This window comes from Streptomyces sp. NPDC006733 (assembly GCF_040636125.1).
In the GTDB taxonomy this organism is placed as follows: Bacteria; Actinomycetota; Actinomycetes; order Streptomycetales; family Streptomycetaceae; genus Actinacidiphila.
The window spans coordinates 1-46774 of sequence record NZ_JBEYJD010000009.1; the positions used below are offsets into that span (position 1 = coordinate 1).

General features: G+C 70.5%; 43 protein-coding genes and 2 pseudogenes. 26 read left to right on the top strand and 19 right to left on the bottom strand.

The annotated features are described in order from the left end of the window. A partial coding sequence (locus ABZ721_RS10325) for a DUF4331 domain-containing protein (protein WP_358788189.1) occupies positions 1 to 1466 on the bottom strand: 1466 nt, incomplete at its 3' end. Positions 1467 to 2177: 711 nt separating this feature from the next. On the opposite strand from ABZ721_RS10325, the gene ABZ721_RS10330 reads away from it, so the two are divergent. Then, a complete protein-coding gene (locus ABZ721_RS10330) occupies positions 2178 to 3743 on the top strand; it encodes a PQQ-binding-like beta-propeller repeat protein (RefSeq protein WP_358788190.1) in 1566 nt (521 codons plus the stop codon). A 239-nt stretch (positions 3744 to 3982) separates the two neighbouring features. On the opposite strand, the gene ABZ721_RS10335 is transcribed toward ABZ721_RS10330, so the two are convergent. Continuing rightward, entirely contained in the window at positions 3983 to 7084 is a 3102-nt protein-coding gene (locus tag ABZ721_RS10335) for a fibronectin type III domain-containing protein (protein WP_358788191.1), read from the bottom strand. Positions 7085 to 7535: 451 nt separating this feature from the next. Here ABZ721_RS10335 and ABZ721_RS10340 point away from each other — a divergent pair, with 451 nt between their 5' ends. Next, positions 7536 to 7877 (top strand): dihydrofolate reductase family protein, encoded by a 342-nt coding sequence (locus tag ABZ721_RS10340; protein ID WP_358788192.1) that lies wholly within the window; start codon positions 7536 to 7538, stop codon positions 7875 to 7877. A gap of 490 nt (positions 7878 to 8367) precedes the next feature. Here ABZ721_RS10340 and ABZ721_RS10345 read toward each other — a convergent pair whose 3' ends face one another. After that, positions 8368 to 10929: a glycoside hydrolase family 9 protein gene (locus tag ABZ721_RS10345; protein ID WP_358788340.1), complete on the bottom strand. Its 2562-nt coding sequence runs from the start codon at positions 10927 to 10929 to the stop codon at positions 8368 to 8370. Between the two features lie 1059 nt (positions 10930 to 11988). Between ABZ721_RS10345 and ABZ721_RS10350 the strand changes: the two genes are divergently transcribed. Further along, positions 11989 to 12348: a hypothetical protein gene (locus ABZ721_RS10350; RefSeq protein ID WP_358788193.1), complete on the top strand. Its 360-nt coding sequence runs from the start codon at positions 11989 to 11991 to the stop codon at positions 12346 to 12348. Continuing rightward, on the top strand, positions 12345 to 16040 hold the full coding sequence (locus ABZ721_RS10355; protein ID WP_358788194.1) for an NACHT and WD repeat domain-containing protein: 3696 nt from the start codon (positions 12345 to 12347) through the stop codon (positions 16038 to 16040). Before ABZ721_RS10350 ends, ABZ721_RS10355 begins: the two co-directional genes overlap by 4 nt. 549 nt (positions 16041 to 16589) lie before the next feature. Here the strand turns inward: ABZ721_RS10355 and ABZ721_RS10360 are convergent. From ABZ721_RS10360 to ABZ721_RS10390, 7 genes and pseudogenes are all read right to left on the bottom strand, one after another. Next, positions 16590 to 16832, bottom strand: a complete 243-nt coding sequence (locus tag ABZ721_RS10360; protein WP_358788195.1) for a hypothetical protein — start codon at positions 16830 to 16832, stop codon at positions 16590 to 16592. A gap of 42 nt (positions 16833 to 16874) precedes the next feature. Continuing rightward, on the bottom strand, positions 16875 to 18494 hold the full coding sequence (locus ABZ721_RS10365; protein WP_358788196.1) for a cellulase family glycosylhydrolase: 1620 nt from the start codon (positions 18492 to 18494) through the stop codon (positions 16875 to 16877). Between the two features lie 883 nt (positions 18495 to 19377). Then, positions 19378 to 19464: pseudogene (locus ABZ721_RS10370) on the bottom strand (carbohydrate ABC transporter permease); the annotation flags it as partial. Between the two features lie 100 nt (positions 19465 to 19564). Beyond that, positions 19565 to 20578: a LacI family DNA-binding transcriptional regulator gene (locus tag ABZ721_RS10375; RefSeq protein WP_358788197.1), complete on the bottom strand. Its 1014-nt coding sequence runs from the start codon at positions 20576 to 20578 to the stop codon at positions 19565 to 19567. 279 nt (positions 20579 to 20857) lie between these two features. Beyond that, positions 20858 to 21337 (bottom strand): acetylxylan esterase, encoded by a 480-nt coding sequence (locus ABZ721_RS10380; RefSeq protein ID WP_358788198.1) that lies wholly within the window; start codon positions 21335 to 21337, stop codon positions 20858 to 20860. Positions 21338 to 21620: 283 nt separating this feature from the next. Further along, the gene (locus tag ABZ721_RS10385; protein ID WP_358788199.1) at positions 21621 to 21767 is read right to left on the bottom strand and encodes a hypothetical protein; all 147 of its coding nucleotides are present in this window, start codon (positions 21765 to 21767) and stop codon (positions 21621 to 21623) included. 334 nt (positions 21768 to 22101) lie between these two features. Beyond that, positions 22102 to 22896, bottom strand: coding sequence for a hypothetical protein (locus tag ABZ721_RS10390; protein ID WP_358788200.1), 795 nt, complete (start codon positions 22894 to 22896; stop codon positions 22102 to 22104). A gap of 1329 nt (positions 22897 to 24225) precedes the next feature. Here ABZ721_RS10390 and ABZ721_RS10395 point away from each other — a divergent pair. Beyond that, entirely contained in the window at positions 24226 to 24645 is a 420-nt protein-coding gene (locus ABZ721_RS10395) for a hypothetical protein (RefSeq protein WP_358788201.1), read from the top strand. Positions 24646 to 25250: 605 nt separating this feature from the next. Here the strand turns inward: ABZ721_RS10395 and ABZ721_RS10400 are convergent. Continuing rightward, positions 25251 to 25763, bottom strand: coding sequence for a hypothetical protein (locus ABZ721_RS10400; protein ID WP_358788202.1), 513 nt, complete (start codon positions 25761 to 25763; stop codon positions 25251 to 25253). Between the two features lie 396 nt (positions 25764 to 26159). Here ABZ721_RS10400 and ABZ721_RS10405 point away from each other — a divergent pair. After that, positions 26160 to 26436: pseudogene (locus tag ABZ721_RS10405) on the top strand (family 1 glycosylhydrolase); the annotation flags it as partial. Between the two features lie 105 nt (positions 26437 to 26541). On the opposite strand, the gene ABZ721_RS10410 reads toward ABZ721_RS10405, so the two are convergent. From ABZ721_RS10410 to ABZ721_RS10420, 3 genes are all read right to left on the bottom strand, one after another. Then, positions 26542 to 26814 carry a hypothetical protein gene (locus ABZ721_RS10410; protein WP_358788203.1) on the bottom strand — a complete coding sequence of 91 codons (273 nt, stop codon included), beginning with the start codon at positions 26812 to 26814 and terminating at the stop codon, positions 26542 to 26544. Positions 26815 to 27011: 197 nt separating this feature from the next. Next, complete coding sequence (locus ABZ721_RS10415) at positions 27012 to 27746, bottom strand: class F sortase (RefSeq protein WP_358788204.1); 735 nt, start codon at positions 27744 to 27746, stop codon at positions 27012 to 27014. Further along, on the bottom strand, positions 27743 to 28522 hold the full coding sequence (locus tag ABZ721_RS10420) for a hypothetical protein (protein WP_358788205.1): 780 nt from the start codon (positions 28520 to 28522) through the stop codon (positions 27743 to 27745). Before ABZ721_RS10420 ends, ABZ721_RS10415 begins: the two co-directional genes overlap by 4 nt. A gap of 313 nt (positions 28523 to 28835) precedes the next feature. On the opposite strand from ABZ721_RS10420, the gene ABZ721_RS10425 reads away from it, so the two are divergent. The 16 genes from ABZ721_RS10425 (at position 28836) to ABZ721_RS10500 (ending at position 38183) form a co-directional block, all read left to right on the top strand. Further along, entirely contained in the window at positions 28836 to 29624 is a 789-nt protein-coding gene (locus ABZ721_RS10425) for a ferritin-like domain-containing protein (RefSeq protein WP_358788206.1), read from the top strand. After that, the gene (locus ABZ721_RS10430) at positions 29621 to 30418 is read left to right on the top strand and encodes a ferritin-like domain-containing protein (RefSeq protein WP_358788207.1); all 798 of its coding nucleotides are present in this window, start codon (positions 29621 to 29623) and stop codon (positions 30416 to 30418) included. The genes ABZ721_RS10425 and ABZ721_RS10430 overlap by 4 nt, the downstream gene beginning before the upstream one ends. Before the next feature lie 110 nt (positions 30419 to 30528). Further along, positions 30529 to 30966, top strand: coding sequence for a cupredoxin domain-containing protein (locus tag ABZ721_RS10435; RefSeq protein ID WP_358788208.1), 438 nt, complete (start codon positions 30529 to 30531; stop codon positions 30964 to 30966). Positions 30967 to 31008: 42 nt separating this feature from the next. Then, positions 31009 to 31449, top strand: coding sequence for a hypothetical protein (locus ABZ721_RS10440; protein ID WP_358788209.1), 441 nt, complete (start codon positions 31009 to 31011; stop codon positions 31447 to 31449). Between the two features lie 115 nt (positions 31450 to 31564). Next, the gene (locus ABZ721_RS10445) at positions 31565 to 32074 is read left to right on the top strand and encodes an Asp23/Gls24 family envelope stress response protein (RefSeq protein ID WP_358788210.1); all 510 of its coding nucleotides are present in this window, start codon (positions 31565 to 31567) and stop codon (positions 32072 to 32074) included. A gap of 230 nt (positions 32075 to 32304) precedes the next feature. Further along, complete coding sequence (locus ABZ721_RS10450) at positions 32305 to 32850, top strand: RNA polymerase sigma factor (RefSeq protein ID WP_358788211.1); 546 nt, start codon at positions 32305 to 32307, stop codon at positions 32848 to 32850. Next, entirely contained in the window at positions 32841 to 33515 is a 675-nt protein-coding gene (locus ABZ721_RS10455; protein ID WP_358788212.1) for a hypothetical protein, read from the top strand. Before ABZ721_RS10450 ends, ABZ721_RS10455 begins: the two co-directional genes overlap by 10 nt. Further along, complete coding sequence (locus ABZ721_RS10460) at positions 33512 to 33865, top strand: Asp23/Gls24 family envelope stress response protein (RefSeq protein ID WP_358788213.1); 354 nt, start codon at positions 33512 to 33514, stop codon at positions 33863 to 33865. Before ABZ721_RS10455 ends, ABZ721_RS10460 begins: the two co-directional genes overlap by 4 nt. Before the next feature lie 187 nt (positions 33866 to 34052). Next, positions 34053 to 34520 carry an Asp23/Gls24 family envelope stress response protein gene (locus ABZ721_RS10465; RefSeq protein WP_358788214.1) on the top strand — a complete coding sequence of 156 codons (468 nt, stop codon included), beginning with the start codon at positions 34053 to 34055 and terminating at the stop codon, positions 34518 to 34520. A 39-nt stretch (positions 34521 to 34559) separates the two neighbouring features. Beyond that, on the top strand, positions 34560 to 34742 hold the full coding sequence (locus ABZ721_RS10470; RefSeq protein ID WP_358788215.1) for a hypothetical protein: 183 nt from the start codon (positions 34560 to 34562) through the stop codon (positions 34740 to 34742). Then, complete coding sequence (locus ABZ721_RS10475; RefSeq protein ID WP_358788216.1) at positions 34739 to 35110, top strand: hypothetical protein; 372 nt, start codon at positions 34739 to 34741, stop codon at positions 35108 to 35110. Before ABZ721_RS10470 ends, ABZ721_RS10475 begins: the two co-directional genes overlap by 4 nt. Continuing rightward, positions 35107 to 35736: a DUF6286 domain-containing protein gene (locus ABZ721_RS10480; RefSeq protein ID WP_358788217.1), complete on the top strand. Its 630-nt coding sequence runs from the start codon at positions 35107 to 35109 to the stop codon at positions 35734 to 35736. The genes ABZ721_RS10475 and ABZ721_RS10480 overlap by 4 nt, the downstream gene beginning before the upstream one ends. A 7-nt stretch (positions 35737 to 35743) precedes the next feature. Further along, positions 35744 to 36340, top strand: a complete 597-nt coding sequence (amaP, locus tag ABZ721_RS10485) for an alkaline shock response membrane anchor protein AmaP (RefSeq protein WP_358788218.1) — start codon at positions 35744 to 35746, stop codon at positions 36338 to 36340. Between the two features lie 121 nt (positions 36341 to 36461). Beyond that, positions 36462 to 36842 carry a hypothetical protein gene (locus ABZ721_RS10490; protein ID WP_358788219.1) on the top strand — a complete coding sequence of 127 codons (381 nt, stop codon included), beginning with the start codon at positions 36462 to 36464 and terminating at the stop codon, positions 36840 to 36842. A gap of 74 nt (positions 36843 to 36916) precedes the next feature. Continuing rightward, positions 36917 to 37576, top strand: coding sequence for a fasciclin domain-containing protein (locus ABZ721_RS10495; protein WP_358788220.1), 660 nt, complete (start codon positions 36917 to 36919; stop codon positions 37574 to 37576). Positions 37577 to 37814: 238 nt separating this feature from the next. Next, positions 37815 to 38183 carry a hypothetical protein gene (locus tag ABZ721_RS10500; protein ID WP_358788221.1) on the top strand — a complete coding sequence of 123 codons (369 nt, stop codon included), beginning with the start codon at positions 37815 to 37817 and terminating at the stop codon, positions 38181 to 38183. A 135-nt stretch (positions 38184 to 38318) separates the two neighbouring features. On the opposite strand, the gene ABZ721_RS10505 is transcribed toward ABZ721_RS10500, so the two are convergent. The 4 genes from ABZ721_RS10505 to ABZ721_RS10520 form a co-directional block, all read right to left on the bottom strand. After that, on the bottom strand, positions 38319 to 39284 hold the full coding sequence (locus ABZ721_RS10505) for a helix-turn-helix domain-containing protein (RefSeq protein WP_358788222.1): 966 nt from the start codon (positions 39282 to 39284) through the stop codon (positions 38319 to 38321). Between the two features lie 5 nt (positions 39285 to 39289). Continuing rightward, complete coding sequence (locus tag ABZ721_RS10510; protein WP_358788223.1) at positions 39290 to 39577, bottom strand: hypothetical protein; 288 nt, start codon at positions 39575 to 39577, stop codon at positions 39290 to 39292. Between the two features lie 626 nt (positions 39578 to 40203). Next, the gene (locus ABZ721_RS10515) at positions 40204 to 41121 is read right to left on the bottom strand and encodes an aminoglycoside phosphotransferase family protein (RefSeq protein WP_358788224.1); all 918 of its coding nucleotides are present in this window, start codon (positions 41119 to 41121) and stop codon (positions 40204 to 40206) included. Positions 41122 to 41461: 340 nt separating this feature from the next. Then, complete coding sequence (locus ABZ721_RS10520; RefSeq protein WP_358788225.1) at positions 41462 to 41989, bottom strand: CGNR zinc finger domain-containing protein; 528 nt, start codon at positions 41987 to 41989, stop codon at positions 41462 to 41464. Between the two features lie 111 nt (positions 41990 to 42100). On the opposite strand from ABZ721_RS10520, the gene ABZ721_RS10525 reads away from it, so the two are divergent. The 4 genes from ABZ721_RS10525 (at position 42101) to ABZ721_RS10540 (ending at position 45457) form a co-directional block, all read left to right on the top strand. After that, the gene (locus tag ABZ721_RS10525) at positions 42101 to 42562 is read left to right on the top strand and encodes a VOC family protein (RefSeq protein WP_358788226.1); all 462 of its coding nucleotides are present in this window, start codon (positions 42101 to 42103) and stop codon (positions 42560 to 42562) included. 2 nt (positions 42563 to 42564) lie between these two features. Beyond that, positions 42565 to 43449, top strand: coding sequence for a pyridoxamine 5'-phosphate oxidase family protein (locus ABZ721_RS10530; RefSeq protein ID WP_358788227.1), 885 nt, complete (start codon positions 42565 to 42567; stop codon positions 43447 to 43449). A 157-nt stretch (positions 43450 to 43606) separates the two neighbouring features. Beyond that, positions 43607 to 44140, top strand: a complete 534-nt coding sequence (locus ABZ721_RS10535) for a GNAT family protein (RefSeq protein WP_358788228.1) — start codon at positions 43607 to 43609, stop codon at positions 44138 to 44140. Positions 44141 to 44713: 573 nt separating this feature from the next. Next, complete coding sequence (locus ABZ721_RS10540; protein ID WP_358788229.1) at positions 44714 to 45457, top strand: ANTAR domain-containing protein; 744 nt, start codon at positions 44714 to 44716, stop codon at positions 45455 to 45457. Positions 45458 to 45841: 384 nt separating this feature from the next. Here ABZ721_RS10540 and ABZ721_RS10545 read toward each other — a convergent pair. Beyond that, on the bottom strand, positions 45842 to 46774 hold a 933-nt coding region (locus tag ABZ721_RS10545; protein ID WP_358788230.1), incomplete at its 5' end, for a tetratricopeptide repeat protein.

Sequence of the window (46774 nt, forward strand, 5' to 3'; positions counted from 1 at the left end):
GGCCGTGCCGTCGTTGCGCGGTGTCCCGCAGCCGCCGCTGTTCGTCTCCCGGGCGATGATCCGCAGCCGCGGGTCCTTGCCTGGTTGACCGAACCGGTGTACGGCAGGGCGACGTACGGGAACCTGGTCCCGAACGGGACGCCCGGCCCGTTGACGCCGTCACCGGCGGCAAGAGCCTGGATCAGGTGGCCCGGGGTGGCCCCTTCGAGCGCCTGGATGGCGATGTCGACGACGTCGTCACCCATGCGGCGTCCGTTGGGGAATCCCTGGAAGTCACCGTTGAGCACACCGAGCCGGTCCGGCTTGGCCGTCACCGGGGTCGACATGTTCAGCCGCAGTTCCTCCGCGGGCACGAACCGCTTCTTGTTGATGTCGAGGTTCATCAGCTGCGAGTTCAGGTCCACAGCCAGGGGCCCGTTGGCAGCCTTAGCGATGCCCGTCAGGAAGATCTCCTGCAGGTCCTTGCGCGGGGTGGCCGGCGCCGGGATGCCGTAGATGCCCTGGATGAGCTTGGGCAGCTCCGGGTCGAGGACCTTCGCGACGACCTTCGGCTGGTTGTGGTCCTCGGACGGCGGCAGCGCGTTGAACGCGTCCTTCAGCCCAGCCGGTACCACCGCCTCGTTGACCAGCGGGTTGCCCAGGCGGGAGACCTGCACGTACTTGCCCGTGGGAGTCTGCTTGCCGGGGCTGAGCTGCAGGGTGCGCCGCTCGGTGGAGCTCCACACGCCGATCACCGGGTTGCGCTTGGCGTTGCCCTTGTAGGCGAGCTTGGACTTGGGCACCTGGATGGACAACGTGTTGACGTTGTAGCCGTTCAGGGTGTTGTGCCCGGTCTCGGAGAGGTTGCCTCCGTAGAGCAGGTCGAAGACCCGCAGGTCCAGGAAGAACGGGTCCGCGGCCTGGGTGGCGACGGTCTGACCGCCGCCGGGCAGCTTCTTCGTCGCCTGGTCGCGGAGCCGGCCGTAGTTCGGCATGGAGGCCTTGCCGACGTTGGACGGGGTGGCGATGCCGTCCGCGACGAGTGTGACCGGCTTGTGGCCCGCGCGGATTTCCTGCAGGCAGTAGTGCTGGCGGAACAGCAGGGTCTTGTCGGTGAGGTTGTTGACGACACCGTTGTTGTACAGGAACGTCTTCTCGCCGCGCAGGTCCTCGTTGCGGAACGTCCACCGGTAGGTCAGGTCCGGCTTGCCGGTGCCCTGGCTGTCGATGTTGATGTCGTAGTGCGCGTCAGCGGCGAACGGGTAGAAGTTCGGCCCGCCGTTCGGCTCCTGGAACGGGATCCAGTTCGCCGTGAGCGTCACCGTGTCGGACTTGTCCGGGCTGGTGAACGCGTACAGGTCGGTGTTGTCGACCTGCGGGTCAGCTGCGACCAGGGGTGCTTCCCGGTGGCTGGAGGCCTGGCCGATGCCGGTACCCGGACCCGCCAGAGCGGCTCCGGCGACAGCCGAACCCAGCGCCAACAGCATTGCAGCCGACTTCCACCGAGCACTGCCGGCGGGTGTTGCTTTTGCGGTCATGAAAAGTCTTTCTTTCCTGGATGGGAGGACGGTCTCGAAGGGCGTTGCCTTCAAGACGGTCTTCGAAGCCCACCAATGCCGCGGATTGGCCTCCGACAAAACATCACCCGTTGGGGCGAATTTTCCAGCCAACCCGCCGCTGCATTCAATGGAACGATTTTCCGCCGAAAACCAAAGATGCCAGGTCGTGCGAGCTGGATTGCGGGTTACGAGCACCCGGCTGGATGTCTTTATCCACGAGTCGATAAATTCTCCGATGGCCAGTTCCCATCGGCCCGGGGCCGTAGTGACGCATGCGGAAAGACCTAGCAGATGATGTTGGCCGGGACGGTCCTGTGCACGTGACTGCATCGGATGCGTGCATATGGGCATTTGGCCGTTGCGACCCGTCGGACGGAGGCGTCTGGCAGATTCCCCGGGCGGCTGCAGGCGTCGGGTATTCAATCCGCGGGTGCGCCGTCGTAGATCAGAGCACGGTCCAATCCAAGCTGGATTCCCCGAGCATCAAGATCTCCGCTGATGTGCGGCTGACGGATCAGGGCGCCGACGCGGTCACGTGGGACATGGGCCGCAAGTGCCACCTCGGGTGCGACATCCTGAGGCTGCTGCTGACCGTGCTGTTCGCCCCCTGGCTTCCGGTAGCTCCACGGTGCGGGAGCTATGATCAAGTGCCACCCTCCGCTGGGGGAGCGGCAGTTGACGCCGAGGGGCGACATGGTGGAGGACCGTAGACCTGCGCGCGGGACACAGGGAACCGTGTGGGGCAGGGCGTTGCTCGTGGTGACGGCCGGGTTGGTTGCCGGCCTCGCGGTGTCCTTCCACTGGTTCGGCTGGACCTCGATACCGGGCAACGAGTGCGGTGACGGTTCACGCCCCTGCCCCGAGGGCACGGTTCCCACCATCCTGCTGGCGTTCCTCTGCACTTTCGCGGGCATGGGCCTGGTCACCTGGCGCGTCGCGGAACTGACCGAGGTCCGTCCCGGGAAAGCGCTGCCCGCCGTGCTGGTCGTGGTGGGCATGGTCCTCGCCCTCTGGCCGGGGTGGAGGATGTACGTGTGGATGCGCGGCCCCGTTCTCGACCGGGCCTGGGACGTGCCGGTCGACCGGCCGAGCACCGTCAAGGGTGTGGGCAACTGGGTCGTGAACGGAGCCGTCGTGCGCGCCCGCACCGATGGCCTGACCAGCTATGACCTCGCCGACGGACGGGAGCGCTGGAGCGTGGAGGCGCCCGTGCGGGGATCGGCGTGCGCGATGAGTGACACCGTCGTGGACGGCGTCGGGATCATCGCGTTCGGCCGCGAGGAGGAGCCGTGCGACACGGTATGGGGCATCGACACCGCCAGTGGCCGCAAGCTCTGGGAGCGGAAGATCACGGGCGTTGCCGGGACCGGACCCACCGACGGCAGGGTGGCCGCCGACAGCGGCGTCGCCGTCGCCCTGGAGCCGACCGCCGTGCGCGGCTTCGCGCTGCGCACCGGCGTTCCGGGCTGGAAACTGGATCTCGGCGAGGGCTGCTCGCCGGTCGTCGCATCGGCCGCGGCGGGCCGTACCCGTGTGGTCGTGCAATGCCTGCGGGGGGCGGACTCCGCGTTCGGCTCGCTGGAGTTGGTGTCGCTCGACACCGCACACGGCACGCAGGTACGTCGTACCAAACTGCCGGCGGAGAGTCGCTGGGAGACCGTCTTCGTCGTCTCCGGCCGCCCGTTCGTGCTCTGGCTCAAGGAGAAGGCCGAACGCGGCACCGATGCCGTGCTCGCCTTCGACGACCAGGACCGCCTGCGCGGATCGGTGAAGATCTCGGGGCGCGAGGAGGATCTGCACCTGACCGCGTTCCCTCAGCAGGGCTTCGACGCCCGGCCGTCGCTCCGGGCCGCGGTCGTCGGAGACGTGCTGGTGACGGCGGTGACGCAGCCGGGCGAGACCGATCCCGCCGCGGTGTCGGGCTACGCGCTCGAGGGCGGACGGCGTCTGTGGCACACCGGGGCGGGCGGAGCGGTCACGGCGCTCACCCGGGTGTCCGAGGATCGGCTGGTCATCCTCGCGGGGGCGCGGATCCGCTCCCTGGACCCGCGCACCGGACACCTCGCGGAAGGGCCACTGCTCCGGGAGGGGGCCGAGGATGTGGCGGGCGCACCGCAGTTGATCCCCGGCCGCGAAGACCGGTGGGTTCTCGTCAACCCCGATGGCACCGGTGCCACACCACCCCTGCTGGGGGTCCGCCCCTGACCGCGGTGGCCTGCGGCCGGCTGCGGTGACCGATGCGAGCGGATGGTGACGGTGGCTGTTGGAGGCGCGGGACCGCTACGCAGGATGCCCGCGCCGCCACACCTTGGCCGGCGCGCCAAGGATCGGCGCGGGAAGTGTGGCGGCGGGGCCCGGTCCAGGTGCGCCCGGAGGATCCGTGCGCTGTCAGGTGCTACCCGCAGGGCGGCGGTGCCGGGGCGGTGTACCGGCCTGGTGGGGCGTCAGGCGCAGGTGACGCGGAGAGCGGGATCGGCGGCGCACGTCAGGGTGGTGGTGCCGTTGTGGGGGTCGCTGGGGTAGGGGCTGGCAGCGGTGCGGGTGATGGTGAGGGGGTAGGGCGTGCCGGGGGTGAGCTGGCCGAGCGTGAAGGAGATGAGTGGGGTGATCTTGTCGGTGCCCGCGGCGATGGTGCCGGTGTCGCAGGTCAGCATTCGGTTCGTGGTGTTGACGGTGCAATTGGAGGGTGCGGTGGGGTTGGTGAAGACGGCGGGGTAGGTGAGCTGGTACGTGACGTTGGTGGCATCGCTCCCCCCGAGGTTGATCACGTCAGGTGTCACGGTGATGGTGCCGCCGCCCGCGGTTCCTGCCGAGGTGGTGAGGATGGGCAACGGGTTGGTGGCGGGAGCCGGCGCGGACAGCGCGGAGGCGGGGCCCTGTCCGCGGCTGGTGACGGCGGTGACCTGGACGCTGGCGTGGCCCGCTTCGATCTGCGGGATGCGGTCGGCGGGGATGGCCAGCGAGGTGGCGGTGCCGGGCGCGGTGCCCAGGACGGTTTCGGTGCCGGCTGGGTCCCCGGGGTTGTTGACGACGGTGACCAGGTACTCCTCGATCGGGCTGCCGCCGGTGGCGGGCGCGGTCCAGGTCACGGTGGAGCCGTCGGCGCTGATGGCCGGGGCGTGCGGGGCTGCGGGCAGGCTCGCTCCGTGGTGGAATGCGGCCTGGGTGGCGACGGACGGGCAGGTGGGTGTGCCGGCGGTGGTGGCGGTGATCAGGTCGGTGTAGTTGCTCCCGGGGTGGGCCGGCGGGGTGTAGAGGCCGGTCGCGCTGACCGTGCCGAGCGAGCCGGGGGCCATCGACCAGGTGACGGCTTGCGCGGGGTCGCAGGCGGCCGGCCAGGTGACGGTGTACTGCTTGGCCGCGGCGGCCAGGGACTTCGCGGCAGGGGCGGTGCTGGACAGGGACGGTAGGGGAAAAGCCCCGGCGCTCTGGTAGAGGGGGAAGGTGGTGTTGTATACGACGCCTCCGAAGGAGAACGTGGTCAGTTTGAAGTCCAGGAGGAAGAACACCGAGACTTTCAGTGGCGCGGTCACCTTCAGCCAGGGGTTCGCGGCGGTGTCCGCGGTCACCTCCAGGGAGGGCGTGACCTCGAGTTCCGGACCGGCGACGTCGTAGATGAGGATCTTGAGGGAGACGGGGAACGTGAAGGTGACCGTGGCCGCCGCGTTCAGGCTGTAGTCGAACGAGGTGACCGGGTCCTTGGTCAGGTCCGTCTTGTGGGTGGTGCCGCTGCTGTCGCGGTGGACCTTGCCGCCCATGGTCCGCTCGTAGGTGGCGTTGAAGGTGAATTTGATCGACCCGTCGATCGAGGTCTGCGTGTAGATCGTCAGCGAGGGGCAGAACGCGATCGCGTACACGATCAGGCAGCTCGCCGGCTTCAAGGTCAGCAGCGGCTCGCGCTGCGTCTCGTGCTTGTAGGCGATCCCCAGTTCGCCGTTGATGGACGCTTTCGCGGTCGCGGTGGCGGAGAAGTCGTAGGTGAAGGTCTTGGTGGAGTACCACGAGCCGCTGGGGTCGTCCTGGAAGCTGGCGTTGGCCTCCCAGTTGGTGGTCAGACTCAAGGCGGCGGTCAGCTTGGCGGTGATCGTGGCGTTGCCCAGGCGCTCTTTCATCTTGGGGTCGTCGTTGAGCTTCTGGGCCAGGTCGAGGGTGAAGGTCTTGTTCGCGACGGGGATCGCCGCCTGGGGCGCGACCGAGGCCTGGAAATGCGGGTTGAGCATCGTGATCTGGTAGCCCTCGGTTCCCGAGGTTGCCTGGTTGCCGTGGGCGGTGAAGTCCAGGGAGCGGAAGGCTTGCTGGAGGGCGGCCTGGCTGGTGGTGAGAGTGACCGTGCCCCCCGAGGAGCTGATCTTGTCCACGACGCGCAGCAGGCCGGAGTGGACCAGTGGGTTGGTGCTCTCGCCGACGGCAATGATGCTCTTCACCGCCAGGCCGCCGACCTGGGCGGGCGGGTTGGTGAACACCACCGTGCTGTCGGTGACGCGGCTGATGGTCGCAATGGACGCAGCCGACAAGAACACCGTCCCCGCGGCCGGCGTCGGGTGCGGAGCGGCAGTGACGGGGGTACTGGTGGCGCTGAGCTGCCCGTTGTGCTGGATACCGGTGACGGTGACCTTGTACTCGACGTCCGGGGTCAGGCCGGTCAGCGTGGTCCGGGTCGTGGTGGCCGGCACAGTGGCCACGACCGGCGGCTGGCCGGGAGCGACCGCGTCCACGGTGTAGTTGGTGATGCTGTGCCCGCCGTCATCGAGCGGTGCGTCCCAGCCCACCTGCAGGGCGGTCGGGTCGGGCTGGCTGCCGTCGGCGCCGACCGGCGGCGCTCCTGCGGAGACGTCCTGCGGGGCGCTGGAGGGGTAGGCCGGGCGCGGGGCGACCGTGCCGTTCGCGGTGGCTCCGACGGTCTGGCTGTCGGACTTGCCCGCGGGCGAGGTGCCGGCGGCGTTGGTCGCGGTGACGGACACGAAGTAGAACTTGCCGTTGACCAGCCCGGTGAGCGTGGTGTGCAGGGCGTGGCCGGCCACGCTCGCGGTCACGCTGGCACCGGGGCCGTTGGGCGTCGCGGTGACCGTGTACGACGTGACGGGGGAGCCGTTGGGGTGGGCCGGGTTCCACACCACGAGCATCTTCGTGTCCCGCCCCAGCATGGTCGCCAAGGTCGGGGCCAGCGGGGGCTTGGGGGTCTGCGGCCCGCCGAGGAACGGGACCGAGACGGCTGAGAGCACCCCGCCGGCGGTGGTCTGGGTGGCCTCGAACGCGTAGCTCACATCGTTGACCAGGCCCTGGACCGTGACCACGGGCGGATTGGCCGGGTCCGGAGCGAGCACCTTGCCGCTGGCGACCGGCGCGCCGGTCGGGTCACCGTTGTCGTCCAGCGCATAGGCGTGGACGTCGACGCGGGCGACCGCTTCCTGAGCGGTGTCGCCGGCCGTGACGGTCACGTGCACCGTGCCGGAGGCGAACGGCTGGACGGAGTCGATCAGCGGCGCCTGCAGGGCCTGCTGGGCCGGCGCCTGCGCGCTCGCCCGGGGAGGAGCGGCTAAGGCCACTCCTCCCGAACCGGCGCCTAACCCCAGAGCGACCACGACGGCCAGCGTCGCCCTACTGCTCCACGCTCGCCTGCTGCGAGCTCTCCGTGAAAGCCACATGAGCACACCCCTCCGCACGCGGGCACACAGAACCCCGCGTGCTCACGTAACGGATCGTTGACGATGGGCAGAAGTGATCGGAGCAGTTAGGAATGCTGGGCACCCCAACAGAACCGAACCCACCGCAGGGAAGGTAGCAAGCGGCTCGGTGGACCAGGCGGAAAGGCTCGAATATGCGTGCGGTATACGCTGCTCGCCGCTCAAACCACTGAAAATGGCGTAGGGGGGCCGAAATAGCCTGGATATCCGTTCTCGCAGTGGCAGGCCAATGCCCCCGGCTGGACGACGGAGGGAGGGCCGGGCGGCGTCCCGCGCCCACGCCAGCGCCACCGGGTGCCGGGTCACCCACGACGTGTTCGCCGACGCCTGGCCGGGCCGGGAGACGGCCGGCGGCGAGGACGCCCCGATGGCCAAGGCGCTCGGCGACGCGCGCACGATCGTGGTCTCGCGCTCGGCGTTGACGTTCACCTGGCGCAACTCCGAGCAGGTGCAGGGCGACCTGCTCGAAGGCGTCACCGCACCGAAGCAGGAGAACGGCGGCCCGATCGGCAGGTCCGGGTCGATCTCGGTGGTGCGCGCTTTGCTGGCCGCCGGGCTCATCGACGAGCTGCACCTGTGCATCCCCCCGATCGCAGTCGGCCAGGGCCTGCGCCTGGTCGGAGCGAGCACCGAGCCCCCTAGCGGAGACTCCTGAGCAGCACCACGTTCACCCCCGGCGTGCAGCACACCCGTGGACGGCCCAGCCGGCCAGTGACCCACCGCCGCTGCGCTGCGGCCACGTCCCGCACCCCCCCGCAGGTCCAGATAACCAGGACGCCGGCCGGTGTTCGCCTCCACGAGCCACCGCTCGTGCCGACCACACGCCCGCCTGCACCGCAGCGCGCATCGCACCACCGCGCCCGGCTGTCCTGGTATGCCGGGGGCGGTCGTCGACGGTGAGTTGTGCGACCTCGGGCGGGTCCGCGTGGACAGGGCTTCGGCAGTCGGTGCGTGCGCGATCGATCCGCCTCGCCCCGCCCACGGATTCTCCGCCATGGGCACAAGGCTCCTCCGCTCGTGCGGTGGCCGGCAACGCGGATGCGTAGAGCCGCCGTGCGGGGCGGGGCGTCCGCTGGCTGTGAAGCGGCCGAGGCCGCCCCTTGCGGGGAAGCCTCGGCCTTTTCGCGCTGTCAGTCGTCAACCGGTCACTTGACGATGTCGCAGGTGCCGCCGTTCATGGTGAAGGGCTTCGGATCACTCACCTGGCCGCTCGAGGTGCCGTTGAAACCGAAGTTGACCGAAGCCCCCGGTGGGACGGAGCCGTTCCAGGCGGCTGGCTTTGCACGGACCTTCTGCCCGGCCTGGGTGATCTCCGCCTGCCAACGATCAGTGATCTTCTGGTTGTCGGTGAAGGACCACTGCAGCTCCCAGGGGGAGACCGCCGCGGTGCCAGTGTTCTTCAAGGTCACCTGGGTGGTGAAACCGCCGCCCCACCGGTAGGCGGTGTAAGTGACCTGGCAGGCTGCCTTGACGCCACTCCCATGGCTCCCGAGGTCGTCCACGTAGGAGGCGACCCAGGCCAAGGGCGCATTCCAGTTGATGGCGCTTTCGTTGGTCGAGTAGGACTGGATGTCATCGATGTAGCACATCGCCGGAGCACAGCCGGTCAGTTTGCTCTGCGCGGTCGGATCCTCCAACTGGCTGTCCGGGCCTCCTGCCAAAGTGCCCGCGGGCGGGCTGGGCAGATCGGCGTTGAGCTGATGTGCCCAGATGCGGCTGTGCTGGTTGTGCGAGTCCCGCTCGCCGAAACCGGTGACGTAGGACTGGTTCAGCGGGTTGCGGCCGAGGACGTAGTCCAGAGCGTGCAGAACCGCGTTCCGGTACTTGCTCTCACCAGTCAAGTCGTTGGCGACGCCCAGCACCACGGCGTTGTTGAGCACCTGGCTGTTGGAGCCCCACACATAGTGGTTGCCGGGTGGCGCGTAGGGCGCACCGTACAGCGCGCCCTGAGAGTCTGCGGCGTAGCGGTCCGCGGCGTGGGTCACCATTGTTCGCACGATGCCGAGTTGGTCGGCCGTCAGTCCGTTGGGCACAGCTGCCAGGTCCAGGGCGCCGAGTGCGGCGGTGGAGCCCCAGGAGAAACCGTCGGACGGGAAGACCGCGGCGGAATCGCCGTGCAGAGGGGAGGCCAGCACCGCCTGACGGTAGGTGTCGGCGCCGGTGGTGATGAACAGCTCGGCCGCGGCCCAGTAGAACTCGTCGGTGACGTTGCTGTCGCTGTACGCGCCGCCGCCGGTGGCGTCGTTGGGGTCGGCGTAGACGGCCGGATGGGCTTTCGCCGCGGTCCACGCCTTGGTGGACGTGGTCAGGCAGCGGTCGGCGAAGGCCGCGTCATAGGGCTTGAACAAGCGAGCGCACTGGGCGCCCGCGGCGGCCAGGTTGAGCGTGGCCGCGGTGGACGGCGGGTGCAGTTCGCGCAGTTGGCCGTCCTTTTCGGGTGCCTGCGGTAGGCCCGTCCACGCCTGGTCGTGCAGCTTGTGATGGGCCATGCCCGACAGTGGGTGGCCGTCGGGTACCTGCATCTCCATGAGGAAGTTGAGTTCCCAGCGGGCTTCGTCGAGGATGTCCGGCACGCCGTTGCCCCTCTCGGGCACCTTCAGCTTGCCGTCGCCCAGTGCCGCGCCGTCCGCGCCCGCGGCGGTCAGCGTCCGCTCGTAGGTGTTCATCAGCTCGGAGACCGAGATCCCGCCGTTGACCACGTACTTGCCCTGGTCGCCGGCGTCGTACCAACCGCCTGCGGCATCGAGGGTGTAGTCGCACACGCCCGGCTGGCACGGCACGTCGTTGTCCCCGGTGTTGGGGGCGAGGTTGAGGTGTCCGGCCGGGCGGGCGTACGAGGCGCCTGCCAGGGAGCCGTCGATGGCGATGCCACTGCGTTGGTGGTAGTAGTACGCGAGGGAGTCGGTCCGCAGTGAGGAGTAGACATCGTTGGCGATGGAGAACGGCTCGCTGACCTCGTCGCCGATGGTGACGGTGTAGCCGCTGCCGGGGGTGGTGTAGCTGCCGAAGTCGAACGTCTGGACGTTCTGGCCGGAGGTGGGGTCGGTGCCTCCGGGCTTGGTGGCCCCGGTGGCGACGGCGGTCCCGCCCGCGTTCTTCAGCGTCCAGGTCTGCGCGGTGGTGGTGTCGGTGACGAGCGTGCCGTTCTTCGGACCGTCGGGGAGATAGCCGACCTGGTTCACCCGGACCGGGGAACCGGTGTCGGGCGTGTAGACGGGCGGTTCGGCGCCGCCGCGCAACGAGATGTCGTCCAGACACAAGGTGAACGCTTTGGATCCGCCGCCGACCTGGAAGGCGAGTTGGGCGGCGGTGTTGCTCGCTTGGGCGGTGAAGGTGTGGTGGATCGGCACCCCGGCGGCATCGATCTGGTCATGCTCCGACAGCTCGGCGGTGTACGGGTCGACCGCCATCTGCACATTAGTGGTGATGGTGACCGGCACGGAGGCGGTTGCGGTGAAGCTGAGCGTGTAGCTCTCACCGGCTATGAGGGGCAGATCGCTCTGCCCGACGATGGCGTCCCACGGGTTCGTCGTGTCCCCGGGGATGTCGGCGCAGAGCCGACCGTCCACCACGGTGGCCGGGTTGTTCGCTGTCCACCACCACGGCGCGCTGCTGCCGTTGGTGAAGTCGCCGTTGACGATCTGCTCCGGCGGATCGTTGTCGGCGGTCGGTGCGGCTCGGGCCGGGGCGACGAGGGCGGCGCCGATGAGGCCGGCCGTGGCCAGCGTCCCCAGGATGCGAGTCCGGAAACGTCGGCGTTCCCCGGGGGACCTCAGGGGGCGGGAGCGGGGCGGGGGCGGGATCACAGATCGTTCCTTCCGGCGTGAGGCGTGGCAAGGTCGACATGGGAGCGCTCCCACGAATGGTGGGTGGTGCCGGAGTCGCCGTCAAGACGTCGGACCGGGTTTGCGACGTCGATGCGGGCATCGCAGGGTGCGGCGTACCGCGGGCGAGGCGGTAACGTGCGTCCCCGCTTCCGGAACCCGGGACCGGTCAGACGCGGGATCCCGGGTGGAAGCGCGCCGCACCCACCGCGGCGGCACTGCTGACGCAGTGAAGCACCTCCTTCCCATCCATCGGGCAGGGGTGCTTCCGCGTGTCTGCCACCGCGCAGCACCGGCCGCTCCGGGGTGGCCGCCCTCGGCGTGGTGATGGCGCCGCCCGCGGCCGCCGCCGGTGTCAGAGCAGATCAAAGAGCCCCGCAGGGACCTCGTCATGCGCCGCTGGCGTGAGGTCAAGCCGCGACGGCAGCCGCAGGTGAGAGCCAAGGACCACCACGAGGCGGCCCACCACCGGCGGGCGGGGCAATCGACACGCACGCCTCGGGTACGGCGCGGCCTCGGACATCACGACCGCTGAGGTCCGCAACCGCCACCTCCGCGCGGCCCTGCCCCCAACGCCACGCGGCCCGCCTGTTCGGCGCTCAGCGGCAAGGCACCACCGAGGACCAGGTGCGCGAGCCCACCGCCCAAACCCTCGCGGAGGGGTACTTCCCACACGGCGGCCACCGTGTCGGCTCCCTGCAAGACGTCCGGATCAACGGCGCCGTGCACCGGGAGTCCGAGCTGACGAGGCCGACTGCTGAGGCACGCGGAAGCGGCCGGGTGTTCCCCGGCTTCTTCCGCACTGCGACGATTGAGCCGAAGCACGACAGTTCGTTGTCAGCCAGCACCAACCGAAGCGTGGTGCCGAGACCGGTGCACACGAGGCTGTCGATATTCTCGTCGTGCAGGGTGCGCTGGCATGGGGGAGGCCGAATGACGAGGATGCGGATGATCGCCGCCGGAGGCGCCGCGGTAACAGTGGTGCTTGGCGTGGTGGTCGCGCTGCTGATGGGGCAGTTGGATGCCGGTTGGGGCTGGTGGGTCGCGTTCGGGGCGGCCGTGATCCTGTCGGCGGCTGTGGCCGGGTGGCTGGCATTGCGTCAGCAGCCGGCGCTGCCCGGGGTGGGCGGCGTGCGGGCGCAGCGGGACATCAAGAACCCGGTGTCCACGAACATCACCGGCCTGCCGGCCGACCCCGACATCGCCGGGGGAGCGGGCGCGGTCGAGGCGGGCCGGGACATCGATGGGGAGGTCACCACCCGGGTGGACTTCGCGCCGCCGGCCGAGGACCGGGATCGGTGAGGGGCGAGCTCGGCCCCGGCGCGGTCGGCGCGGGCCGGGACATCAAGGGCAGGGTGTCGACGCAGGTGGTGGGGCTGCCCCCTGACGCGGTGGCAGGCGCGGGAGCCGTGACCGCCGGGCGGGACATCAACGCGCCGGTGACGGTCTCGATCGGGGTGGGGGCGTTCGAACGGGTGACGGACGCGATCGTCGACCCGGCGCCGCTGCTGAACGACCTCGATCTGGACCACTTCACCGGTCGCGGCTGGCTCATCGAACGGATCGATGGCGCGATCTCGCAGCGGGACAGGGGATATGTGCTCATCGTGTCCGAGGCGGGGATCGGCAAGACCAGCCTCAGCGCGCAGCTGGTGCGGACCAGGGGTTGGCCTCACCACTTCAGCGCCTTCGTCGGCGGCGGGAACCCGGAGACCGCCCGCAAGAGCCTCGCCGCGCAGCTCGTGCACCGCTGGCATCTCGAGGACAGACTGTGCCCCGGCGGGCTGCTGCCCGACGGAGCGGAGCGCCCGCAATGGTTGGTGAAGGTTCTACAGGCGGCTGCGGCCGAACGGGACCGTGTGGCGCCGGCGACGCCGCTGGTGCTGCTGGTCGACGGTCTCGACGAGGCCGAACCGCCGACCCGCGGGTACGACACGGGCATTCCGCTGGGTCTGCCCCGACCCCAGCACCTGCCGCACGGGGTGCACATCGTGGCGACCAGCAGGTTCGGGGTGAACCTGTCGACCCTCCGGACGCAGACCGACGTCCTTGAGATCCATGTGGACGGCCCGGAGAACCGGAGCGACCTGCTGGCGTACCTCCGCAGGCGGGTCGGTGAGTCCGACACCGGGCTGTACGAAGCCCTCCGCGCCCATGAAATGCCACCCGACCGGTTCGTGGACTCGCTCGCCGAACGCTGCGCCGGGGTGTGGATCTATGCGCGATACGTGCTCGACGAGATCGCCCAGGGCACCCGGTCGCCGGACGAGGTCAGCCGGCTGCCCGACGGGCTCGCCGGATACTACGAGGAACAGATCGGCCGGTGGCGGGAGACTGCCGACTGGGACGGCGTCGGCGAGCCGCTACTCGCGACGCTGGCCGCCGCACAGGGGCCCGCCGATCCGGACGTCCTCGCCGACATCGCCGGAGTCGACCCCCGACCCGCGCGCCGCTGGCTCGATCGGGCGTTCCGGCCCTTCTTGAGCCGGGAGGACGACCGCTACTCCATTCGCCACCAGAGCCTGCGGGACCTGTTCGAGACCGGGTCCGACGACGAGCTGGACGCCGGCCTGCGGCAGGAGCTGAACGAGGCTCTTCACAGGGCACACGGCCGCTTTGTCGACACGCAGATGATGGCCCACGACGACTGGTCCGCCGTCGGCGACTACGGTCGGCTCTGGCTTCCCCGGCACGCGTCCGCGTGCGGGCGGCTGGACGAACTCGTCGGGATTCCGGGGTTTCTGCTGACGGTCGTTCCACCGGCACTGCTGCGCCACCGTCGGGACCTCACCACCGCGACCGGCCGCCGGGCGCTCGGCGCCTACGAGCTGGCGCTGCACGACTGGCGACAGGAACCGAGCGCGGAACGTCGGCGGTGGTGGCTGCACGTCCACGCACGCCGGAACCGCAGCGCCGAGCTGGCCGAGGCCTGCGCCGTCGGACAGCCATGGCGGTGGCGGCTGCGCGCCGCGTGGTGGTCAGGCGTCCCGCACCGCGTCGTCACCACGGACTACCCGCACGACGCGTGCGCCGTGCCGATGGGTGGTCGAACCCTGCTCGGGACCGGTCGCATCGACGGTTCGGTGTCGCTGTGGGACCCGGACTCCGGTGACCTGCTCGCCGTCCTCACCGGCAGGAATGACGCGGCGGACGCGCACCTCCCGCCGTGGCAGAGCGCCTCGCGCTGGGTCAACACCATGGGCGCACTGCCCGTCGCCGACGGCCGCACCCTCGTCGCCGCCGGCCGTGAGGACGGCTCCGTGCCGGTGTGGGACCCGGTCGCCGGCGAACAGGTCGCGGACCTGGCGAGCCCCGATGCGGCCGTCACCTCCGTGTGCGCGATCCCTGACGTCGACGGTCGCACCGTACTGGCCACCCGGGACAAGCAACGGGTGCGACTGTGGGATCCGGACACCTGGAGCAGAATCGGTGAATGGTCGTGCCACGACGTGCTGCACAGCACCATGTGCGCGGTGCCCGGAGTCGACGGCAAGACGCTGTTGGCCGTGGTCCAGTCCGGCCGGATCCAGCTGTTGGATCCCGCCACCGGACAGTCGGCCGGCCCCTTGGGAACCGACTACGTCGCGACGATGTGCGCGGTGTCCGACGCGGACGGCCGCACACTGCTCGCCACCAGTGGCGGCCGCGACGGTCAGATCGTGTTGCGCGACCCGGTTTCCGGACAACCGGTCGGCGCCCCGCTGAGCGGGCAGCTCGACGAGGTGACCGCGATGTGCGCGGTGCCCGGCGCCGATGGCCGCGCGCTGCTCGCCGCCGGCGGCCGCAACGGGACGATCCAGGTGTGGGATCCGGCAGCCGGCGCACCCGTCACACCGCCGCTGACGGGACATATCGGCGACGTGAAGTCCTTGTGCACCATCCCCTCCGACGACGGCGGAGCCCGGCTCGCGAGCGTCGAGCACGGCGGCCTCAGCGACCACGGAGCGGTACGGCTGTGGGACCTGACGGACGAGGTCGGGCTCGGCACGGGGCTCGACGGACACAGCGGCTGGATCAGAACCCTGTGCTCGGTGCCCGCGGTCGGCGGCCGGACGTTGGTTGCCAGCGGCGCTCATGACGCCTCGATCCGGTTGTGGGACCCCGCATCCGGCGACCTCGTGCACGCCTGGCTCGACATTCCCCGCGCAGACGGACGTCGCGACGACTCTTCTCGCCAGAGCAACTGGACCATGGGCGTGTGCGCGATCGAGGACATCGACCCCCGCACCGTGCTGTTCAGCGTGCACGAGGACGACCACCTGAGGCGCTGGGACCCGGCCACCGGTGACCAGATCGGCACCGCCACCCCGAACCGCCGGCACAGTGCAACGGTGATGTGCGTCGTGCCCGATGCGGACGGCCGCCCGGCACTCGCCACCTCCAGCTACCGCACGCTGCTGCAACTGTGGGACCCAGCCACCGGGCAACCCCTGGGCGAACCGTTCGAGAGCGCCGGATCGACCGAGCGCCCCACCGTATGCTCCGTGCCCGAAGTCGACGGTCACACGCTCATCGCCGTGGTCTCCGACAAAGCGACCGTGCAACTGTATGACCCGCGCACGCGCCAGCAAGTCGGGACAGACATGAAGCCCGCCAGCGCCTTCGACTTCAATTGGGTCGAGGCGTTGTGCGCCGTGCCTGGCCCCGACGGCCGCACTCTGCTTGCCACAGGCGGCCGCGACGGACTCGTGTGGCTGTGGGACCCCACCACCTGCGAACCCGTTGCCGAGCCACTGCACGCCCACAACTGGGTGACGGGCATGTGTGTCCTGCCTGCTGCCGACGGAGCCCAACTGGTCACCATTGGTCGTGACGGCCTGCTACGCCTGTGGAACCCGACCACCCTCAAGCCGATCGGCGCGCCTCTCAGTGGCCACACCGACAGTTGGCTGAGCGCGGTGTGCACCGTACCGGATGTTGACGGGCACACACTGCTCGCCACAGGCGGCCGCGACCGTACGCTCCTGCTGTGGGAGCCGGTCGAACCCTCCTAGTGGCACCGTGTGTGGGGTGATGACGGTTTGGTCAGAGGCTGGGCCTCGTCGCTTGTAGTGGCTGCCACGTGTTCGGCGCTGAGCTCGTCGTCGCCGGTGGGACCACTGCAGGACCTGGGCGAGGGACGGGAGGAGACGGGCGGCGACGTGGGCGGTCAGGCGGCGGATCTCGGGCAGACTCGGTGGGACAAGATGATGGTCAGCGGATCGTGAGCCCTTTCTGTGAGCTCCTCGCGCACGGACCGTTGCCAGGTCGGCCTAGGCGACCGGGGCCAGCGTGATGTGCCGATCCCCGGCGCGGTACTTGCGCCCGGGTAGTGGTCCAGGCCGGCTCCGTTCTGCGTGCCCTGGACGCCTTCCTCCATCGTCCACCAGCGGCCGGGTCTCGGTGGCATGAGCCAGGAACCTGCCGACCTGACCGCTCTCGCTGTGGCCCGCCGTGCCGGTGTACGGGCGCTGCACACCTGCCGAGCGGACATGCCGTGGCCCGCCGACGCCGCTGCCACGGCACCGACCCGGGCCACACTCGTCACTGCGTGGAGCGGTCCTTCACGACGAAGCCGCCATGGCCTTCGCGTGCGCGGCGAGGATCACCGTAGTGGTGCGGGACGGATTGGTGGGATCGGCGTTCCAGGTGATGTGGTAGCCGGTGTAGTCCGGGTAGAACGAGCCGTCGTCGACGCGTGAGGTGAGGATCCAGAACTGGTCGCCGGCGCAGCCGGAGTACGGGTAGTCGCTGTTCGCCGGGTCAGTGCGGCAGGTCGCACGGATGCCGGTCCGGGCACGCCGCACTACGGCGACGGGCCCGGGCCGGTCGTGACGCGTGAGCGGACGTCATCCGATGCCGCAGGCCGTCCCGTTCAGGATGAATGCGGTCGGGACGCCGTTGGTGCCGACGGACGAAGAGCCGTTGAAGCCGAAGCTCACGCTGCCGCCGGCCGGGATGGTACGGGTCCATTCCGCGTTCACGGCATGCACGTTCTTTCCGCTCTGGGTGCCGATGGCGTTCCAGACGGAATTGAGTCGTTGGTCGCCTCGGAAGGCAAAGTCCAGCGCCCAGCCGTTGATGGCGGCAGTGCCCGTATTGCGGATGGTGACGTCACCGTTGAAGGTGCTTCCCCAGTCGCTGAGGCGGTAATTGACGGAGCAAGTGCCGGTGCTGCTGACCGGTGTTGTGGTGACGGCAACGGTGGCCGAGCGCGGTGAGCGGTTTCCGGCGGCGTCGCGGGCGTACACCGCGAAGTCATAGCGGGTGGCTGCCTGCAGCCCGGTCACGGTGGCGCTGGTGCCCGCCACGGTGGCGACCACGCTCTCCCCAGTGGTGCTCACGCGCACAACGTCGTATGCGGTGACGGCCGTGTTGTCGGTGGCGGCACTCCAGGTGAGCCTGGCGCCGCTCGAGGTGACGTTGTCGGCGGCAGGGGTTCCGGGAGCCGTGGGGGGCTGGGTGTCGGTGCCGCCGGTGGTGAAGACGCTGGCTTCGTGCGAGGTGGCGCGGATGCCGTCGGTGCCCTCGATCAGACGCTGCCCCCAGGGGGTGAGCTGGGTCGGGTCGAAGCCGGTGGTCAGGTCGAGGTATTCGACGCCACCGCTGTTGCCGCTCCAGGACCAACCCAGGTAGCCCAGGCCGAGCTGTCGGGTGCTGGACATGATGGCGTCCTCGTCGGGGTCGCCATCGGAGTGCTTGTTGCCGAACTCCCCGACGATGATGGGCAACTTGGCCTGGACGAAGTAATTCAGGTAATCGCTGACCTTCGCTGCGGTGTTGTAGACGCCGTACATGTGGACGGAGAAGACCGTGTTGCGCTGCGGATCACTTGCGAAGACGGCGGCGGCATTGTCGCGCATGGTGAAGGTGTGATCCTGCCCCCAGTTCGGCGCGTCGGCCAGCAAGGTGTGGGTGAAGCCGGCCGCGCGCAGCCGCTGGATGGCGGACTTGGTGTCAGCGGTCCAGGCCGTGTAGCCGCTGTTGCCGTGAGGCTCGTTCCCCAGATTGACAATGACGTACTTTTCCTGCCCTTTGAGAGCACTTTGGATGCTGATCCAGTAGTCCGCGGCCCGGTCGAGCGAGACGGCGGCACTCTGTTCGCCATAGCCCGTGGTGTCATGGGCTTCCAGGACGCAGATCAGGCGGTTGCTCCGGCACTGGGCGACGATGTTCGCGACCTCGGCGGTGTCGTTCTTGGTCCACTGGTCACCGGTGCTCAGCACCACGCGCACCGAGTTGGCACCGGTGGCCTTGATGTCCTGCAGTGCTCTGGTGGTCCTGGTGGGATACCAGGTGTGGGCGTGGTTGATGCCCCGCAGGACGAAGTCCTGATTGTTGGCGTCCTGCAGACGGCCGTTCTGCACATGAAAGCCCGGCGTGTCCGCCTGGGCGGGCTGTGTCGCCACGAGCATCGAGGTGACGACGGCGGCGAGGCCGACCATCACACGTGCGCATCTGCTGTTCATCCCTTGCTCCACATTCGGTCGGGTGACGCCGGAGTGGCCCGGCGATAGTGGGTTCGGACGTGCTAAGGGTGTGGCGGGCTCGCTTATGTGCCGGGCCCGCGACGCCCGGTGGCCGTCAGTCATCGGCCAGGCGGTTCTTCAAGCCGTGGCCGTGGCCAGGGCGGCAGCCCGACTCGTGGGAGTGAGAGCCGTGGCTGCGACTGGGGCAGCGCCCGCGTCGGCGCGGGCCGACGCGGTCATTCGGTGGAGGAGTGCGCCGACGGTGGCGGGGGCGGCGGCGGGCATTACCGCGGCGCGGTGGCGCCCGGGTTTGCGAAAGGGCATGGCGATTGCTTTCGGGTGAGGTGCTGATATACCGGTGTGCGCTGGAATGCGAGCAGGCCGCACGGACGCGTCACTTCGCCTGTATGCCGAAATCAGCCGGCTGCAGCGATTCGCCATCGAGGCGAACTGCCCACGGTGGATGCCGTGTCGAGCAACGGTCGTCCTTGGCGGCTGTGGTGTCTGGGTGATCGAAGCACCGGTCGGCGCTTCCGGTCAACGGGTGCGCAAACTAAACCTGAAGCAAAACCGGTTAAGCTGCGGGAGATCTGCCGGACTCACTGTGTGCGAATGTGCTTCCGATGGTATTGACAACGCGTTGGCTCACGCTTAGTTTCTTGCTCGCACACGGCGGACGAAGCTCGACGCAACTAAGGGCCGAACGTCTGGCTGGGGAGGAGAGAAAGGAAGCAGCGCGGTTCTTGATCCGCGTTACAAACTGGTTTACCTGCGCCGAGTGCCCGCAGCGGCCGACTACGGGTCGGTTCCCGCACCTCGTCGGGCACCATGTGCGTCGCTGTCGCACCCCGCTGCAACCTCGCTCAGCACTTGGCCCGGTGACGAGGCCACGCACCAGGTATCGCTGGAACAGCAGGAGGCCGGTGAGCACAAGCGCGCTCAGCACCAGGGAGGCAGCCATCACCTGGTGCGGCGTCACCTTGGGGCGCGATGACTCGACTCCGTCTCAAGTCGGCCTGAACCACACTTGCGTCGGCCACCGGTCCGGGCTGCGACGCCCTGCCGCAAACTCAACTGCACGGGCGTACCTCTGTGACGGCCGTGGTACTGCCCCGCTCGATCAGTGTCGGCCCAGCGACGCGCAAGTGCCGCACCGGGAGCCCGGCGACGACCTCGCACAGTTGGTGCGCTGCCTTCGCGCCGTAATCGGCGATATCGCGCCGTAGCGCGGTCAGCCCAGGGCGCACCAGTTCGCAGATGGGGGAATCCTCCCACGCGAGCAGGGAGACCTCGGCCGGCACTGCGATGCCGCGCTGCTGAATGGCGCTGAGAGCGGAAACCCCCATGATGTCGTTGTCGAAGAGGATGGCGGTCGGCCGGTCTGGCCCGTCCAGCAGCGCGAGGGCCGCCTCTGCGCCCATGCTGATGCTGTAGTCGGCCTCCACGGTGGTCACCCGCAAGCCCAGTTCCTTGGTGAGGGACTCGACGGCGGCGGTCCGCAGCTGGGTGTGCCACATGCTCACCGGGCCGCTGACCCGGGCGATACGACGGTGACCCAGGGCGGCCAGGTGCTCGACTGCCAGGAGTACCCCGTCATTCTCGTCATTCCAGACGGCCGGGAGCCGACCGGCGGCGACCGGCGGGCCGATCACCACAGCGGGCAACTGGAGTTCCTCCACCGCTGCGACCCGGGGGTCGTCGACTTGCACGTCCATGAGGAGGACGCCGTCGACCCGGCGGCTGGCCCACCAGTCGCGGTAGACGGTGACCTGCGCCTCGGTGCCCTCGGCGAGCGTGAACAGCAGCGCGATGCCTTTGGCGGACAGCTCTTTCTGGACGCCGGAAATGAGCTGCATGAAGAACGGCTCCATGCCCAGGGAGCGAGCCTGACGGTCCATCACCAGACCGAAGGCGCTGGCCCGTCCGTCGGACAGGGCTCGGGCGGCGCTGTTGGGCTGCCAGCCGATCTCCTCGGCGATGGCCACGATACGGCGGCGGGTCGCCTCGGACACGCCGGGCTTTCCGTTGAGGGCGAAGGACACGGCGGCCTTCGTTACTCCCGCACGATGCGCGATGTCCGCCATCGTCGGACTCTTCACAGCAACTGCCTCTCGGTGAGAGTGCCGGACGGTGAACAACGGGGCCTCAGCGTGCTGCACCGCCACACCCTCAGCCGGTTCAGCAGCTTCCTTCCACAGTGCCGGTGGCCTGTTTCCCTTCAGGCGCGAAGAGCCACGGCTCCTGCGGTCTGCTGAGACGCTGTGCTGTGCGGGGCCCGGGGCTCCGGGGCGCAGACCGACCGCTCGGGTCGGCGCTTGCCACGAAGGCGGTGCCACGACCCTGTCTGCTGTACGAGCATGACATCACTGCACCGGTTTAGCGTCAAGACAGAGGTCTGGCTTCCCTGCATCATTTCCAGCGCTTCGAGTCGACGCGCAGAGCGGTTGGGGGTGACCACGGGCATGGCGAACGGCTCCAGGGCCGCACCTCCCACGGTGCCAGCTCGTTCTCTCGCAGCCGGCGGCATCCACCGCGCGAACGCAGTCGGTGATCAGCCGCCCGCAGTAGTGGTTGCGGGGGCCCTCGATTCGGCGGGTCATGAAGCCCTCGACCCACTGCGTGCCGCCGCCGGAGCTGTGGCCGGGGTTCTGGTGGCCCTGACCGCGACTGTCGACCACGAAGTGGGCGTAGCCGGCCGCTGACAGCAGCAGCTGGTGAGGGCGCCGCGGCCGCCGCTGTAGCTCTGGCAGCGCATCAGGACCGGCAGCGGTCCCTCGGCGTCGCGCGGCAGGATCAACCAGTCGGCCACCGGCTCGCCGTTCCGGCCGGGTAGCGCACGTCATACACGTCGACCAGGGGCAGCAGGGTGTTGTACGCGGGAGTCCGTGCGGGGGCGTAGCTGTGGGCGCGGACCCTGGGCCAGGGTGGCGGCCCAGAAATCGTCGAAGTCGGCCGAGGCGACCACCTTGGGGGAGTAGACGACGGGTTCGGAGTGCGGCAGGTCGGTCAGCGGCACGGTGGGAGTTCTTTCCTCAAGGTGCGAGTCGCTCGCTCGGGTCGGTGGAGCGAAGGCGCGTGCCGCCCGCGTGCGCCGGCGGCGTCCACCATGGGGGTGGTCCGGTCGGGTCAGGCGCCGCGTAGGTCGAGCACATGTGCGCCGTAGACCGGCAGCTCGACACGGCCGGCGGGGTTTGCGTCGAGGTCGTTCAGGACGCCGGATTTCACCACCGGGGTCACGGTCAGCTCCGCGTGCGCCTGGCTGACCAGCCACACGAGACCCGGCCGTCCTCGTGCTCCAGGTGGTCCTCCACGACCCTGGTGGCCGGCGGTGGGCAGGCCGTCGCTCTCACGGGCCACGGCGGGTGCCGCCCGACGATCCAGGACCGCCCGGTGGCGCAGCAGCCGGAGCCACCGTCCTCGGGCCGGGCGAACGGGTGGGCCGTGTCGAGGTAGGAGGAGAGCAGCACGGCGGTACGGTGTCGACGCGGCGAGGTGCGGGAAGTCGAACCTCCTCGAACGCCTTGCGGGACCTGAACCGAATTCCGTAAGGAGGCGACCCTGGCTCGCGAAGGCACCGACAACGGTCGGTAGAGCAGCTCGCCTGGGTTCAGCGATCGTGACGGCTCCGGCGGCGCGCGGCGAGAATGCCGACTCCACCGACAAGCAAGAGCGCGCCGGCGATCGCCGCGGGCGCTAACGGGGAGGCCCCAGACGCGGCCAGCTCTTGGTCCCTATCACTCTGCGGCACCGTGCTCGGCGCCACCGTCGGCCTCGGAGACGGCTTAAGCGTCGGCTTGGTTGTATGGGTCGGGACGGGGGCCGCGGTTGGGGCCGTCGATCCTTTGACGACCTTGAATTTAACATCCGTGTCCCCACCAAAGTTAACGCACCCGTTCTCACGCGTCGGGTCGGGGTTAGCAGGGGAACTACCCTGCGCGACCGCTAGATAGGTGCCGACCGGGGTTGTTCTACCGGCCGCGATACGGAGGTTGAACGTCACCTGCTGGCCTTTTTCAAGTCCAAAGGGAGGAAGTTTGATCTCCGGTTGAGTGCCGATATTCTCGAGCACCCAACCTGTCGACGTCTGACGCTCCACGGTCAAGCCGACGACTTCCCATCCCCCTCCCTCGGCATCGATGTAGAACGCGTGCTGAAAGCTGTCTACCCGGGGCCCGGAAGGGTTGGCATAGGTGATTTCGAAGTCCTGTGGGGCGCCCTCGGCGTGCAGCTTGGCCTGTGAGAGGCCGGCGATCGCGACCTTCAGGTAAACGCTTCGCTCGCCGCCGCTGCAGGGCAGGTCCTGACCAAAGGCCACGGTTGCCGTGAAGGCGGGGCCGAGCAGCGCGCCGCCGCCGCACACCGCTAAGCCAACCGCTGCCAGGGAGCGAGAAATCCGCTTCATTGCCAGCCCCAGTTCCTGTCGAGAGGCAGAAGATGCTCCAACGGTGCGACCTTAGATGCAGGCAGAGAATGCTGAAAGGGGTTGGGAGTCCCAGAAATTGGCGAGTAGTCGTCATCGGATCCGTACAACCAAACCCTGCATCCGCAGCGACTACGCCGAAGCCGACGGCAAATCGTCACCACTCCCATCTACGAGGAGTCACCCTTGACGGTGTCAGGATGCAGCGGAACGCCCGACAGGGGATGCGGCTCCGTACGAGGCGAACACGAAGCCGGTCACGGTGCGAAGGTCCGTGACGGCGGCGCCGTACGGCAGACCGGAATCAATGCCCAGTGGTGCGGACCGCGCAGTACGAGGGCAGCCAGGGGAGCACGTTCGGGGCGGGCAGCAGGGTACAGCCAGCAGGGGCGGAGCGGCTGCGCCTCCATCGCCTGGCGACGGCCGCCGGAACCTGGCCGTCCCTGGCGGTTGGCGAGCGATCGTGGCTGCGCCGGCTGAGGGGTGATGCGTCAGCGGGTGGGCGACGCATCGATCGGGGCGGCGGCCACTCTCACCGGCGGTATGCAGATCCCCTGGGACAGCCGGGGCGCGGCGCGTGACGGTGTTGGCTCGCACGTCCGCCGCATACGTCGGGCAGGACGCCATGGCGTTCCCCACGCCGTCCGCGTCCTCGACGTCGCGCGGCGAGCGCGGGGTCGGACTGCGGGCTGATATCCCTCCCGCGGTGCGGGACCGATGACATGCAGGCGGGCCGGCTCACCGCGTCGGTCACCAGGGGGTTCCAGGCCAGGTGGAGCGTGCCGTCGCCTGCGAACTTCCGCGGGTTGCCGTCCAACTGGATGTCGCCGGCCTCCGCTCGCCAGGGTGATAAGTCGGGTGAGCCCGTGGTGCAGGCCGGTTGTGCCGGCCTGCGCGACATCTTCCACTCAGGAGCACTTGTGTTCAGCTGTTCGAGCTTCCCACCTTGAGGGGCCCGGTCGATGCTTTGCATGCAAGGAAAGCGGCGCAGTTGTGCGTGCCACATCCGCCGCCGCCCCATCCGCGGCAACGCCGTTGTTCTGTGGACGCACGACCTGACAGAACGACGCGCATACGGTAGCCGAGTCCATCGACCCACTCGACGCGATGGAACTGCTCTACAGCCCGTCCTGCAGGGCCGCGTGGGTCACTTCAAGCTGAACGCCCCGAGCGACTCGCGGATGGAGATCAAGAACAACCGGTGAGTGAAGTACACGACGACCGGCGGCGGCAGGTTCTTCAGCGTAGGCCCTCCCGACTTGGGTGAGGGAGGGAGTGTTTACCGGAACCAGCGGAAGAAGGAGTCAGAAGATGCGGAAGCAACTCAAGTTCGTACCGGTAGTAGCGGCTCTAACGCTGTTGGGAGGCGGCGTTATGGCAGGGTCGGCCGCAGCATCGGACACCATCAGCGCCGCGCGGGCCTGCACGGTCGATGCGCCGCGCTTCACGAGCTACCCCGGTACGGGTTCCAATGATCCCGCGTACTGGCCCGCCCGCGGCTCCTACGCGACTACGACCAGCCGGTGTAACGACATCAACCTGAAGCTGGATGGGGCGGGGGTGCGCTCGGTGCGGACGTGCTTCAAGGCGGGGTCCAGCTGGAACTGCGGCGGGTGGCATATTCTGGCCGAAGGTCGCTGGGGTCTGGCCGCCACCGATGTCCTGGACGGAACCCAATTCTTCTTGCAGTTCCTCGGAACATCCCGCGCCGCAGGCCAGATCGACTACTGACGGCACCGAACCGCCCCGCTGCCCCACACCTGTCTGGCTGACGGTCGGGGCAGCGTTGTGCCTCTCTAGTGGAGCTCTGGAACCGATGCGGCAAGAGGTGGCGGCATGGCCCTTCGTCCCCGGGGGGGAAGACTTTACGAAGCTCCAGGATGCGAGAGCGGTAACCGGATTGTGGTGAACCATACCGAGAGGGCGCCGTAAGGCGTGCCAGGGGGAATCGGAAAGGCGAACACAAGCGCATCACTGCTGGCATGTCGCCAGTGAACCAGGCGACATCAAAGTTGAATCCTGCCCATCTCTCCCGGAGCGAGTTTGGCGGGAGTCCGTCCCCGGCTGGGGGGCGTCCGGCTCGAAGGTGATGCGAGCCCGATCTGCTGCTCCTGCATGGAACATGGGGTGGCACGCTTCGACACCGCACGACGGCGGCATGCGCTCCTTCAAGAGATCTCGTCCGGTGGGTGCGCTCCTCCCCATCCACGCGGGGTCGGCTCACCTTCAACGGCTATGTGGCCGACCTACGTCACTGCACCTTGCCCACGGGGAATTCCGCCGTGGGCAAGGTGCCTGGCAGCCGCAAGCTCCCGCATCAGCGAGCGCGGCCTGCGCTACTCGGGGATGTCGATGATGCTGGTGCTGGTCGTTGCGTAGGCGACGCCGTTCTTGGTTGCCTGGTGGGTGCAGTTCACTCTGATCGTGCGGTAACTGCTGTAGCCGTAGACGAAGTTCGATGCGAAGTGCACGTCGACGAGCGCTCCGCCGTTCTCCGAGTCGTAGTCGGTTGTATACCCGCCCAGGGCGTCGTACGCGGAACAGCGGACGTTGATGTAGTCCGCGTCGACGCGGTTGTTGTTGGCGTCGGCGAGCCGGGAGTAGCCGCGGATCTTTACGCGACGGCCCTGCCCGCTGGTCTCATACCCCTCGTTCTGGATGACGCCCTGCAGGACGTACGTTGCCGGCGTGCCGCCACCGCCACCACCGGTTCCGCCGGAGTCGCCGCCCCCGCAGTCGCTGTCGACGGGGCAGGGCGGGTTCACGGTCGCATGAGCAGGGGCAGCCACCAGCCCCGCGCCCACGAGACCTGCCGCCAGGGCTAATCCTGCCAACGTGCGTCGTGCCATGTGGAACTCCTGTCCAGCGGTACGGAAGCGGGCGGCCTGCGGTGTGCAGGCCACCGGCCAAAATACGGGAGCGCGGCCGAGGCGGGAGGCATTCGCACGGAAACGTGTGCGACCTGTTCGGGCGTCGGGGCGCTCCGGACCCCGCCGTTGTGCGGAGGCCGCCAAGACTCCGGCCCTCGGGAACAGGCCCAGTCCGCATCCGCAGCCGGGTTGCGGGTCCGCAACCCGGCTGCGGATGCGGCTGGCTCTGGAGCGGCATGGGTCCAGGTCCGCTACGTCGCGGGCGGTATCGGCGCTCATCGGCGAGGTGCCTCGGTCGGACACGGGCATCATCAACTCACGAAACGGCTGCTGAGGCGGCTCGAAGGCGCGTCCGCCGCCGTCGCCGACGGCACGCCGCTGATCGTCACTGAGAACGGCATCGCGACCGCCGATGACTCCCGCCGGATCAACGACACCACGGGCGCGCTGAGCGCCCTGACCGCCGCTCGATGGCATCGACGTCCGCGGTTACTTCCACTGGAGCGCCCTGGACAACTATGAATGGGGCCGCTGTGAGCCCACCTTCGGCCTGATCGCCGTAGACCGTGAGACCTTCGTACGTACCCCCAAGCCTTCGGCCACCTGGCTCGGCGCCGTCGGCCGCACTCGCATGCTGCCCAGCGAGGCGTGATGCCGGGAGCGGACGCTGTCCCCGCTCCGGCCAGGATGAGCAGGGCCGTGCCGAGTGGGGTGACCCGTGCGCCCCAGGTTGCGAACCGGCCTGCGGGGCCGCCTCTCAGGGCCGGGATCCGTCGCGGAGTTTGAGCAGGAACAGACCGGCGGCGAGGGTGGCGGCCATGCCCAGGCCGTAGCAGACGACGAGGACGATGCCGATGCCGATCAGGTCGCCCTTCTTGGGATCGGTTGCGGTGCCGAGATGGTGGTGGCCGAAGAGCCCGTGGCTGTGTCCGTGGGCTTCGTGGTGGTGGCTGGGCTCCTGCCCGTGGGGGAGGGTGAGGTGCCGTGTGCTGAGCCGTCGGGCCGCGCTGCGCTTCGTGTACCGGGGCAAGCGCCACTTGCGTCGTTGTCCCGGCCGCGGTGACGGTCTGGTTTCCGATGACGGCTGCGACGAGTTGGCAGCACCGACGTGCTCGCTGACATCCACGTCGTTCCCATGCGGATGGTGGGCGGGCCCGTGCCCCCATGGTGGGTGTGGGTGTGGCTGTGGTGCACGGGCTGTGCCTCCGGCCGGGCCTGCAGGGTGACTCACCTCGTGGTCAGGGTGGCGTAGGCGACGATGTTGCCCAGGTAGGTGCGGGTCTTGGGGTCCCAGTTGCCGCAGGTGATCAGGCGGAGCTGGGGCTGGTCCGCGGTGGTGCTGTAGACGTCGAGGGTGGGGAAGGCGTCCTTGGGGAAGGCCCGTACCGCGTCGGTGGTGAAGGTGGCCGTGGTGCCGTCGGCGCGGGTGACGCTGATCCGGGCGCCGGTACGGAGGGCGCCGAGGCGGTAGAAGACCGCGGGCCCGGTCTCCTTCGAGTCGACGTGCCCGAGGATGACGGAGGCGCCCAGCTGTCCGGGGGTGGGGGAGTGCTGGTACCAGCCGGCCTGCAGCGGCTTCCAGGGCACCTGGACGGTTCCGTCGGGGTTGCGGTCCAGCGACAGCAGCGCGCTGTGGACGCCGATGGCGGGGATGTCCAGGGACACCGGTGCGGAGGCCGGGAACACTCGCCCGGCCGCGGGGCGCGCCGCGCCGGTGCTGGGCGGCGGGGGTGCGGTGGCGGGCGCGGTGGGGGAAGGTGCGGCCACGGCGGGGGGCTGCGGTGGCGGGGCGCTCCCGCCGGAGGCGCCGGTGAGGGCGACCGCGGCGCCGGCGCCCGCCAGAGCCAGTGCGGCGGTCAGGCCGATGAGGGTGCGGCGGCGGGGGCCGCCCCCCGCCTGGCGGGGGGCAGCCACGTCCGGGTCCGGCTCGGGGTCAGAGCCCGGCACGGTTCCGCCGGTCATCGCTGCGCTGCGGCGTTCCTGCGCCGCAGGATCAGCGTGCCGGCCAGCGCGGCGACCGCGGTGGCGCCCAGTCCGGTGGCGACCAGGTCGGCACTGTTGCTGCCGGCGGACGCCTGGGTGGCACCGTCACCGGTTCCCGCCCCACCGGTGGGCATGGAGGTCAGGGCGCCACAGATGGCCGGGGCGGTGGCTTCCTGGGGAAGCTTGGGGTCCAGTTCGCTGGCGCCCAGGACGCCGTCGTACTTGCCGTTGTGGTTGTAGTCGATGCCGTGCACGACGATCACAGCGTTGTCGGCCCGCACGGCGGCCGCCACGTCCGGGGTCACGGTCATGGTGCGCGTGTAGTGGAACGCACCGGTGGCGGGGAAGCGATCGACGGCCAGCGCGCTGTTCGGGCTGGTGTCGCCCGTGGTGGTCAGCGACGTGCCGATCTTGCCGTAGGCGGGCAGGCCGTCGGTGGTGCTGATGGCCTTGTGCCCGTTGTGGTCGCGCGCTGCGTCGGCCTTCGGACACTCGCCCGAGCCCTTGATGTGGATGTGCTGGGCGTGCGGTGAGGCGTCGAGCAGCTGGTTGGCGATGACCGAGACGGTGGCCTGGTTGCCCGACAGCGTGACCGTGGCCATGCCGGATCCGTCGACCATGTTCGTGGCGACCGGATCGAGGGTGGCCTGATAGTTCGCACTGCCGCCGTCGTCGTGGGCGGACGCGACCGCGGGCAGCGCCAGCGGGAGGGCGAAGGCGGCGATGCCCGCCAGGGGGAGGAGGGTCTTGTACATGGCGTGCTCCAGACGGAGCCCCGCGGCAGTCCGGTGCCGCGTGGGATGAAGAGCTCCTGTGCCATAGGGAGGAACGGCGACCGCAGGGGTTGTACCAAGGCCGCCGGGATCAACTCACACCCTGTATTCGAACCTGAGCCGCCTGCCGGATGGGTGCGAAAGCGGGGCAAACGTCACCCGCCGGCCCGCGCTTCACCCCTGCGGGTGAAAAGCACGCCCGGACGGGGGGTCCGGGCAATCCATCCGCGCGGCGGCGCCGAAGGGGCTGTGGACGTGCCTGCGACGGAGCGGGCGCCGAGAGAGATGGGGCGTGATGGGCGTACAGCGCATCGACACCCGGTTGCTGGAAGAACTCACCGAGCAATCCCAGGACCTCAACAGCGACGCACTGCGCATCACCGGCAGCGCCTTGGAGGACTTCGCCGAAGCCTCCGCGCCCCGGTCGCGGCGCTGGTGGCAGCGGTCGGGCACGCTCGCCGGCGTGGCCGGGGCGGCCGCCGTCATGTCCTCCGTGCGGGCCGCCGCGGCGACCACCGCGGACGACATCATGGCGCTGCAGACCGCGGCCTCGCTGGAGAACCTGGCGATCAGCGTCTACCAGACCGCTGCGGGGCTGCCGTTCATCAAGGACGGGAACAAGACGGTCGCGGCGTTCATCGCCAAGACCACCACCCAGCACCAGGCGCACGCCAAGGCGTTCAACGCCGCCGCGACGCAGGCGGGCGGCAAGGCCCAGACGGGCCCGGACCCCAAGTACGCGGCCGTGGTCAAGGAGGCGCTGCCCACCATCAAGGGCCCCGCCGACGTGGTCAAGCTCGCGATCACGCTGGAGGACGTCGCCGCACAGACCTACACCAAGAACGTCAGCCAGGTCAGCGACGCGCAGCTGCGCAAGCTGTTCGCGTCGGTCGCCCCGGTCGAAGCCCAGCACCGCGCCACCCTGCTGGCCGTCCAGGCGCTGCTGGCCGGGAACCTTCCCGACCTCATCGCCATCCCGACGGACGCGGCCAAGCTGCCGGCCGCCGCGGGCAGCGTCGGGTTCCCCGACGCCTTCTACCCGACCAAGAACGCGTCGCCGATCTCCGAAGGAGCCGTGAAGTGACCACAGCACGCAACGGCTGGGAACTGCAGATCAGCGAGCAGCAGCTCGCCCGGCTGACCCGCGACATGGACGAGGCCCACCGCGAGACGCTGCCCGCGATGTGGGCGAGCGCCGTCGACCTGGCCGACGAGGTCCGCACGACCGAGCACACGCACCTCGCACGCCGCCGCTTCCTGCTGGGTGCCGGCGGTGCCGCTGCGGCCCTCGCGCTCGCCGCCTGCTCCAGCAGCAGCGACAAGAAGTCCGACGCCTCCACCTCGCCCTCGGGACCCGCCTCCGGCGGCGGCCAGTACACCGGCGACCTCAAGGTCGTCGCGTTGGCCACCGCGCTGGAGAACCAGGCGGTGGGGGCCTATCAGGCGACGCTGACCGCAGCCAAGGCCGGCAAGCTCGGCACCGTACCGCCCGCGGTGGCGACCTTCGTCACCACCGCGATGGCCCAGCACGCCGACCACGCCAAGGCCTGGAACGCGGTCCTGACCGGCGCGGGCAAGCCCGCCATCACCAACGTCCCGCTGTCCAACCAGGCCGACGTCACCGCCGCGCTCGGCAAGGCCACGGACGTGGGCGCGGTCGCCAAGCTGGCACTGCAACTGGAGGACCAGGCCGCACAGACATACCTGTTCGCGACCTACAACGTCACCAGCCCGGCCGGGATCAGTACGGCGGCCACCATCGCCCCCGTCGAGGCGATGCACGCCGCGATCCTGCACTACGTCCTGGGCGAGTACCCCGTCCCCGACGACTTCCTGCCCGTCGACAAGGCCGCCAGCACCACCCTGCTGACGGTCTGACAGCCCGTGGTGCGCCCCGGACCCCGCAGGGATCAGGGTCCGGGGCGCACCGCATCCGTGCTCCCGCTCTCCCCTTATCAGTCTTCGCCGTCGACGGATTGGTTCCCCAGGTGAACGTCCACGCCCCCGCCACCACCTCCTGTGCACGCCCCCGCCGCCGTCCCTACCGCGGACGGCTGGCCGCCGCGAGTGCCCTCTGTGCGCTGTTCGCGCTGACGAGCTGTTCCAGTTCGGGATCCGGCGGCTCGTCCACCACCACGCCGGCCGCGCCGTCGGCGGGCACCGCCTCGGGAGCGGCGGCGCGCATCGTCATCAAGGACTTCCTGTTCAACCCGGCCGCACTGACGGTCGCCCCCGGCACCGTCGTCACGGTCGTGAACGAGGACAAGACGCCGCACACCGCCACGGCCACGGACGCCGGGGCCTTCGACACCGGCACCATCGCCGGCGGCAAGTCCGTGACGTTCAAAGCCCCCGCGAAGGCGGGGAGCTACAGCTACATCTGCAACATCCACCAGTACATGAAGGGCACCCTGACCGTCCGCTGAGACGGCCGACGGACGCCGCCCCAGCACCCGAAGGAATCGGCCATGACTTCTGCCACCCCGTCCCGCAGCGTCTCGCGAGCTGTGCGCTGGGCCTGCCGGATCGCTGCCGCGCTGGGTCTGGCCGTCGACGCCTACGTCCACGCCAAGCTCGCCGATCAGTACGACGCGGTCAGCGCGAGCATCAGCCAAGGCACCTTGTTCCGCGTCGAAGCGGGTGCAGCGTCGCTGGCGGCCCTGCTGGTGCTCGCCTGGCGTCGCCCGCTGGGTGACGCTTTCGCCTGGCTGGTCGCGGCAGGGGGCCTGGCCGCGCTCGTGCTGTACCGCTACGTCGACGTCGGCGCCCTCGGCCCCCTGCCCGACATGTACGAACCCGTCTGGTCGGACGACAAGAAACTCACTGTGGCCGCCCAGCTCCTCGCCGTCCTCGCGACCAGTGCGCTGCTGCTCACCGGGCGCCCGTACCAGCCCGCCCCACGCGACTAGCGCGCACGAAGCGGATCCGCGCAGAGGAACGGATCGGCGCGTGAGGATCACCGCTGGGCGGTGTCTGAAGGGTGTCAGGGCCTGCGAGGCCCGTTCCCGTCCCGAGGAGACCGGCGTGACCACGAAGACCGTTCCCCCCACCCCCGCGGCACTCCAGCGCAGCGTGCACGACCAGCCCGCGACCCGGCAAGGCGAGGGCCGCGGCGCCGCCGCCGTACCAGACCCCGGCGCACGCCTCACCGACCGCGGTCGGACGTCCATCGCGGACTCGGTCGTCGAGAAGATCGCCGGCATGGCGGCGCGGGAAGTGCCCGGGGTGCATGGCTTCGGCGGGAGCCTGGCCCGCACGCTCGGCGCGGTGCGCGACCGGGTGCCGGGCGGGCGCCCGGACGTGACACGCGGCGTCAAGGTCGATGTGGGCGAGCGGCAGACCGCGGTCGATATCGACATCGTTGTGGAGTACGGCGCCGCCATTGTCGACGTCGCGGTGGGTGTCCGGGAGAACGTCGTTGCGGCCGTGCAGCGGATGACCGGGTTGGAGGTCGTCGAAGTCAACATCTCGGTCGTCGACGTCCACCTGCCCGAGGACGACGCCCCGGTGGGCAGGGAGGGCCGGGTGCAGTAGGAGCGGTTCGGGACAGAGTGGCGTGCCGGCGTCCGCGTCCGCGTCCGCACGGATTGGCTGCGGACGCGGACCTCATCGGGAACGGAAGATGTTGAGCTGTTGGGGACCCTCACCGAGGGCGGCCGCGCTGCGCCGCGGCCGGTACCGCGCGACCGGGCACTGCGAGGTGGGGCGCCGTGAACGCTGACGCGACGCCACACGAGGCCGCCACTGCAGCCGCGGGAGCTTCCGTGTCGGCCCAGGAGGAGGAGTTCCTGGTCATCCGGGCGAGTGAGGGGGATGACGGGGCGTTCGAAATCCTGGTCCGGCGCCACACCACCCAGCTGCTCCACCTGGCCCGCGGGATGCTGGGCAGTGACGCGGAGGCGGAGGACGCCGTGCAGGACGCCTTCGTCAGCGCCTGGCGCCGCCTGCCGGAGTTCCGCCGGACCGCTGCCTTCAGCACCTGGATGTACCGGATCGTCACCAACCGGTGTCTGAACGTCCTGCGCTCCCGGCGCCCGACGCAGCCCCTGGACTCGGTGCCCGAGCCGGCCGCCGCCGAGCACGTGGCCTCGCCCGCCCGCGCGGTGGAGTCGGCGGCCACCGCGCAGGCCCTGGCCGGCGCCCTGGCGGGACTGACCCCCGAACAGCGCGCCTGCTGGGTCCTGCGCGAACTGCACGGCCTGTCCTACGACGACATCGCCACCGCGGTCGGTATCGGCGAACCGGCCGTGCGCGGCAGAATCTTCCGAGCGCGCCGCTACCTGACGGAGGCGATGGACACATGGCGCTAGACGACAGCCACGGCCCGCCGACCGTCCCGGGGCCCTTGGCGCACGACACCGCACCCGACGACGAACTGCTGCCGTGCGGGGCGTCGCTGGCCACCTTGTGGGAGGACGGCGAGCCCCGGCCCGGTCACGACGACTGCCCGCCCTGCGGCGCCGCCCTGGGCGAGTTGACGGCGCTCGATGACGTCGTCCACGCGGCCCTGACGGTCCCCGGCAGCGCGGCCGAGAACCTCGCCGGCCGGGTCATGGACCTGGTGCGCACCGAGGTGCGCCCCGGCCGGACCCTGCCGCTGGGCGAGGTCGCCGATGACGACTGGATCACCGAGACCGCCGCGGCCCGGGTCCTGCGGGAGGCGGCCGAATCCGTGCGCGGCGTCGCGGCCGGCAGCTGCCGGATCCACCCGCTGTCCGCCACCCCGGGCAGCGCGCGGAGCTTCGCACTGCCCGGCACCCGGCTGCCGCGCGAGCCGCTGCGCGTGGCCTTGGAGGTGGCGGCGCCCCTGTCCTGGACCATCCCCGCCGTGGCCGCCGCGGTGCGCGAGCGCGTCCTGACCGCCGCCCGCGAGCGTGTCGGCCTCGACGTCGCACAGATCGACGTGACGGTGATCGACCTTCTCGACGACCAGCCGGCCACGGATGCGGGCGGCGCTGGGAGGAACCCGGCATGACGAGCGTTCCACAGCAGCACGCCCTCGCGGCGGCGGCCGCCGGCGCGGCGCGCCAGGTGCCCGGGGTCGCCTACTTGAGCCCGGGACTGTCCCACCGGCTGCGGGCCGCCGTGCCGCGCCACCCGTCGCGGCAGCCGACGCCCGACGCCACGGCGGGGGTCCGGGTGCGGTGCGGCACGGGCCCTGCCGAGCACGCGGTGGAGGTCTCCGTTTCCCTGGCCGTCCACTCCGGGCACCAGGCCGCCCACGTCGCCCGCGCGGTGCGCGCCGCGGTCACCGCCGCGGTGCGCGACACCGGCACCGCGGCGGGCCCGGTCACCGTCACGGTGACGGTCACCGCGATCACTTGACGTCGGCCGGGTCGCGTCGGCCGGTCCACGATTCCTCCGCATCGGCGCGTGAGGAATCGCGCCGGCCCGGGTCCAAGCAAGCAGAGCCGTCGCCGGCCAACGGGACGGCGGCAGACACCTACCACCGGCCGTAGGCGCACCGTCCCCCGGACGCTGCACCGCAGGCCCTCCTCACGAGAAGGCACCGATGACGAACAGCGGCGAGATCAGCACGACCACGGCCCCGACCACCGCTCTCGACCCGGCCGGCGGCACGCCGCTGGCCGCAGCCCACGAGCGCGGCCGGACCACCATCGCCGACGGCGTGGTGGAGAAGATCGCCGGGCTCGCGGCCCGTGACGTCGGCGGCGTCCATGCCATGGGCGCCGGTCTGGCCCGCACCCTGGGAGCGATGCGGGACCGGGTTCCGGGCGGCAAGTCCGTCACCCGCGGGGTGAAGGCCGAAGTCGGCGAGAAGCAGGCCGCGTTGGACCTGGACATCGTCGTCGAGTACGGCGTGTCCATCGTGGACGTCGCGCAGGCGGTGCGGGAGAACGTGATCAGCGCCGTCGAGCGGATGACCGGCCTGGAGGTGGTGGAGGTGAACATCGCCATCGACGACGTGAAGCTCCCCGACGACGAGGACGACCTCGACGCCTCCCAGCGCGTCCAGTAGGCCCGCCCACTCACCGCACGTGCGAGGAAAGGTGCGTCCATGCTTGTGCCCTTGACCGGACTGGCCGTCGGCATGGCGCTCGGGTTCGCCGGCTACTTCGGCGGATTCGGAGCGTTCCTCCTGGTCGCGGCGCTCGGCGCCGTCGGGTTCTGCGCCGGGCGCGCCCTGGAGGGTGACCTCGACCTCCGGGCCCTGCTCCGCGGCGACGGCGGACGGCCGTGACCGCCCCGCTGCCGCCGCGCAGTGGGGTGCCGGCCGCGCACCGCGGTGCGTTGCGCCTCGCGGACCGGGTCCCGGCGAAGATCGCCGCGCAGGCCGCGCGCGAGGTACTAGCCGACGCTCCGGCCGCCGACCGGGTTCCCCGGCACGCTAGGCCCACGGCCACGATCCGCCTCCGGGGGAGCACCGCCCGGATCCGGCTCTCCCTCGAACTGGGCTTTCCCGCCCCGTTGGGGACCATCTGCGGCAGCGTGCGCCGACACGTGACCGACCGCGTCGAAAGCCTGACCGGATTGCAGGTGAGCGTGGTGCTGGTCGAGATCGAACGCCTCTACGCCTCCGCCGGCGGGCCCCGGCAGCGGGCCCGATGACCGGGAACGCGGTGCTCACGCCGCCAGCAGATGCCCACCTCGACGCCCCACCCGCGCCCGATGCGGTGGCCTGCCCCCCGGCGCGGCACGCCCGCCGCTTCTGGTCCGCCCGGCGGGTACCCGCGGCCGTCGCCGCCCTCCTGCTCGCCGCGGCCACCGGGACGCTGCTCGTCGACCTCGCCCGGGTGCGCGCGGGCCATCCGGCCATGGCCTGGCGCGTCGACCTGGCCCACCACCTCGCGACGCGTCCCCTCACCGACGGCTGGATCACCACCGGAGCCGCTGTCGCGGCTGCCCTGGGACTGTGGTTGACCGTCCTGGCCGTCACCCCCGGACACCGCGCGCTGCTGCCGATGCGCCGCGACGACCCCGCCGTCCGCGCCGGCATCGACCGATCGGCAGCCGCCTGGGTCCTGCACGAGAGCGCCTTGCAGGTCTCCGGCGTGCGGACGGTGTCCATCACCGTCCACCGCCGCCGCGCTACCGCACACGTGACCTCGCATTTTCGTGAACTCGAAGCCGTGCGCACGGATGTGGGCGCGGCACTCGCCCAAGGACTGCGGCAACTCGCCCTGGCCCGGCCCCTGCGCCTGCGGATCCGGCTCCGCACGACCGACAAAGGATGACGCCACCATGCGCACCACGGTGAACCGGATACTCCTCGGCCTGCTCGGGATCACCTTGCTGACCACCGGGCTGACCCTCTTGCTCGGCTCCCGCGACCTCCACGACCGCTGGCCCCTGACACTCCTGCCCGACCGGGCGTTCACCCGCACGCACGGGGTCGTGCTCAGCGCCGCCGACCGCACCGCCTTGCGCGCCGAGTCCTGGTGGTGGCCGGTGGTCTTCACCGGCCTGGGTCTCCTGTTGGTGGCAGCGCTGCTGTGGTTGCTGCTGCAGATGCGCCCGCACCACCTCGCCCGGTTGCCGCTCGACGGCGACGACGCCGGGACGGCCACGGTGTACAGCACCGCGCTGCGCGAGGTCCTCAACCGTCAGACGCGCGGGCACGACGGGGCGCACCGCGCGCGCACCGTGCTGACGGGATCGGCCCGGTCGCCGCGGCTGCACATGACCCTGCGCCTGGCAGAGCGTTCCTCTCCCGCGGCGGTGCTCGCGACCTTGGAACAGCAGATCCTGCCCGCCGCCCGCACGTCGACCAGCACGCCCCACCTGCCCGCGCAGGTCCGCCTGCGCGCCGCGAACCAGCGAGCGTCGAAGGTCCTGTGAGCACGGACCCGGGCCCCGTGCCCAGCACGCCTGTTCGGTCGGTCAGGTGTGCTGGACGCTCCATAGGCGCGAACTTCGGCACAGCACCAATCCGGCGCGCGGTCCGCTCCGAATGCCCAGTGTGACAAGGAACGGGAAACGCGGGCTGCTGCTCGGCGCGGTGAGTGGAGCACCGGCGGCCGCCGTCTCGCTCGCCGCCGCGCTGGTGGCGATCGACGCGGTTCCGTTCGAGGTCACGAACCGGGCCATCCGGCACGCCGGAATCCTGGACGAACTGGTGCAGCAGATAGGCATCGTGGCGACCCTGGCGCTCTGCGCCGCGGTCGTGGGCGCGATCGCCACCTGGCGCCAGGGGTCCCCCGTCCGGGACGCCCAGCCCGGTTCGCACCGCACCGAGGTCCGCGCGACGGGCCGCACCGGCAGTACCCAGACCGCGGACCGCAAGGGCACCGTGCCCGTCGGGTCCACGGGCTGGCCTTGGGCGGCGGCCCCCGCGGAGTGAGCTCCGCACGACGCCCCTGACACCCCCATCGCACCACTCATCCGGCCTCACCGGAAACCCTCAGGAGACATCTCGTGTACACCACCACCAGCCGCATTCGCCGCGTCGCCCTCGCCTCGGCTGCCGTGGCCGTCCTTGCCGTCACCGCGTCCGCCTGCTCCGACAGCGGCAGCGACGGCGGTAGCGACAAGAGCAGCGCCGCGGCGACCACTCCGGCCATGCCCCCGTCGTCCGCGGCCGACACGGCGAACGCGTCGGCACCGTTCGGCCCGGCCTGCGCGGGCGTGCCGAAGGACGGCGCGGGCTCGTTCGACGGCATGGCGAAGGACCCGGTGGCCACCGCTGCCTCGCACAACCCGGCGCTGTCCACCCTGGTGAGCGCGGTGACGAAGGCCGGTCTCGTCGACACGCTCAACAGCGCCACGAACATCACGGTCTTCGCGCCGACCAACGACGCCTTCGCCAAGATCCCGAAGGCCGACCTGGACAAGGTGCTGAACGACAAGGCGATGCTCACCAAGATCCTGACCTACCACGTCGTGGGCCAGCCGATCACCCCGACCCAGCTCGGCAGCGGTACCTTCGCCACGCTGGAGAAGCAGTCCCTGATGACCAAGGGCTCGGGCGAGTCGTACAAGGTCAACGACACGGCCAACGTGGTCTGCGGCAACGTCAAGACCGCCAACGCCAGCGTCTACATCATCGACACCGTCCTGATGCCGCCGGCCGCGTAGTCCCGACGGTCAGCCCGCCGGGCCCCGGCTCCGGACCAGTGATGACGACCCTGGTCCGGAAGTGCGCAGGCACGCGGCATCCGGTGGCAACGACCCACCGCGCCGGGACTCCGGCCCTCGCGGGCTGCGCGCTCCGCGCAGCCCGCGGCGGCCGCCCCGACCGCGCAACCGCCGCAGAGCTGGAATCAGCGCGCGGCGCCGTCAAGTCCCGTCGCCGGGACGGCTGGAGGGTGATGGTGTGATCGGCTCCGCCGATCTGCACACACTGACCGGCGCCTACGCGGTGGACGCGCTGCTGCCCGCGGAGGCGGAGGCGTTCTCCCGGCATCTGGGCGCATGCCCGGCGTGCGCCCAGGAGGTACGCGAACTGCGGGAGACCGCCACCCGTCTGGGGTGCGCGGTGACGCAGGTCTCACCGGCGCTGCGCGACCAGATCGTCCGCGCCCTGCCAGAGGTACGGCAGTTGCCCCCGCTGGGGCCCCGACCGGCGGGGGCATCGCTGCGCGGCGGAACATGGCAGCGCTGGCTGCCGGGGGTGGCCGTGGCCGCGAGCCGGGCTTTCGGTGAGAGCAGGCGGCCGGGCGGCCAGCCCACCGCGGGACGCTGACCCCACCGGCACCGCGGGGCGCACGATGCGCGGCGCCCCTCGGCCCACCGACGCTGAGCACGGTGCCCGACCCAGCAACACGTCGTCCCCTGCCATACGCCGTGAGCGGCAGATCACCCCACGATGCCGCTGCTCTCAGGATCGGAGCGTGTGGCTGGGGGAGCGGCCGTAGGCGCGGCGGTAGGCGGTGGCGAAGCGGCCGGGGTGCAGGAAGCCCCAGCGGGCTGCGACCGTGGTGACCGTCTGCCCGGTCGCGGGGTCGGCCGCGGTCAACTCCCGGTGGGCATGCTCGAGACGGACACGCCGCAGGTAGGCGGTGGGTGTGGTGTCCAAGTGCTGCCGGAAGGCGTACTGCAGGGCGCGCGGGGTGACGTGGACCGCGGCGGCGATATCGGCCAGGGCGATGTCGCGGTGCGCGTGGTCGTCGATGTAGGCCGTCGCGTGGCGCAGCAGGGCGGGGGTGGCGGCGTTGTTGCGCTGGGCTTTGGCGGGAGTGTCGGTCAACGCGGTGTTGGGGAAGGTCGCCAAGGCGGCGCCGGCCAGCAGCCGCGCGGCATTGGCGACCAGCAGCGGTTGGGCGGCGGCCTCCGGATCGCCGAGCAGGTCGTCCGCAAGGTAGTCGACGGTCCGCTTCCACCAGCGGGCGGCGGCCGGGGAGTGCGGCCGGTAGCCGGTGAACCGGACGGGACCGGGCGTCGTACCCGCAGCAGTGCCGGCCACCTCCTGGAGGACACCGCGGTCGATGAGGACCGTGCGGCCGCAGATCTGTTGGGGTGCGGCCCGGTAGGGCTGGCCCGGTTGGGCCAGCACCATGAGCTCGCCGGGTCCCATGCACTGTTCGTCGCCGCCCAGTGCGCGCCAGAGCGTGCCCTGGCTCAACTGCATGATCAGCAGGTCGATGGTGTCGGAGGTGTAGTGGCCGTCCATGGGCAGGTTGAGGTCGCCGACGGTGAAGGGGCCGGCGTCCAGGCTGGCGAGCCGCATGGTGCCGTCTTGGACCTCGCTGACCTTCAACCCGGTGTCGTACTTGCTCTGCAGAATGTGGACGACCTGTTCGCTGTCGCTGGCCTCCATCACGGTCCAGCGCGGTGTCGCGGCCACGGTGCTTACGTCCTCTCGGCGTGGCGGGACAGGGTGTCGAACCCCAGGCGGTGGGCGGCGGTGCACAGGGCGGCGCTCCGGCCCCGCCGGTGCCTGGCCTGGTGCGAGTTCTGGCGCGGACAGCCCCGGCGGACGGCCGGGACGGGGCGCTCGGCGAACGGCATGATCTGCGCGTAGAACCCGGCGGTGGCCCGGACGTCGTCAGCCGACAGACCCGCGGCGCGGGCGGTGCGCTCAGCGAACCGGGACGCGGCGGGGACGGCACGGCACCGGGAGTGGTGATCGGCGGACAACGGCCGGATGCACGCGGTGGTTGGCTTCCTGGCCCGTCCGGGGGAGGGGCGGCGCTGGACGGGTGGGCCCGCAGGGGCTGCCGGTGATCTGGGCATGACCGCCCCTCAGTTGGGTGCGGTGCCCACCTGAGGACGGCCACCACGATATCCCCACAGCGTAGAAGCCCCGATGGGCCAGTTCGGCAGCTCTTCGCTTTCTGGCTTGTTCGCGCCCAATCTCTTCGTTTTGCGTGCAGCCAGCGCGGCCGCATCTGAGCGACGCTGATCCTCACAACAATGCCCGCGTCCGGCACGGCAGGGCAGCCGTCGCCGACAGGCAGTAATACCGGCTGGAATGGCCGCCCCTCGGCGCGGGCGGGCGGCCTCCCTCTGCCACCCACCTACACTCCTCGTCGGCTTCCGGAGCATGCAGGCGTCACTCCTGCCGGGAGCGGGCCGGGAGGACGATGGGCGGCAGTTGCACCGTCGGTGGTGCAGCTCCCGCCCTGTCACCCAGCTCGCGGTGCGCCAGGACCCCGCGCATCGCGAGCTCCTGGGGTGCGCGTGGTCCTCCCTGCGGCGCACCCAAGACCGGTGAGCAGCATTGCCGTCGGCCCGCGTGCCGCGCCCACTTCACGCCCAGCCGATCAGGGCCGGCACCCGAAGCGGTCGTGGTCGGCGAGGATGTCTTCGATGATGCGCTGGGTGACAGCGCTCTGCTCGGGAGGGGTGTCGCTGCGCTCCGTCAGGGTCAGCAGTGCTTTCCACAGGGCCCAGCCGCGGGCCCTGGCCCAGGTGGCACCGTCCTGCCCCACCGCGTGTCGGAACGCCTCCCTGCTCTCGCCGGAGAACATCCCCCAGGTGATCGCCAGGTCACAGGCGGGGTCGCCGACGCCCGACGTGCCGAAGTCGATGACTGCCGTCAGGCCCCCGTCCGCGACCAGCAGGTTGCCCGCCGCGAAATCGCCGTGGAACCACACCGGGTTCCCACGCCACGGGGCGGCCAGGGCGGCGTCCCACACGGCGGCGGCCCGACGGGTGTCGACACGGCCCTGGAGGGCGGCCAGGCAGCGGCGGGTCTCCGCGTCGTAGTGAGCGGGCGACGCTCCGCGGAACCAACTGTGCTCCCCGGCGAGGGGGCCATCGGTGGCGTCGCAGCGTTGGAGGGCGCGGAGGAACCCGGCCAGCGAGAGCGCGAACTGCGACAGGTCGTCGATCTGCCCGCGGTCGGCCCGCTCACCCGTCAGCCAACCGCGCACGGACCACGGAAAGGGGTACTCCTCGCCTGGGGCGCCCAGCGCCAGGATCGGGGGGACGGCGACGGGCAACGACGGTGCCAGCCGGGGCAGCCAGGTGTTCTCCTTGGCGACTGCGGGCGCATACCCCGCGGCGGTGGGCAGGCGCACGGTCATGTGGTCGCCCAGGCGGAAGGTTCGGTTGTCCCAGCCGTCGACGTCCACCGGGGTGATGGGCAGGCCGCGCCACTGAGGGAACTGCCCGGTGATCAGACGTCGCACCAGGGCGGCGTCGATTCCGGCGCGGCCGTCGGGCGGAGTTGTCACCATCCGGCGATGATCGCCTCCGTCGATCGTCCGTGGCAACGGGATATTGCAGGGTCGGCACCACCCAGGGATCCACCGTCAGCAATGGGTTCGGCCGCCGCTGTCATCGGCGGCAGGACTGCCCCTCCTCTCCAACAACCCTGGAGTACAGCGGCGGAGGGCCCCGCCAAGGGGCGCGGACCGATCGCCTGGGCAGGGCGCCGGTGCCGTGGTGATCTGCGCGCCCTTCCGGCCCGCGCCCACCTCTGTTTCGCGAAGGCGCTGACGATCATGTCCAGGTCGTCAGGGTCGGTGGCGTTGCCGGGCCGGTGCGTCGTGTCAGCGGCTGCGGCACGGTCAGCGGCTAGGTGTTCTTCTGCTGGGCGTAGTGGCGTGCGGCCTTGGCGCGGTTGCCGCAGCCGGACATGTCGCACCAACGGCGGCGGCCGTTCTGTGAGGTGTCGAAGAAGGTCAGGATGCAGCGGTCGTGGGCGCAGGTGCGGATCCGCTGCGGTCCGCGGGCCAGCAGCTGCAGGTAGTCGTCAGCGGCGAGCCACGCCGGCAGCCAGGTCGGGTCCGCGACCTCGGGCTCGTGCTGGGGCAAGCCGTCGGCGCCCAGGGAGCGCAGGACCCGCCCGTGGGCCAGGACGGCGTTCAGCGCGGCGGTGTCGAGGGCGTCCGCGCGCAGCGCGAGCAGGGCGTCGCGGGTCTCCAGGAGCGCGGCGAGCGTCGCGGGGTGTGCGGGGGCGCGGCCGGTCAGACCGTTGGATGCGAGCCACACCGCGAGGCCGTCGGGGCGGCGAAAGAGCGCGCCGTCGTGCCATCGGGTGTTGAGCAGGTCCAGCGACAGCGGCTCGCCCCGCAGCGGCCGGGGATCCACCAGAGCGTCCATGGCACCCAGCCTAACCGTTCGAGTTCGGTTGAAGGGTTGCCCTCGCAAGTGCCTAACCTTTATTGTCGGCATGAAAGGTTAGATACTTGCCTCGGCAACAGGAGTCCCGCTATGACGGCATCACTGCGCACCGGCCACGTCGGCATCAATGTCACCGACCTCGACCGTTCCGTCGCCTTCTACCGCGACGTCCTCGGTCTCCAAGTGCTCGGCGGCTCAGCCCCGGGCACCGCGCCCGAGCGGCGAGTCGCCAGCCTGGGCAAGAACGGAGCGCTGATGCTCACCATCTGGCAGCAGGCAGCCGCGGCACACGAGCGCGACCGTGCCGGCCTGCACCACTTGGCCTTCGAGGTCGACACGGTGCAGGAGGTGCGGGACGCGGAGTGGGCGCTCAAGGAGCGGGGCGCTGCCTTCCAGTACGACGGGGTGGTCCCGCACGGGGAGGGCCGCGACTCCGGCGGGGTCTTCTTCAGCGACCCGGACGGGACACGGCTGGAGATCTTTACCAACAGCGGTGTCGCGGACGCCGGCAAGGCCCCCTTCACGGACGCCCCGACCTGCGGGTTCTTCTAGCCATGGCGGCCACGGGCTACCACAGCGGCGAACGCACGGCCCAGGAGCGTGCCGGGGAGACCGCACGGGCGGAACACCTGGGCCGCAGCCTGCGCGACACCATTCCCGCCGTCGCCGCCGGCTTCCTGGAGCAGCGCCAGCTGCTGGTCCTCGGCGCGGCCGACAGCGCCGGCCGAATGTGGGCGACGGCGCTGGCCGGCGAACCGGGGTTCCTCGCCGTCCCTGACACGCAGACGATGACGGTTGCCGCCGCGCCGCATCCCGACGATCCGCTGCACGATACCTTGCGGGGACCGGCGGTGCCGATGGGCACGATCGCGCTGGAACCCGCGACGCGGCGACGCATGCGGGTCAACGGCATCGCGCAGGCACACGACCGGGGGTTCACTCTGCGCGCCGAGCAGGTGTTCGCCAATTGCCCCAAGTACATCCAGAAGCGGCACCCCCTCGCGGCCGCCCCCGCGACCTCGCAGCCGCCCCCGGCGCGCCGGGGCACCGCACTGACGATGCTCCAGCGCCTGACCATCGGTGCGGCCGACACCTTCTTCCTCGCCACCGCGGACGACCAGGGCCGGCCCGACGCCTCCCACCGCGGCGGCAACCCCGGCTTCGTCGACAGCCTGTCCCCGACCGTGCTGCGCTGGCGCGAGTACCCGGGCAACGGCGCCTACATGACCCTGGGCAACCTGGAACAGAACCCGCGTGCCGGACTGCTGTTCCCCGACTGGGACACCGGGACCCTGCTGCTGCTGACGGGGCGGGCGGTGACCGACTGGACCGATCGGTCGGTGACCTTCGCCCTCGCCGCCGTCGTCGAACTGCCCGACGCGCTGTCCCTGCGCTGGAGCGAGCCGCAGTACTCGCCCGCCAACCCGGCGCGAGGCTGATCCGGGCCGGGGCCTTCGGGCGGCGGATCCGTGCGTCGATCCGCCGGGGTCCGGAAGGCCACGGCCCCGGCAGTCGCGGCACTGCCGCCACGACTGCGGGCGGACGGATCAAGCGGGCCGCAATCGTGCCGATGTGGCGGCCCGTAGGATGATCAGGATGACCGACGATTCTGTGATCCTGCGCCCGGTGGTCGAGAACGACCTGCCGCTCCTTGCCCGGTTTGTCACCGATCCGGACCTGAGCGGCCCGTTCCAGTGGTTCGGCTGGGCCGACCCGGGGCGCGTGCGGCGGCGCTGGGAGCAGGACGGGATGTTGAACGACGAGAACGGCCGCCTGATGGTCGTGTCGGGCGGCGTCCCACTCGGCTTTGTCGCCTGGCGCAAGGTCGTGACGTCGCCGAGCTCGTACTACTGGAACATCGGCGCCCAACTGCTCCCCGATTCCCGGGGGCGCGGCGTCGGCACCAAGGCGCAACAGCAGCTGGTGCATCGACTTTTCGCCGATACCCCCGTCATGAGAATGGAGGCGGACACGGACACGGAGAACATCGCCGAGCAGCGGGCCTTGGAAAAGTGCGGTTTCACCCGTGAGGGCGTGCTCCGCGGCACGCTGTTCCGGGACGGGCAGTGGCGGGACTCCGTGCGCTACGGCCTGCTGCGCACGGACCTCCTCCAGGACGCGACGGCGTAACCGAGCGAGCCGAGGCCGAGCAGCGGCCCTGGGCGTCGACGAGTTGCGGGGACACTCCACCACCACGACGACCGCCCTTACGATCGCACCATCCTCCCGTTCCGTCGGAACGAGGCCCGAACGCAGGTCATCACACAGCCCACCCGCAGAACAACAAACACGACCTGATCGGACGCCCGCTCGGCCGCACACCTGGGATGCGGCTGCTGGAAGTCGGCTGCAGGCGGGTGCTTCGGTCAGACCTGTCGGCGTCGCTCGACGGTCTCCTCGGCGGAGCGAGAACGGCGCTAGGGGCGGGAAGGGCGCGCAGTGGGCGTAGCGTTCAGCGGTATGGACCAGCAGCAGGGCGGTAACGCGGGCGTCGAAGGCGGCGCGCCGGCACTGCCCGGGGACCTGGTGGGTCCCGATGCCGCGGTGCGCCGTCAGCGCGTCCCGCTGGTGGCGCATCAGCGCCTTCGCCTCCCCCCGTGTTGCTGTACTCGCGCGTCAACGCTTCGCCACAGGCCGGCTGCGTATACCGGGAGCCCTCGGCGATCTTGGGAAACGCTCCTGCGCCACGCGAGGAGGAGCACAGTGATCAAGCAGGAAGCGGTGTTGGCCGAGGCGTTCGTCGCCCTGGCCGACCTCCAGCCGGGCACGGCGACCGAGTGCGAGTACTTGCACCAGGCAGCAGCCACGTGTGCCCGAGCCCTGGGCGTCGACCTGGCGGCGACCCTGCACGCCTCCCCGGAGGGGCGGTTGCACCCCACGGCTCCGCTGCCGAATGCGGCCGCCGGGCTGCTGGCGGCGGCCTGCTACGACAGCCCGGCGGCAGAAGCCTTCCACACCGGGTGCGCCGTCAGCCCGCTCACCCTCACCAGCCTGGCCCCGCGCTGGGCTGCCTTCGCCACGACAGCACGCACCGCCGGGTATCGCACCGTGCCCGCCGTTCCCGTTCGCCACGGTAACCAGGTCCTGGGAAGCGTCCTGCTGTGCACCAAAGCCGCGTCCCTTCCGGAAGTCGAGGTGCGTCGCGCCCAGAGCCTGGCGCAGGCCGCCGCGCTGGGAGTCCTCGCCCGCCGCGGCCTGGCTGAGCGTGCCGAGGCCATCGCTCAGCTGCTGCGGACGTTGCGCAACCAAGTCCTGATCGATCAGGCCGCGGGCATGTTGGCCGCCCTCCATGGGACGTCGCCCGACGAAGCCGCGACCTGGCTGCGGGCGCATGCCCGCAGCCACCGGCGCCCCTCCGCCGACATCGCCGCGCATGTGCTGGCCTATCAGGCGCTGCCCACCGGGCAGGAAGAGGTCGACGCTTCCCACCCCGAGGCATCCCGTTAGGGTTCTGCGCCGGAAATCCATCGGCAGAGGAGCGGGCGAGGGAGTCGAGGATCTCGTCAGGTTTCTTGGTCCAGATGAACGGATCGGGTCCTCGTTCCCCTGGTGAAGTGGCGGTATTCGAAAGCAGCAGTGTCCTTCAGCGGCCCGGGCCCCGGCCGCCTGCGGGAGCTTCGGGCGCCCTCCGCCGCGCGTGGCTGTCCAACGTTTCGCAGCTGGCCTATGGCACCACCGCGACCGTGGACCCGGATGCGACGTTCCACCTCACCTGGGGGCGTGGCGAACGACCATCCCAACCGCCGTGCCGCCCGGCGACCCAGTCGGCTCCAGCCCGACAACCTGACCTTTGCCACCGGCCGTTGCCCTGCCCCAGGTGGACCAAAGCGTTCAGCCGTCCCCTTGGACGGCTTGGCCCAAGAGCGTCTCGGCCTCCGCGAAGCGCCCCGCGATCGCCAGCAGGAAGCCGAGGTTGAAGGCCGCTTCGGTGTGGCCGGCGTCGAGGGCTTGGCGGTAGTACGTCTCGGCCTCCGCGTCACGCCCTGCCTTCTCCAGCAGGATGCCGAGGTTGAAGGCCGCTTTGGTGTCGCCGGCGTCAAGGGCTTGGCGGTAGTACGTCTCGGCTTCCGTCGCGCGTCCTGCTTTCGCCAGCAGGAAGCCGAGGTTGTTGGCCGCTGTGGTGTCGCCGGTGTCGAGGGCTTGGCGGTAGAGCGTCTCGGCCTCCACCCCCCGTCCCGCTTTTGCCAGCAGGTTCCCGAGGTTGAAGGCCGCGGCGGCGTGGCCGGCGTCGAGGGCTTGGCGGTAGTACGTCTCGGCTTCCGTCGTGCGTCCTGCTTTCGCCAGCAGGAAGCCGAGGTTGAAAGCCGCGGCGGTGTCGCCGACGTCGAGGGCTCGGCGGAAGTACGTCTCGGCCTCCGCGACCCGCCCCATGGTCGTCAGCAGGTTCCCGAGGTTGAAGGCCGCTTTGGTGTCGCCCGCGTCGAGGGCTTGGCGGTAGTACGTCTCGGCTTCCGTGGCGCGTCCCGCTTTCGCCAGCAGGAAGCCGAGGTTGTTGGCCGCTGTGGTGTCGCCGGTGTCGAGGGCTCGGCGGTAGTACGTCTCGGCCTCCGCGTCACGCCCTGCCTCAACCAGCAGGTTCCCGAGGTTGAAGGCCGCTTTGGTGTCGCCGGTGTCGAGGGCTCGGCGGTAGTACGTCTCGGCTTCCGTCGCGCGTCCCGCTTTCGCCAGCAGGAAGCCGAGGTTGAAAGCCGCATTGGGGTTGCCGGCGTCGAGGGCTCGGCCGAAGTACGTCTCGGCCTCCGCGACCCGCCCCATGGTCGTGAG

Excerpts from the sequence above, each read along its gene's own strand:
- ABZ721_RS10330 (WP_358788190.1), top strand. The coding sequence starts at position 2,178 with ATGATCAAGTGCCACCCTCCGCTGGGGGAGCGGCAGTTGACGCCGAGG.
- ABZ721_RS10350 (WP_358788193.1), top strand. The coding sequence starts at position 11,989 with ATGCGGATGATCGCCGCCGGAGGCGCCGCGGTAACAGTGGTGCTTGGC.
- ABZ721_RS10365 (WP_358788196.1), bottom strand. The coding sequence starts at position 18,494 with ATGAACAGCAGATGCGCACGTGTGATGGTCGGCCTCGCCGCCGTCGTC.
- ABZ721_RS10375 (WP_358788197.1), bottom strand. The coding sequence starts at position 20,578 with ATGGCGGACATCGCGCATCGTGCGGGAGTAACGAAGGCCGCCGTGTCC.
- ABZ721_RS10380 (WP_358788198.1), bottom strand. The coding sequence starts at position 21,337 with ATGACGTGCGCTACCCGGCCGGAACGGCGAGCCGGTGGCCGACTGGTT.
- ABZ721_RS10390 (WP_358788200.1), bottom strand. The coding sequence starts at position 22,896 with ATGAAGCGGATTTCTCGCTCCCTGGCAGCGGTTGGCTTAGCGGTGTGC.
- ABZ721_RS10395 (WP_358788201.1), top strand. The coding sequence starts at position 24,226 with ATGCGGAAGCAACTCAAGTTCGTACCGGTAGTAGCGGCTCTAACGCTG.
- ABZ721_RS10400 (WP_358788202.1), bottom strand. The coding sequence starts at position 25,763 with ATGGCACGACGCACGTTGGCAGGATTAGCCCTGGCGGCAGGTCTCGTG.
- ABZ721_RS10415 (WP_358788204.1), bottom strand. The coding sequence starts at position 27,746 with ATGACCGGCGGAACCGTGCCGGGCTCTGACCCCGAGCCGGACCCGGAC.
- ABZ721_RS10420 (WP_358788205.1), bottom strand. The coding sequence starts at position 28,522 with ATGTACAAGACCCTCCTCCCCCTGGCGGGCATCGCCGCCTTCGCCCTC.
- ABZ721_RS10425 (WP_358788206.1), top strand. The coding sequence starts at position 28,836 with ATGGGCGTACAGCGCATCGACACCCGGTTGCTGGAAGAACTCACCGAG.
- ABZ721_RS10440 (WP_358788209.1), top strand. The coding sequence starts at position 31,009 with ATGACTTCTGCCACCCCGTCCCGCAGCGTCTCGCGAGCTGTGCGCTGG.
- ABZ721_RS10455 (WP_358788212.1), top strand. The coding sequence starts at position 32,841 with ATGGCGCTAGACGACAGCCACGGCCCGCCGACCGTCCCGGGGCCCTTG.
- ABZ721_RS10460 (WP_358788213.1), top strand. The coding sequence starts at position 33,512 with ATGACGAGCGTTCCACAGCAGCACGCCCTCGCGGCGGCGGCCGCCGGC.
- ABZ721_RS10465 (WP_358788214.1), top strand. The coding sequence starts at position 34,053 with ATGACGAACAGCGGCGAGATCAGCACGACCACGGCCCCGACCACCGCT.
- ABZ721_RS10470 (WP_358788215.1), top strand. The coding sequence starts at position 34,560 with ATGCTTGTGCCCTTGACCGGACTGGCCGTCGGCATGGCGCTCGGGTTC.
- ABZ721_RS10480 (WP_358788217.1), top strand. The coding sequence starts at position 35,107 with ATGACCGGGAACGCGGTGCTCACGCCGCCAGCAGATGCCCACCTCGAC.
- amaP (WP_358788218.1), top strand. The coding sequence starts at position 35,744 with ATGCGCACCACGGTGAACCGGATACTCCTCGGCCTGCTCGGGATCACC.
- ABZ721_RS10515 (WP_358788224.1), bottom strand. The coding sequence starts at position 41,121 with ATGGTGACAACTCCGCCCGACGGCCGCGCCGGAATCGACGCCGCCCTG.
- ABZ721_RS10520 (WP_358788225.1), bottom strand. The coding sequence starts at position 41,989 with ATGGACGCTCTGGTGGATCCCCGGCCGCTGCGGGGCGAGCCGCTGTCG.
- ABZ721_RS10525 (WP_358788226.1), top strand. The coding sequence starts at position 42,101 with ATGACGGCATCACTGCGCACCGGCCACGTCGGCATCAATGTCACCGAC.
- ABZ721_RS10530 (WP_358788227.1), top strand. The coding sequence starts at position 42,565 with ATGGCGGCCACGGGCTACCACAGCGGCGAACGCACGGCCCAGGAGCGT.
- ABZ721_RS10535 (WP_358788228.1), top strand. The coding sequence starts at position 43,607 with ATGACCGACGATTCTGTGATCCTGCGCCCGGTGGTCGAGAACGACCTG.